Source organism: Bacillus sp. Root920, from assembly GCF_001429445.1.
GTDB lineage: Bacteria > Bacillota > Bacilli > Bacillales > Bacillaceae > Bacillus > Bacillus safensis.
Map to the genome: position 1 here is coordinate 1 of NZ_LMJV01000002.1, position 46,198 is coordinate 46,198.

At 43.2% G+C, this 46,198-nt stretch carries 42 protein-coding genes and 2 pseudogenes; 27 read left to right on the forward strand and 17 right to left on the reverse strand.

The window, feature by feature from the left end:
• A pseudogene (locus ASE42_RS10565) lies at positions 1–1,667 on the reverse strand (hypothetical protein); the annotation flags it as partial.
• A gap of 173 nt (positions 1,668–1,840) precedes the next feature.
• On the opposite strand from ASE42_RS10565, the gene ASE42_RS10570 reads away from it, so the two are divergent.
• A complete protein-coding gene (locus ASE42_RS10570) occupies positions 1,841–2,860 on the forward strand; it encodes an LLM class flavin-dependent oxidoreductase (RefSeq protein WP_024427753.1) in 1,020 nt (339 codons plus the stop codon).
• A gap of 37 nt (positions 2,861–2,897) precedes the next feature.
• Here ASE42_RS10570 and ASE42_RS10575 read toward each other — a convergent pair whose 3' ends face one another.
• The gene (locus ASE42_RS10575) at positions 2,898–3,518 is read right to left on the reverse strand and encodes an acetate uptake transporter (protein ID WP_024425703.1); all 621 of its coding nucleotides are present in this window, start codon (positions 3,516–3,518) and stop codon (positions 2,898–2,900) included.
• A gap of 142 nt (positions 3,519–3,660) precedes the next feature.
• Here ASE42_RS10575 and ASE42_RS10580 point away from each other — a divergent pair, with 142 nt between their 5' ends.
• On the forward strand, positions 3,661–4,482 hold the full coding sequence (locus tag ASE42_RS10580; protein ID WP_056766901.1) for a uroporphyrinogen-III synthase: 822 nt from the start codon (positions 3,661–3,663) through the stop codon (positions 4,480–4,482).
• 38 nt (positions 4,483–4,520) lie between these two features.
• Here ASE42_RS10580 and ASE42_RS10585 read toward each other — a convergent pair whose 3' ends face one another.
• The 3 genes from ASE42_RS10585 to ASE42_RS10595 are packed head-to-tail and all read right to left on the reverse strand — an operon-like array spanning position 4,521 to position 6,470.
• The gene (locus tag ASE42_RS10585; RefSeq protein ID WP_024425701.1) at positions 4,521–5,123 is read right to left on the reverse strand and encodes a DedA family protein; all 603 of its coding nucleotides are present in this window, start codon (positions 5,121–5,123) and stop codon (positions 4,521–4,523) included.
• Between the two features lie 53 nt (positions 5,124–5,176).
• A complete protein-coding gene (galU, locus tag ASE42_RS10590) occupies positions 5,177–6,058 on the reverse strand; it encodes a UTP--glucose-1-phosphate uridylyltransferase GalU (protein ID WP_025093162.1) in 882 nt (293 codons plus the stop codon).
• A 4-nt stretch (positions 6,059–6,062) separates the two neighbouring features.
• Positions 6,063–6,470, reverse strand: a complete 408-nt coding sequence (locus ASE42_RS10595) for a GtrA family protein (protein WP_056766903.1) — start codon at positions 6,468–6,470, stop codon at positions 6,063–6,065.
• Positions 6,471–6,638: 168 nt separating this feature from the next.
• Here ASE42_RS10595 and ASE42_RS10600 point away from each other — a divergent pair, with 168 nt between their 5' ends.
• The 3 genes from ASE42_RS10600 (at position 6,639) to ASE42_RS19225 (ending at position 7,719) form a co-directional block, all read left to right on the forward strand.
• Positions 6,639–6,869, forward strand: a complete 231-nt coding sequence (locus ASE42_RS10600) for an excisionase family DNA-binding protein (protein WP_024425698.1) — start codon at positions 6,639–6,641, stop codon at positions 6,867–6,869.
• A 110-nt stretch (positions 6,870–6,979) separates the two neighbouring features.
• Positions 6,980–7,174: a hypothetical protein gene (locus ASE42_RS19220; RefSeq protein ID WP_235566737.1), complete on the forward strand. Its 195-nt coding sequence runs from the start codon at positions 6,980–6,982 to the stop codon at positions 7,172–7,174.
• Positions 7,175–7,410: 236 nt separating this feature from the next.
• Positions 7,411–7,719, forward strand: a complete 309-nt coding sequence (locus ASE42_RS19225; RefSeq protein ID WP_235566739.1) for a hypothetical protein — start codon at positions 7,411–7,413, stop codon at positions 7,717–7,719.
• Between the two features lie 249 nt (positions 7,720–7,968).
• Here the strand turns inward: ASE42_RS19225 and ASE42_RS10610 are convergent, their stop codons facing one another.
• The 6 genes and pseudogenes from ASE42_RS10610 to ASE42_RS10635 form a co-directional block, all read right to left on the reverse strand.
• A complete protein-coding gene (locus tag ASE42_RS10610; RefSeq protein ID WP_034624321.1) occupies positions 7,969–9,069 on the reverse strand; it encodes a Ger(x)C family spore germination protein in 1,101 nt (366 codons plus the stop codon).
• A pseudogene (locus tag ASE42_RS19510) lies at positions 9,066–10,165 on the reverse strand (GerAB/ArcD/ProY family transporter). The gene ASE42_RS10610 and the pseudogene ASE42_RS19510 overlap by 4 nt, the downstream one beginning before the upstream one ends.
• Positions 10,166–10,177: 12 nt before the next feature.
• Entirely contained in the window at positions 10,178–11,662 is a 1,485-nt protein-coding gene (locus ASE42_RS10620; RefSeq protein WP_056766905.1) for a spore germination protein, read from the reverse strand.
• 72 nt (positions 11,663–11,734) lie between these two features.
• Positions 11,735–13,075 (reverse strand): (Fe-S)-binding protein, encoded by a 1,341-nt coding sequence (locus ASE42_RS10625; protein WP_056766907.1) that lies wholly within the window; start codon positions 13,073–13,075, stop codon positions 11,735–11,737.
• Positions 13,072–14,481: a glycolate oxidase subunit GlcD gene (gene glcD, locus ASE42_RS10630; protein WP_056766909.1), complete on the reverse strand. Its 1,410-nt coding sequence runs from the start codon at positions 14,479–14,481 to the stop codon at positions 13,072–13,074. Before glcD ends, ASE42_RS10625 begins: the two co-directional genes overlap by 4 nt.
• A gap of 78 nt (positions 14,482–14,559) precedes the next feature.
• Entirely contained in the window at positions 14,560–15,693 is a 1,134-nt protein-coding gene (locus ASE42_RS10635; protein WP_056766912.1) for a CdaR family transcriptional regulator, read from the reverse strand.
• Between the two features lie 125 nt (positions 15,694–15,818).
• On the opposite strand from ASE42_RS10635, the gene ASE42_RS10640 reads away from it, so the two are divergent.
• Positions 15,819–16,397 (forward strand): hypothetical protein, encoded by a 579-nt coding sequence (locus ASE42_RS10640; protein WP_024427762.1) that lies wholly within the window; start codon positions 15,819–15,821, stop codon positions 16,395–16,397.
• A gap of 17 nt (positions 16,398–16,414) precedes the next feature.
• Here ASE42_RS10640 and ASE42_RS10645 read toward each other — a convergent pair whose 3' ends face one another.
• Complete coding sequence (locus ASE42_RS10645; protein ID WP_024425690.1) at positions 16,415–17,179, reverse strand: DeoR/GlpR family DNA-binding transcription regulator; 765 nt, start codon at positions 17,177–17,179, stop codon at positions 16,415–16,417.
• 150 nt (positions 17,180–17,329) lie between these two features.
• On the opposite strand from ASE42_RS10645, the gene ASE42_RS10650 reads away from it, so the two are divergent.
• The 10 genes from ASE42_RS10650 to ASE42_RS10695 all read left to right on the forward strand — a co-directional run bounded on the left by ASE42_RS10650 (position 17,330) and on the right by ASE42_RS10695 (position 29,443).
• Complete coding sequence (locus ASE42_RS10650) at positions 17,330–18,136, forward strand: tyrosine-protein phosphatase (protein ID WP_056766914.1); 807 nt, start codon at positions 17,330–17,332, stop codon at positions 18,134–18,136.
• Between the two features lie 24 nt (positions 18,137–18,160).
• Positions 18,161–19,702 (forward strand): glycoside hydrolase family 10 protein, encoded by a 1,542-nt coding sequence (locus ASE42_RS10655; RefSeq protein ID WP_056766916.1) that lies wholly within the window; start codon positions 18,161–18,163, stop codon positions 19,700–19,702.
• 143 nt (positions 19,703–19,845) lie between these two features.
• A complete protein-coding gene (locus ASE42_RS10660; RefSeq protein WP_024425684.1) occupies positions 19,846–20,988 on the forward strand; it encodes an acyl-CoA dehydrogenase family protein in 1,143 nt (380 codons plus the stop codon).
• A gap of 42 nt (positions 20,989–21,030) precedes the next feature.
• Positions 21,031–22,668 carry an AMP-binding protein gene (locus tag ASE42_RS10665; protein WP_056766919.1) on the forward strand — a complete coding sequence of 546 codons (1,638 nt, stop codon included), beginning with the start codon at positions 21,031–21,033 and terminating at the stop codon, positions 22,666–22,668.
• An 8-nt stretch (positions 22,669–22,676) separates the two neighbouring features.
• The gene (locus ASE42_RS10670; protein WP_056766921.1) at positions 22,677–24,026 is read left to right on the forward strand and encodes an acetyl-CoA carboxylase biotin carboxylase subunit; all 1,350 of its coding nucleotides are present in this window, start codon (positions 22,677–22,679) and stop codon (positions 24,024–24,026) included.
• Entirely contained in the window at positions 24,023–24,238 is a 216-nt protein-coding gene (locus ASE42_RS10675) for an acetyl-CoA carboxylase biotin carboxyl carrier protein subunit (protein WP_024425681.1), read from the forward strand. Before ASE42_RS10670 ends, ASE42_RS10675 begins: the two co-directional genes overlap by 4 nt.
• Before the next feature lie 11 nt (positions 24,239–24,249).
• Positions 24,250–25,158, forward strand: coding sequence for a hydroxymethylglutaryl-CoA lyase (locus ASE42_RS10680; RefSeq protein WP_056766924.1), 909 nt, complete (start codon positions 24,250–24,252; stop codon positions 25,156–25,158).
• 12 nt (positions 25,159–25,170) lie between these two features.
• The gene (locus tag ASE42_RS10685) at positions 25,171–25,953 is read left to right on the forward strand and encodes an enoyl-CoA hydratase (RefSeq protein ID WP_056766926.1); all 783 of its coding nucleotides are present in this window, start codon (positions 25,171–25,173) and stop codon (positions 25,951–25,953) included.
• Between the two features lie 18 nt (positions 25,954–25,971).
• On the forward strand, positions 25,972–27,495 hold the full coding sequence (locus tag ASE42_RS10690) for an acyl-CoA carboxylase subunit beta (protein WP_082580737.1): 1,524 nt from the start codon (positions 25,972–25,974) through the stop codon (positions 27,493–27,495).
• A gap of 13 nt (positions 27,496–27,508) precedes the next feature.
• Positions 27,509–29,443 (forward strand): AMP-binding protein, encoded by a 1,935-nt coding sequence (locus ASE42_RS10695; RefSeq protein ID WP_056766930.1) that lies wholly within the window; start codon positions 27,509–27,511, stop codon positions 29,441–29,443.
• A gap of 29 nt (positions 29,444–29,472) precedes the next feature.
• On the opposite strand, the gene cysI is transcribed toward ASE42_RS10695, so the two are convergent.
• The gene (cysI, locus tag ASE42_RS10700; protein ID WP_056766932.1) at positions 29,473–31,191 is read right to left on the reverse strand and encodes an assimilatory sulfite reductase (NADPH) hemoprotein subunit; all 1,719 of its coding nucleotides are present in this window, start codon (positions 31,189–31,191) and stop codon (positions 29,473–29,475) included.
• A 33-nt stretch (positions 31,192–31,224) separates the two neighbouring features.
• On the reverse strand, positions 31,225–33,045 hold the full coding sequence (locus ASE42_RS10705; RefSeq protein ID WP_056766934.1) for an assimilatory sulfite reductase (NADPH) flavoprotein subunit: 1,821 nt from the start codon (positions 33,043–33,045) through the stop codon (positions 31,225–31,227).
• A 260-nt stretch (positions 33,046–33,305) separates the two neighbouring features.
• Here ASE42_RS10705 and ASE42_RS10710 point away from each other — a divergent pair, with 260 nt between their 5' ends.
• Positions 33,306–33,704 (forward strand): DUF3221 domain-containing protein, encoded by a 399-nt coding sequence (locus ASE42_RS10710; RefSeq protein WP_235566750.1) that lies wholly within the window; start codon positions 33,306–33,308, stop codon positions 33,702–33,704.
• 71 nt (positions 33,705–33,775) lie between these two features.
• Here the strand turns inward: ASE42_RS10710 and ASE42_RS10715 are convergent, their stop codons facing one another.
• Positions 33,776–35,203 (reverse strand): aldehyde dehydrogenase family protein, encoded by a 1,428-nt coding sequence (locus ASE42_RS10715; protein ID WP_056766938.1) that lies wholly within the window; start codon positions 35,201–35,203, stop codon positions 33,776–33,778.
• A 211-nt stretch (positions 35,204–35,414) separates the two neighbouring features.
• Between ASE42_RS10715 and ASE42_RS10720 the strand changes: the two genes are divergently transcribed.
• The 3 genes from ASE42_RS10720 to ASE42_RS10730 are packed head-to-tail and all read left to right on the forward strand — an operon-like array spanning position 35,415 to position 37,041.
• Positions 35,415–35,840: a DMT family transporter gene (locus ASE42_RS10720; RefSeq protein WP_056766940.1), complete on the forward strand. Its 426-nt coding sequence runs from the start codon at positions 35,415–35,417 to the stop codon at positions 35,838–35,840.
• Positions 35,841–35,853: 13 nt separating this feature from the next.
• Positions 35,854–36,534, forward strand: a complete 681-nt coding sequence (locus tag ASE42_RS10725) for a Crp/Fnr family transcriptional regulator (protein WP_056766942.1) — start codon at positions 35,854–35,856, stop codon at positions 36,532–36,534.
• A 21-nt stretch (positions 36,535–36,555) separates the two neighbouring features.
• Positions 36,556–37,041: a DMT family transporter gene (locus tag ASE42_RS10730; protein ID WP_025093180.1), complete on the forward strand. Its 486-nt coding sequence runs from the start codon at positions 36,556–36,558 to the stop codon at positions 37,039–37,041.
• Positions 37,042–37,048: 7 nt separating this feature from the next.
• On the opposite strand, the gene ASE42_RS10735 is transcribed toward ASE42_RS10730, so the two are convergent.
• Positions 37,049–38,455, reverse strand: coding sequence for a phospholipase D-like domain-containing protein (locus ASE42_RS10735; protein ID WP_056766944.1), 1,407 nt, complete (start codon positions 38,453–38,455; stop codon positions 37,049–37,051).
• A 159-nt stretch (positions 38,456–38,614) separates the two neighbouring features.
• Between ASE42_RS10735 and ASE42_RS10740 the strand changes: the two genes are divergently transcribed.
• The 5 genes from ASE42_RS10740 (at position 38,615) to ASE42_RS10760 (ending at position 43,211) form a co-directional block, all read left to right on the forward strand.
• Positions 38,615–39,391 carry a MurR/RpiR family transcriptional regulator gene (locus ASE42_RS10740; protein ID WP_024425669.1) on the forward strand — a complete coding sequence of 259 codons (777 nt, stop codon included), beginning with the start codon at positions 38,615–38,617 and terminating at the stop codon, positions 39,389–39,391.
• 130 nt (positions 39,392–39,521) lie between these two features.
• Entirely contained in the window at positions 39,522–40,436 is a 915-nt protein-coding gene (pfkB, locus tag ASE42_RS10745; RefSeq protein ID WP_024427779.1) for a 1-phosphofructokinase, read from the forward strand.
• A 13-nt stretch (positions 40,437–40,449) separates the two neighbouring features.
• Positions 40,450–41,865, forward strand: a complete 1,416-nt coding sequence (locus tag ASE42_RS10750) for a PTS fructose transporter subunit IIC (RefSeq protein ID WP_046311327.1) — start codon at positions 40,450–40,452, stop codon at positions 41,863–41,865.
• A gap of 15 nt (positions 41,866–41,880) precedes the next feature.
• Positions 41,881–42,339: a PTS sugar transporter subunit IIA gene (locus ASE42_RS10755; RefSeq protein WP_056766945.1), complete on the forward strand. Its 459-nt coding sequence runs from the start codon at positions 41,881–41,883 to the stop codon at positions 42,337–42,339.
• Between the two features lie 2 nt (positions 42,340–42,341).
• Complete coding sequence (locus ASE42_RS10760) at positions 42,342–43,211, forward strand: class II fructose-bisphosphate aldolase (RefSeq protein WP_024427782.1); 870 nt, start codon at positions 42,342–42,344, stop codon at positions 43,209–43,211.
• A 38-nt stretch (positions 43,212–43,249) separates the two neighbouring features.
• Here the strand turns inward: ASE42_RS10760 and ASE42_RS10765 are convergent, their stop codons facing one another.
• Positions 43,250–44,770 carry an MDR family MFS transporter gene (locus ASE42_RS10765; protein WP_056766947.1) on the reverse strand — a complete coding sequence of 507 codons (1,521 nt, stop codon included), beginning with the start codon at positions 44,768–44,770 and terminating at the stop codon, positions 43,250–43,252.
• A gap of 170 nt (positions 44,771–44,940) precedes the next feature.
• Between ASE42_RS10765 and ASE42_RS10770 the strand changes: the two genes are divergently transcribed.
• Both ASE42_RS10770 and ASE42_RS10775 read left to right on the forward strand, forming a co-directional pair.
• Positions 44,941–45,360: a MarR family winged helix-turn-helix transcriptional regulator gene (locus ASE42_RS10770; RefSeq protein ID WP_051582029.1), complete on the forward strand. Its 420-nt coding sequence runs from the start codon at positions 44,941–44,943 to the stop codon at positions 45,358–45,360.
• Positions 45,361–45,806: 446 nt separating this feature from the next.
• The coding region (locus tag ASE42_RS10775; RefSeq protein ID WP_235566746.1) for a T7SS effector LXG polymorphic toxin at positions 45,807–46,198 on the forward strand (392 nt) is incomplete at its 3' end.

Genomic DNA, 46,198 nt, shown 5'->3' on the forward strand with positions numbered 1-46,198 from the left:
GTAGGCCCTGTTGAACCAGTGATCCCCGTAGCGCCGGTAGGACCCGTTGGTCCAGTGCTGCCTGTAGCGCCGGTAGGCCCTGTTGGTCCAGTGATACCCGTATCACCAGTAGATCCAGTAATCCCCGTCGCACCGGTAGGTCCTGTAGCCCCAGTGATCCCTGTAGCCCCCGTATCACCAGTTGATCCGGTGATCCCCGTCGCACCGGTAGGCCCAGTTGATCCAGTAATCCCCGTTGCACCAGTAGGCCCAGTTAATCCGGTAATCCCTGTAGCGCCCGTATCTCCAGTAGCCCCAGTGATCCCCGTACCCGTATCACCAGTTGATCCGGTGATCCCCGTCGCACCGGTAGGCCCAGTTGATCCAGTAATCCCCGTTGCACCAGTAGGCCCAGTTAATCCGGTAATCCCTGTAGCGCCCGTATCTCCAGTAGCCCCAGTGATCCCCGTMGCSCCGGTAGGCCCTGTTGATCCAGTGATCCCAGTTGCACCAGTAGGACCTGTTGATCCAGTGCTGCCAGTTGCACCCGTATCTCCAGTTGATCCAGTAATCCCCGTTGCACCAGTAGGACCTGTTGAACCAGTGATACCAGTTGCACCCGTAGGTCCGGTATCTCCAGTGCTCCCTGTAGCGCCGGTAGGACCTGTTGGTCCAGTGATACCCGTATCACCAGTAGATCCAGTAATCCCCGTCGCACCGGTAGGGCCGGTTAATCCGGTGATACCAGTAGCGCCGGTAGGTCCAGTTGAACCAGTGATACCAGTTGCACCAGTAGGCCCAGTTAATCCGGTAATCCCTGTAGCGCCCGTATCTCCAGTAGCCCCAGTGATCCCCGTCGTATCTCCAGTTGATCCGGTGATCCCCGTCGCACCAGTAGGCCCAGTTGCTCCAGTAATCCCCGTGGCACCGGTAGGTCCGGTAGCCCCAGTAATCCCAGTAGTCCCGGTATCTCCAGTTGACCCAGTAATCCCCGTGGCGCCGGTAGGTCCGGTAGCTCCAGTGTTACCTGTGGTACCCGCCGCACCGGTAGGGCCAGTTTCACCTGGTGCTGCTAAAAGTGTGTAATCTGGCGACGTATCTGGCGTACCTGAAGGTGGTGCAGAATCCACAATATACGTACCACCACCATAAGTGACCACCTGACCTACTGTATATGTTGGTGCCATAACAGGATCATAGGCTTCAACACCACTTAATCCAATCCCAGTAGGCCCAGTTGGTCCAGTTTCTCCAGAAGCAGCCAAAAGAGTGTAGTCTGGGGAGAGTCCAGGTATTCCTGATGGAGCGTCAACATTGGCAATGTAAGTACTGCCATCAAACGTGACCACTTGCCCTGCATCGTAATCTTGTGATTGTGAGGGATTAAAAGGAAGGGCGCCGGTTAACCCGCCAGCAGGTCCAGTAGGTCCGGTTGGTCCAGGGGGACCTGCTGGGCCTGCCGGGCCTCTTGGTCCAGCTCTTTGATTTTGTTTTGATTGTTTTATTCCTTTTGCAATGTGGCAAGGTTGATTCCCTTGAGATGTATTTTGTTTTGAATATTCTTGTTTAATGAATGGACAGTCTCTTTTTCGAGGACGGTCATGACGTGATCTTTTGTAATGAGGCTGTTCATGGTATTTACCGCAAAAGGGACATTTGTGTTCGAATTGATTGTACAAATTGCCCATCTCCTAGAATTGATATTTCATTCTATGTGCAAATTTTCAAATTGGAAGTAAAACCTAGAAAATCATCATTTCGAAAATCATCGAATCAAATCATTTAAATCTTTCATTGATTTGTGTTATGGTGTTGAAAGTATAAAATAGTATGATTTTTGACAGAAATGGGGACATCATATATGAGTCAATCAGTTTTACAAGGCAAAGCCTATTCCGTTTTAAATTTATCCTCAGTGACAGAAGGAGGTACCATTAAAGAATCTTTTGATCGTAGTATGGATTTAGCAAAGAAGGCGGAGAAGTGGGGTTATCATAGATACTGGCTGGCAGAACACCATAACATGGAAGGGGTAGCGAGCTCTGCAACGTCTGTTTTAATTGGATATATTGCGGGAGGAACCGAAAAAATTCGAGTAGGATCTGGCGGGATTATGCTGCCAAACCACTCTTCACTTGTCATTGCCGAACAATTTGGCACACTTGAGACATTGTATCCGGGGAGAATTGATTTAGGTCTTGGCAGAGCACCAGGGACAGATCAGTTAACAGCAAGGGCGCTTAGACGTAATCTTCATAACGGAGAAGATTTCCCTGAGCAGCTTGAAGAACTTCGTCAATATTTCAAACCGACCGGTCAGGTTAAAAAACATGTAAGAGCTGTTCCAGGAGAAGGCCTGGACATTCCAATTTGGCTCCTTGGTTCAAGCGGTTTTAGCGCTAGACTTGCAGGAGAACTTGGATTGCCATTTGCCTTTGCAGCACACTTCTCACCTAAAAATACAATTCCCGCGTTAGAGTTGTACAGACAGTCATTTAGACCTTCTGATGTATTAAAAGAGCCTTATGCCATGGTCGGTGTGACGGTTTTTGCTGCAGATCAAACAGAACGGGCTGAATATTTGGCAACCTCTCATTATCAGCGGTTTTTAAGTCTCATTCGCAACACACCAGGAAAACTGAAGGCGCCTGTCGACAGCATGGACGGTCTTTGGAGTCCATATGAAAAAGCAATGGTGGATGAACAATTAAGCTCGACTATCATTGGGGATAAAGAAAAGGTGAAAACAGAATTAGAAGCCTTTATAGAAGCTACTCAAGCAGATGAAGTGATGATTAATTCGGATATGTTTGACCATCAAGAAAGAATGCGCTCGTATGAAATCATCGGAGAGATTTTTCAAGAGGCACAAGAAAAATAAACATAAAAAAGAACTGCACAGAGCAGTTCTTTTTTATTTAAGCTTTTGTAAAAATGCGAAATGGTTGTCCGATTGGCAGAACAATACGGCCAAAATGTGTATTAAGGACAACAGCTGCAGAACCATAAAATGAGAGCAGGGAAATGATCAATTCTGCAATACCAGCCATGGTATGAGTCACATCGTACATCACACCAAAAGTGCTAAGGGAAAGACCAATGAATAAGAAATCAATAAAGACGAAAATCAAAAATAACACTTTATGTGTTTCCATTGCACCAATCGTCATAAACAAGCTGAAAATCAAATAACCAATAAACGCAAAGCCTAGCTGTTTTGGATCTGCTGCTCCCGCAAGCGTTTTCCCAAAGACGCCGGCTTGAATGAGCCAAGTTGTTCCAACGCCCATCCAGAAAAGACCGAATGCGCCAAAAGCAGTGGCTCCAAAAATATTATGATGCTTTGAATCTTGTATGGACGCGATCAGCTGCGCGATTCCTCCAAGGAAGATAGCCCAAGGTAAAATAAGAGAAGTGCCATCTGTGATTCCTAGTTTTTGTGAGGACGCAACGAGCGTCACCATTGCTAAACCAAACAAACCAAGTGGTGTTGGGTCTGCAATTGATAATCGAATTGCTTGAACATTCTGTTTTTCCATAATGACCTCCTACAATTTGCACTTACAAAAGATACTCGAATTCGATAGAAACGTCAAGCTCTTTTTTAGTAGACACTTGCATCGTCTTCCAAATAAATCTATATTTAATACATATCAAATGTGATAGAAAAAGAGGGATAACATGAGTAAAGGCTTATCTGGAAAAACGATTGCCATTTGTGGAACAAGAAAAACAGAAGAAATGCGTACACTTGTCGAAAAACAAGGAGGACAAGCCGTTATTCGCTCTCTTCAAGGAACCGTATTTTTAGCCAAAGAGGATTTAAAGCCAGGCATAGAAACCTTTGTGAGGCAAGGGGCCGACTGGGTGATCTTGACAACAGGCATCGGTACAGATACATTGATTGAGAGTGCAGAAGAGCTGCAGCTTGGTAAAGAATTTATGAACATTCTATCAAACGCACATATTGCTTCAAGAGGGTACAAAACTTTTGCTGCGCTGAAAAAACGCGGAATTCAGCCAGAGGTCTCTGATGAAGACGGAACGGTTCGTGACTTGATTTCAAAGCTTGAAGACAAGGAGTTTCAAGGAAAACGCGTGATGGTACAGCTTCATGGTGAAAATGCACCAGCTCTCATTCAGTTTTTACATGACAAGGGGGCAGATGTTTTGCCGCTTTTACCATATCAGCACACACCTCCTGAACCAGAGGCAGCTGAAACGCTGCTGCAAGAAATGAAAGATGGACAAGTTCATGCCGTCTGTTTTACAACCGCTGTCCAGGTCCACGCCTTTTTCAAACTAGCCGCAGAATGGGGCAGAAAAGAAGAATTGCAAGCATTATTCGAGAAGGACGTACTGGCAGTAGCTGTCGGGAAAGTCACGGCTGAAGCTTTAAAAGAAGAGGGAATAGACCGAATTCTTGCCCCGTCACTTGAGAGAATGGGAGCAATGATTATAGAATTATCCCAATATATGAAAAAACAATCAGCACACATATAAAAAGACGCCTTTCACTGATCTGGTGAAAGGCGTTTTTGTTAGATTGTCCGTTTTCGATTCGTCCGAATTTTTTTGAGTACAAAGTAGAGAACAATCAGGACGATGGCAATGACCATAATGGGGGTTGTATAAGCATGAGCAACACTTTGAATATGATCCCATTTCGTCCCAAGCTGCATGCCAAGATAGATAAATAAGATAGACCAAGGGATGGCAGCTAATCCTGTCAAGAAAACAAATTTCAAAAAAGGCATCTTGGCAATACCTGCTGGAATCGAGATGGCATGACGGACAACAGGGATAAAGCGGGCGGTAAAGACTACACCGGTTCCATACCGATCAAACCAGCGCTCTGCAGTCGCGATATGATGTTCATGGATGAATAAATACTTTCCATACTTTGTTAAAAAAGGTCGTCCGCCGTACAGACCGATCCAGTAAATAAAACACTGGGCGAGCGTACCACCGATGACGCCGGCAATCACAGCTCCTACAAAACCAATTGTGCCTGTTGACACCATATATCCGCCATAGGCAAGTACAATTTCACTCGGAATGATTTCAATCATCAGCCCTAGTGCTACACCTGCGTAACCTAGGCTTGTCAGCCAGGTTAAAATTTCATTAAACAAGGTTCCCATTCATTTCACTCTGCCTTTAAATACGATTTTTCTTCAAGCATCCTTATAAGAGCCTATGCTTGTTTTTCTTCTCTCATGAGTATGCTTTGCATATATGCTAGCATGGCTGGCCGCATATCATGACGCATTAATCCAAGTTCTGCCGCTGCCTTAAACGAGCCGAGCTTATCACCAACATCAAATCTCATCCCATCTAATTGTGTTGCATAAATGGGTGATTCATGTGCGATGATTTTCAGCGCATCTGTCAGCTGGATTTCGTTCCCGGTACCTCTCTCGATTCCTTGTAAAATTGGAAAAATCGATGGTGTTAACAGGTACCTGCCCATCACGGCTAAATCGGAAGGAGCTTCATGAATTGCTGGCTTTTCCACTAAGTCTGTGACTTCAAACACTTGACCGTCTATTCTAGCTGGTCTTATCATACCATACTTACTGACATCTAGACGATCCACTTGCTGGACGCCAATGACCTCTCTTTGTTTGTCTTCAAAGACTTCCATGAGCTGAGAGAGTGCAGGTCTTTCTGACACCATGACATCATCACCTAAAAGGACCGCAAAAGGATCATTGCCAGTAAAATGACGTGCACATAATACCGCATGTCCAAGACCTAAGGGCTCCTTTTGACGAATATAATGAATATTGGCCATATCCGCAATATGTTTGATTTCAGCCAGCTGTTCATTTTTTCCTTTTTCAAGCAACGTGAGTTCTAGCTCAATCGAACGGTCAAAGTGATCTTCAATCGATTTTTTATTTCTTCCTGTGATAATTAGTATATCTTCAATGCCTGATTGAACAGCCTCCTCAACTATGTATTGAATGGCGGGTTTGTCGATAATAGGCAGCATTTCCTTTGGCTGTGCTTTCGTTGCGGGTAAAAAACGTGTGCCTAATCCGGCTGCTGGTATGACGGCTTTTTTAATGTTCATTGAATCATCGCTCCATTTCTGATGGTTTATTTTCTGATGGAAAAACCCATAGGCGGCTTCCAGTAAAAGTGATCATCATGCCAAGAAGGGTACCAATCGCTTTACTAATGAATAATGAGAAACCTGCTTGCTGTATGACATATAAGACAACATAGGTGAGGAGGCACGCTGCGCCGTTGACTGTGGCCCACTTGATCCATTCCCACTTGTCAGCTTTCTTTTTCACTTGGAACGTCCATTTTCGATTCCAAACATAACTGTTCAGCATTCCTGCGGTATAGGACAAGCACTGTGCAAGAAAAGAGGGAACAAAGCAAGCAGTTAAAAAAAAGAAGAACAGAAAGTCAATCATCGTATTGCTAGCGCCTACAGTTAAAAATGCGGCATAGGTCCGAATATTTTTCTTTGACATGCGAAGGATCATCACCTCCTAGTGTTTGAGTGGGTGTATGAATACTGTACAAAAGCGAGTTGACGAATCAGTGAAGAAAAGATGAAAAAAACATGAACAAGCGATATCTGTTTTTTCACCAGCTCGTGATATAATTTGCTAGATGAAACGAACGGGTGGTGCACAAACATGTATTTAACAATCGCAGAAACAGCTGAATACTTAGAAGTATCTGAAACATATGTTGAAAAATTAATCCAGCAAAAAAAGATTCGTTACGTATTTGACGGGGAATCTTATCTCATTTATCAAGGGCAGTTTCAAACGCATTTAAAGCAGCTCGAACAATATAAAGAGCTCGTCCAAGAGATCTTAAATGAACCGATTCCGGAAGACCCCGATGTAAAGGATGAAGATTAGAAGATCGTTATTTCTTCATTTGAAACAATATGGACGAATGGCCGCGGTTATAGAAACTTAAGCTTGCTCCAATGAAAGAAGCAGAATAGCAGTAAAAGGAAGTGAAAACAATGGGGACAACTACTTTATGTGAAGCCTGTCAAAAAAACGAAATGAACGTTGTAGAATCGTCTGATGAACCGAAACAGCCTTATCAATTATGCCATCAATGCCACGAAAGATTACTCAGCTATTCATTACGGCCTATTGAATGGTATAACCTAGCTGTTCTCCATTCTCCTAAACAATTTTTACTCCCGCGATGATTTTTATGGAGAGGACGGACAGGCTTTTCAATTAGAGGAGAATGTCGTCATCACCAAAAGCGAGAAAGCTCCAACATTAAAAGCCGTTAGGCATGATTTGGTGTCTATATTAGACTTTTCAATCACTAGATGGTTTCTTGAGGATGATGTGATCGATGCTTTGAAACAGCACGACCAGCAAAAAATCTTGGATTCTATTCAAAGTAGGTTTCATGAAACAGAGCATGCCGAAGTGAATGTTAGAGATCACGGCTGATGTTCTAGATACATTTGCCGCTGAATGGGTCAGGGAACTTTTGGATTACGAGGACGAAGAATTCCTTTACCCACTTTCGTGGGCAGCAGCTAGCAGTTTGCCGGGAGATGAGGGATTACACCATATATTAGAAAAATTGAAATCGATCAGTGAAAAAGATTTGCCGTTAGAGGCTTTTATTTGCCTGCATCGTTTCCGTTCTCACAAAATTTTGGATTGGATGGAGTCAAATTGCACCCATTTTCACGATCAGTGGGAAAGGCTGGCAGCCGTCAGCTGCCCAACCTAGAAGAGAATGAAATCTTGGCTAAACAAAAGAAGACCTTTCTGCTTCATTGCACTAGATACAATGGCAAACTGTGCAAAAGGGAATAGACCGGCTCTTGTGGAAAAATTTTCACCTAAAATTCTTAGAACTGATAAAAATGAAGTAGAAAAGATTTTACATGATGTTCATCAAAAAGATCCGGTTCCACGAGTGAAAATGAAAGTGTCCAACATCTTGGAGAACAAGCAAGACATATTTGAATAAGCCTTTTTATTGGCTGACTCCGGTTTGAACAATCTTCATGTGGCATTTAACTTGTACATCTGCATCAGGATAAATGCTTTTCCACTTTTCTGGTGTTACTGCTTTGTCTTTTGATCTATACCTCAGGCCCAGCCCAAGAGGATCTATGTTTTGCTTTTTAAAGGATTGAACAAGGTCTTGTCCTTGCTGAGCGACACGTTTTTCTACTTCTTTTTCAACATGGTCCAATATAGATGGTTTATCAATTTTTTTGGACTTCATGAATTCTTTTAATTCACCTTTCAGTTTGATATCAATCATGATCTGAGGCTTCTTTGTTAGGTTTTCCGTTGGTTTGATTCGGTAAGACACATGGGATTTGATATTTTCAATGACGACATGGGTCTTTGCATGATCAGCCAATTGAAATTCGTAGATGCCATTTTTATGATTTTCAATCATCGCTTTAAATGTGAACGTGTCTTTTCCGGGGATATGACCGATCATTTTTTCATGATCAAACAGAGCGACTCCTGTGATCTTAATGCCATTGCCTTTTTTCTTAATGTAAGGGAGGTATGCATCGACCCCTTTTGCCAGCATCTGATTCATAAAAATATGCTGATTGGTGACAGGTTCATTGCCATTTCGCATATTTTGGGCCAACATGTCAGAGAGATATACACCTATATTTAAGTTCGTTTGATTCATTTTTGTGTATAATAACTCTTCAACTTCTCCGCCTACAATCGCAAACACTTGGCGTGAACCAATGATAGGATCACGATAAATATAATTCATTAAATCGATCATGCCGACTTCTTTTGCTAACTTTTCACTGACTAAAATAACGAGCACCTGGCCCATGACTACTGGAAAAGGTGATTCTTCTGACACGAGAAATTGAATATTACTAATGGTGTTTGACTTTGCGCTTAATATTTGATAACTTCCTTGCTCTTGACTTTTAAAGACAGGGAAGACAAAGAAGCCCTTCATTTCTCCATCTTCCAATAAATCAAATCCTGCCGCCTGAGAGATATTTAATTCATCTAAAAGGCGGGGCTCTGCACAGCTGGTTAACAAAAGACTACACAACATGAGGCCCGTAAGTATATAACGTTTCATGCTCGTTTTTTCCTCCTCCTTTTTTTCAGCATCAGTCCAATGACCATACAGATAATCAATCCATAGATCAGAATGAATCCGCTAAATTCCACCCATTGATTAAAGGTTTCAAAAGAAGTTGCACTGGCAAAAAACGAAAACATGATCAGAATGAGGATGCTGAGCCCGATGAACGTGACGCGCTGGCTCGTATGAAGCATTTTTTTTGCCATTCGGCTCGCTGCCCATAATGGAATCGTGATATTAGGAATGATCAGAAGCAGCCAAAGAGACACTTCAATAAATTCAAAGCGCTGGATAAACGGAAGCTTCACAATGCTCGTTAACGTTAGCGTCGGCCATTTTGTTAATTTGAGCTGAGCACTTGAGTAATACGCTATAGAGACGAGAAAAGTGAGCAAGTTTAAGCATGTCGTAAATAATACCCCCATGTGAGCAAATTTTTGAGATGTCTGAGCTTGTTTAATAAAGGGATAATAGACAAGCAGCGTGCCAAAACCAAACATGGATAAGGATGCATCTTTGACTCCCACAAGATTTGCGAAAATGTATGATCAAACATTGGGAACATGAAACGAAGGTGACTATATTTCATGGCATAAAAACAGATAAACGTCATCCAATACGTCAGTACAACACTAAAAAATGCCCATCCAGCAATGGTTCTAAAGCCGCCAGTATGTATGTAATACACAAGCAGCAGCAGTACAGACGCAAACAAAAGACCAGGAATTTCTTTAAACAGCCATACATGGATCACATCCATGTAATGGATAAGAACGGTCAGCGACAAAGAAGCAAAATATAAGATATAAAGAATGTTGAATAATTGCCCAATCCATTTGCCAAATACATATTGCGTGATTTCACCAAATTCATCCGAAGGGGCCTTTTTAAACATCAAGTACATGAGAAAGATCATCACATTGACGCTCATGCCAGAAATCAAAATAGCGATCCATCCATCATTATTGATAGAACGAACAAGGTTTGTTTGAAAGTTTAAAATGCTGACACCGACTTGATTGGCATTGATGAGAAAAAACACAAAATAAGGGGATACTTGAAATTTCTCTTTGACAGAAGAAGAGCTCATGCCTTCACTTCCTTATTCATAAAAATCATTTTTCCCCTTGCGGCCTTGCTTCGGCTTAGAGCGATGGATGGTTTCATTTTGCGGACGTAAATTTTCCGGCCTTTTGTTCAAAAAACGGAGCTGAGGACGAATCAAACTGCCCTTTAAATCAGCAAGGCGCATTGGAAAAATAGGCTCTAAATACGGCCGGCCAATTGAAGTTAATTTCATTAAATGGGTGAGCAGAAAAGATCCCATCACAGCAATACCTAATGCGCCCCAAACCTGTGCTGCAACTAAAAAAGGAAATCTCAGCAGCCGAATGGTACTGCCCATTTTGTATATAGGCGTGACAAATGAGGCGAGAGCAGATAGGGCAACAATAATGAGTAAAATATTGCTCGTTAAGCCTGCTGCTACAGCAGCCTGTCCAATGACAATCCCTCCAACAATCCCGAGCGTCTGACCGACTTTAGCTGGGAGCCTTGAACCTGCTTCTCTTAGTAATTCAATCGAAATCTCTAAAAATAGTGCCTCAATGATCGGAGGAAATGGCACAAGATAGCGCGAGGAGACAATGGTTTCTAATAAATCCTTTGGGATCAGTTCATAATGAAAGGTTAAAACGGCGACATATAAAGGTGTCGCAAAAATGGAAAATATCACAGCAAATATGCGTAACAGCCTAAAGCAAGAAGCCGCAATCCATGACATATTGTAGTCTTCCATCGTGGAAAAATACTCAAGTAAAATAGTTGGGGCAAGCAAGACATGAGGCGAACCATCAACTAATATGGCAATTTTCCCTTCTGATAAGCCTGAAGACACGCGGTCGGGTCTTTCTGTATTCAAAAACAACGGAAAGATCGTATTGGATACATCATAAAGCATTTGAGCGAGGTAATTCGCATCTAAAATCTGATCATAATCAACGTCCTCAATTCGTTGAAGAACCGTTTCGATGTTTTCCGGGTTGGCGATTTCTTCAATATATAACACGGCAACTTTTGTTTGAGAGAGCGTACCAACCGTCTTTTCCTCAACTTTCAGGTTAGGCGTCGGCAGCCGCCGTCTGACCAAATTTAAATTGGTATCTAAAACCTCCACAAATGCTTCCTGTGCACTGATAATCCCAAATTCAATTTCAGGCGGACCTATTTGTCTGCCTTTCTTTTCTTCAATCGAAAAGAGAAGCGTTTTACCCCAGTCTGTCTCAAGTCTAATCGCAATGCTGCCCCGGTGAAGGGCTTCTTGCACTTTTTGAAGATCGCTCGTGATGACAGCCTGCTCAATGGGAATTCGTTCTTTCAGCTCTTCAAGAGTGGGTGACAGGTGCAGTTGTTTGAGGGAGGGGAGAATTTGTTCATGTAGAAGATGTCCATTAATCAATGAACGAAAAAAGGAAATCCTATACAGAAAATCTCCATTTCGAGACAGCTCATTTGTAAAATCAGCAGAACGTGACAATGCTTCAAATACTGAATTCGGGTCCTTTTGTTGTTTGTTTTTCTTCAGCATTTGGACCAGCTCCTTCGGCGATTTGCCTCTATTATCTAACCGATTGTCTAAAGATATGCATGAAAAAAGCGTTCAGCTTGATGGGCTGGACGCTTTTTTTCCATATAGAACAGCTTCTAATAATAAATCAGCTAAATGGACCGCGCGCATGCTCGGTGAGTGTCCTGAGCGTTTGATGCCTGCTGCCATTTGCAGCTGACAGCCTGGATTAGACGTAACGATGGCAGCGGCCTTTGTTTGAGTGGCTTCTGTCATTTTATGATCTAAAATTTGCATCGACATCTTTGGCTGCAAGATGTTGTAAATGCCAGCTGAGCCGCAGCACCGGCCCGAATCCTTCATTTCTTTAAATGATACACCTTGAATGGCCTTCATCAGCACCCTTGGTGCATGCTGTACACCCATTCCGTTCCGCAAATGACAAGAATCCTGATAGGTGATGACCTGCTCTGGCAAAGCAAGCGGCATGCGGCGGTGAAATTCCAGCTCCACTAAAATGTCTGATATATCCGTGATTTTCTTTGAGAAGGCTTCACTTCGCTTTTCAAAATCCGGATCATCGCAAAGCAAATGATCGTAATCACTTAAAAAAGCGCCACAACCGCCCGCATTCATGACTATGGCATCCGCATCTATCCCTTCAAACGCTTCAATATTCCGCTTTGCTAACTGTTTCGCTTGTTCTTTTTCACCGCTATGGCCATGGAGCGCTCCGCAGCACGTCTGAATAGGAGGGACGATGACGTCACAGCCTGCCAGCTGCAAAAGCTGGATGGTCGCTTCGTTTGTGCTGGAAAAAACGGTGTCCATTAAACAGCCAGTAAAAAAGGCGACCCGTTTTCTCGCTGGGCCGGCGGCTTTGTATTCCGTCAAACGGCTTTTTCGTTGACGCGGCACCTTTGGAAGCGCCTGTTCCATCAGACGTAAATGCGGTGGAAGCACCTTCAGCATGCCAGTTTTGCGGGCAGCCGTTTGCAGACCAGATGTTTGATAAAAACGAAGAAGTCCTGCTGCTTTCCGCATTCGGCTTTGTGAAGGAAAGAGACCTTTAAACACTACCCGTCTTACAAGTTTGACAGGAATGGATTGTTTTTTGTGCTGCTGAATGATGTCTCTTGCATCTTCAAGTAACCGTCCATATTTAACTCCGGAAGGGCAGACCGGTTCACATGCACGGCAGCCAAGACAAAGATTCAGTGAATGCTCCACATCTTCATCTGGCTCAATGACGCCGTCTCTCACCGCCTTCATTAAAGCAATTCGGCCGCGGGGAGAGTGTGTTTCTTGTTGACCAGATTCAATATAAGTCGGGCAGGAAGGAAGGCAGAATCCGCAGCGCATGCAATTGAGCAGCTCTTTTTCGTCCATTTGCTGCTGAAATGCTTGCTGAATCTCTGTTTGTTTAGAACTCATGAGACCACCACCCGCTTTCTTGCGGCTTTTCCAAACACTTTATCAGGGTTCATGATATTTTCCGGGTCAAGCGCTTGTTTGATCGCTTTCATTGCCGCAATGCCTTCTTTTTTAACCTTTAGTTCTAAGTAAGGGGATTTCATAAGACCCACGCCATGTTCACCCGTAATGGTGCCGCCAAGTGAGACTGCTTTTTCAAAAATGGCCTGAAAGGCTTCTTCCACCCGTTTCATTTCTTCTTCATTTCTTGCATCTGCTGCACAAGTAGGATGCAAATTGCCATCACCTGCATGACCAAATGTACAGATTTTCACTTTGTACTGCTTCGCAATGTCTTCGATCGCCCGCACCATGCTGGCAATTTCAGACCGGGGAACTGTGGCATCTTCTAAAATGGTCGTCGGGCTTAAGCGGGCGAGGGCAGATAAAGCGGATCGTCTCGCTGTTAAAAGTGCATTTGCCTCTTCTTCAGAATGTGCGATATTCACATCTTTTGCACCATGCTGCTGACACACTTTTGCGATGCGCTGCATATCACGGGCAACCGCTTCAGGATGGCCGTCTTGTTCGATTAACAGCACCGCTTGAACGTCAGTCGGCAAACCGATTTTTGCAAAGTCTTCAACGACTTCCAGCGTCGGCTGATCCATAAATTCTAATGTGGCGGGGATGATACGCTCTGCAATAATCGCCGACACTGAAGCGGCGGCTTCCTCTAAACTTTCATATAAGCAAAGCATCGTTTGTTTTGTTTCTGGAAGCGGCAAAAGCTTCAGCGTGGCTTCAGTGACAATCCCGAGCGTTCCTTCTGAACCTACGAACAAACGGGTCATATCATACCCGGCCACGTCCTTTGCAAGCTTGCCGCCTGTTTTGATGATGTCACCGTTTGGCAGAACGACTTCAAGTCCAAGGACATAATCTCTCGTCACTCCATACTTTAACCCCCGGAGACCACCTGAATTTTCATTAATATTTCCGCCTAATGTAGAGATTTTCATAGAGCTTGGATCAGGTGGATAGAAGAGGCCTTTCGCCTCTACTTGGCGAATAAGTTCCTGTGTGATCAATCCAGGCTGCACCGTTGCTGTCAGGTTTTCTTCATCTATTTCTATTAATTGGTTCATTCTTGTAAACAGCAGCACAAGTCCGCCTTGAGTGGGACATGTGCCTGCACAAAGGTTCGTTCCTGATCCTCTTGGCACGATTGGTATGTTATATGAAGCGCAGAGCCGGACAATTTGCTGGATTTCCTCAGCCGTATGCGGGCTTACGATGACATCTGGCATATGCTGAAAATTTGGTGTTGCATCATAAGAATAGGCAAGCCGATCGGCTTTACTGTCCTGCATGTAAGACGCGCCAACAATCTTTTTTAATTGATTTAAAAATTCAGAGTGTAACATACGCATTCAACTCCTATTGATGAGACGTATCGTTTCTTTCAGTATAAAAAAAGAATCGCCTCATGCCTATGGACGATTCTACAAAATATCGGGCTGTTTGCTTCGTTTTTTTGGATCATCATCTAATAGCATGAAGGCTAAATAAAAGAGCATGGCATCTTGCATGCGCTTTGGATCAAGTGTCGTTAAATCTTGGATTCGTTTTAGCCTGTAATGCAGTGTATTGATATGGACATGCATCGCTTCTGCGGTATATTTCAATGAACAATCTGATGTCATGAGTACCCGCAATGTTTTCACTAATTCAGGATAGGGGAGAAGAGGGGCGATCGTTCGATCAAGAAACACTTCTTTTGTTTCCTGACTTACTTCCTCCATAAAAAGTTCGAGCGTTAAATCTTCATCAAATACAATCGGCGTATCAGCATGTGCCATTTTTAATGCTCGAAAGGCTTGTTGAAACGATTGCTTCATCAAATGAGCAGCTGCTGGTTTTCCCGCCCCAATCAAAACCCCGGGAGAGCTCCGCGCCGTAAGGGAGGCATGGATGTGAAACAGGCGCTGCTGCAGGGCTTTACGATCATCTGCTGTTGTTTGCAGCATGAGTAAAAAGCGGCCATGCCCCCAGCGGACGATGATCTCCTGGCTGTTGAGATGCAGCGTTTCCTTCAATTCTTTGTATTGATTTTGCTTCATAAACGATTCATCCTGACAATCGATCAGAACAACTGCGCGCTCCTTGTTGATATCAAGCTGAAGCCGCGACGCTTTTTCAGTGAGATCAATCGCTGTCTCTGGCAGATGAAGCCAGTCGAATACAAATGCTTCGAGCTGACGTTCATCCGTTTCAGTTTCTTGAAAAAATTCATGTTCATGAATAAGCAGCTCGGTCATTTTTCTTAATATTTCGCCAAAAGGAGACACATGTACAGGATCTCCTGTCATTCCAATGACCCCGATGACCTCTTGCTTAAAATAAATAGGCAGATTGATGCCAGCTTTGACGCCTTTCATGTGCTGCTGGTCATCCTTTGTGAGAATTCGTTTCTGTCCTTCAAAAGATGTCAGATACGCTCCTTCATGAAATTGTCCAACGCGCGCTGGATCTGTTGCTGCAATGATGGTGCCGTTTGTTTGTGCGATGATGATTTCCTCAGTCAGCACCTTTTTAACCTCATCTACGATTTTTTCTGCCAGTGTCATTGTGAGCAAAACGTACCCCTCCGAGATGTTTCTTTTGACACTATCATACCATCATATGCTGGGACATATCTTTCTTTTCATGAGTTATGCTAAAATAATAAACACACATGAAGGAGAAGAAAGGAGACATAGCCATGTCACTGCAAAATCGCTTACAAGACTTACTGAAAGAAGGACAGGCGCTGACCGACTTTGAATATGATGAAGCGGCGCGCCGCAATTGGACATTAGAAGGGGCGAGAATAAAAGAAGAAGCCCGTTTTGGCGATGTATATATAGAGCGTGTAGACAAGGAATCAGAGAACATGATTCAAACAGAAAACGCCTCATTTCTAAACACACCGCTTACATATGTGAAAAAACATCAAAAAGAATTCATTTATATCGAATCCAAGTGGTTTGATGTTGTGAAAGTGGATGGCTTGGCCATTGAATGGGATGAAGTGTTTCAAACGTATACCGTCCTATTCGGTTTAAAACGTCCTAAAAAAGACACGAATATTCTAAAGGACATGCTATCGCCATTAAATGGTGCTCAGCTTCAATTTAATGGACAAGATGGCTTATTTGATGTGAATTTGCAGCTTCTTGAGCTTGAGGATATCCACGAAGATACGGCTTTCATTGACGTCATCTCGGCCGTGTATCGATTTTTATTCCATATGATCATACAGCTTGAAATCAATGAATCAAAAAACGGCTCAAATTCCTGAGCCGTTTTTTTGTCCATCTATTCATTTGATGAAGGTGTGACAAACCGTACATCATGCTCTTTTCCATATTGAAGATAATCTTCATTTGGCTCCTGATTGGTCACGACGATATCAATCTCGTGCAAATCACAAAACGTGGTCAAGGCGTAATGATCGAATTTGCTATCATCCACTAATAAAAAGGTTTTGGCACTTTTTTGAACAAGCGTCTTTTTAATATCGGTTTCAAGCGGAGACGAATTCGTGACTCCGTGATCAATGGATAAACCAGTTGATGCGATAAAGGCTTTATTGACATTGTAAGCTTTCAAGCGCTCAACACTTTGATAACCAACGAAAGAATTCGTTTTTCTTTCAAGCATCCCGCCAGTGGAAAAGATGGTGAGATTTTCATAAGGCATTGCCTGTGTAATGAAATCCACATTATTGGTCACAATGGTCACCTGTTTCTCCGTCAAATAGGGGAGCATCTCAAGCGTTGTCGTACCAGAATCAATAAAAATCATATCCCCGTTTTCCACAAAAGTGGCAGCCGTCTGACCGATCAATTGCTTTTTACTGAGCTGACGGATCTTTCGCTCCTGATACACCACTAACGTTGAGTGGTTCACAGCCACTCCGCCATACACTTTTTTGAGTACGCCGGACTCGACCAATGCCTGTACATCTCGGCGTATCGTGTTTTTTGAGACACCAAAATGCGCCACAAGCTCATCAAGTGAGGCAGATTCCCGGTCAAACACATACTCTTTGATTTGCTGAATCCGTTTTGTTTTTATCATACTTCATATCTCCAATCAATCCGAATGTCCTTTTTCCATTATACCAATAAATTCTCTTACATGGATTAGGTCAATTGATTCTCTTTTCTCCTTTGATATAAAAGCGTATGATAGAAAAAAGAAAGAAACCAGAAAGGAACTTTCACTTCTATGAATCAATCAAACAACCCATTTTCAAAGCTTGCGAATTTTAGAGAAGTAGGGGGGCTTCAAACAACAGATGGGATGGTGATCAAACAGGGAATGATTTATCGATCCGCAGACTTATCCCGTTTGTCGAAACAAGACATCGAGATATTCTCAGCACTCGGAATTCAAACCGTTTGTGACCTCCGTACAGCCTCAGAACGTAAATCACATCCGCCAAAGATCAAGGAACACGACAAAATCGTCCATATTCCGATGCAGCCTGACAGTAAGATGCCAAGTAAATGGACCATGTTTCGTATGCTGGTAACAGAAGGGAAGTCTCTCTCATTTACACCGATCATGAAAGAGTTATATCAAAGCATGCTGACAGAGCGTAAAGAAGAGATTCGGCAGCTGTTCACACTGCTTTCAGATCAAAGCCATTACCCGCTGATGCTTCACTGCACGAGTGGCAAGGACCGTACAGGTTTTTTATCTGCCCTGATTCAGTTGGTGTCAGGTGTACCGCAGGCTGTCGTTTTAAGTGAATACATGCGTTCCAATGAAGGCGTGCAAATGCTCGTCAGAAGGCAGGAACGATTTGTCCGATTGATGAGTTTATACCGGGTGTCAAAAGAACAAATTCAGCCGCTTGTCGGTGTGCAGCAAGATTATCTTGAAGATGTGCTGCACGAAATGCTGGAGACATACGGGAGTGCAGAGCGGTATTTAATTGAAGCCTGCAAAGTCCCTGAAGCTCAGCTCAATGAAATGAAAAACATTCTGCTTACACCATCTGCTGGCATTCCATCACAAAAAGCGGAATAAACTTAAGATGAGGTGATGCAAAACATGCTGAAAAAGATCAGTATGACAGTTTTAACACTGATGTTGATGTTTGTATTTTTATTGATTCCTTCTAGCAGTCTAGCAGCTCGTGCAGTGCCAAAAGGGAAGCTTGAGAGCACAAGAGAGATGCGCGCGGTATGGATTGCATCTGTTTATAACTTAGATTGGCCCTCAAAGAAGGGGCTGCCCGTAGCAGAGCAGAAGCAAGAGTTTATTCGTTTGTTAGACGAAATCAAAGCGATGAATATGAATGCCGTCATTATGCAAATTAAACCAACAGCAGATGCCTTTTATCCTTCAGCATACGGGCCGTGGTCAGAATATTTGACTGGAACACAAGGGAAAGATCCGGGGTACGATCCGCTTGAGTTTATGATCGAAGAAGCTCATAAACGCGGCCTTGAATTTCACGCTTGGTTTAACCCTTACCGAATCACAATGAATCATACTGATCTCAGCCGTTTGTCTGCCGATCACCCTGCAAGACAACATCCTGATTGGACGATTGCGTATGGTAATCAGCTTTATTACAATCCTGGTATTCCTGAAACTCAGGACTTCATTATCGGCGGTATCGAAGAAGTTGTGAAAAACTACGATATTGATGCAGTGCATATGGATGATTATTTTTATCCATATAAAATAGCCGGTGTACCATTTCCAGATCAAGAAACGTATGAAACATATGGAAAAAAAGCATTTACTCATATAGAAGATTGGCGAAGAGATAATGTGAATCAGCTGGTGAAGCAAATCAATGACACCATTAAGAAAGAAAAACCGTATGTGAAATTTGGTATTAGTCCATTCGGGGTATGGCGTAACATAAAAGATGACCCGACTGGTTCAAACACCACTGCAGGAATGACCAACTACGATGATTTGTATGCTGATACAAGAGAGTGGATTCAGCAGCACGATATTGATTATGTTACTCCGCAAATTTACTGGAGCATCGGCTTTCAAGCTGCCGCTTATGATGTGCTGACGAAATGGTGGTCAAATGAGGTGAAAGGGGAGCCGGTTCACCTGTACATTGGGCAGGCGGCATATAAAATTAATCAAAACAGTGACCCTGCTTGGTCTGACCCGGAAGAATATTTTAGGCAGATTGAGCTGAACAGGCAGTCACAGCTTGTGCAGGGAAGCATGCATTTCAGCTTGAAGGATCTCAATCGCAACCCTTTGAATGTAAAGGATCGATTGATAGAAGAGTCATACAGCAAACCAGCTCTCATTCCAGAAATGCCTTGGCTTCATCAGAAAGCACCTAAAAAACCAATCATTCAATCTGTGAAAAAGACATCGGATGGTACGGCTTTACAAATCAAAAATGATCCGCATTCTACCGTATCCTATTATGCGGTCTATCGATTAACAAATAAAGGAACATATGAATTGCTGCAAACGGTTAGAAAAGAAAAAGGCGCCATAACAACGATTAAAGACCTCCCAGTCAATCAAAAGAAAATGGATACTTACAAGATTACGGCTCTTAATCGTCTTCATCACGAAAGCAAGCCTTCTACAAAAATAGTGAAATAACAGAAAAAGCATGAGTGAGATTTTCTTCGTTCATGCTTTTTTTCTATTATTCTTGTTTTAATTTTCTGAATTCAATCAAGCTTGGCATGAAGCAGCTGCTTGATTAATAAATATGATAGAAAAGAGCTAAAGGGGGAAGCAAGATGGATTTTGAATTAACGAAAGAACAACAAATGATCCGCCAGATGGTCAAAGATTTCGCCAAAGCAGAAATTGCACCACTCGCTCAAACCATTGATGAACAGGCCGTATTCCCAGCCAAAACGTTTCAAAAAATGGGGGAGCTCGGCTTTATGGGCATCCCCTTTCCAGAGAAATACGGCGGCTCAGGAGGAGATACGATATCATATGCACTCGCTGTAGAAGAAATCGGAAAACAGTGTGCCAGTACAGGTCTTAGCTATGCCGCAGCCGTCTCCTTAGGCGCAAGCCCGCTTTATTACTTCGGTACAGAGGAACAAAAGATGGACCACCTTGTCCCGCTGGCTTCTGGAACAGCACTTGGTTCCTTCGGATTAACAGAACCAAATGCAGGGTCAGATGCAAAAGGGACGAAAACAAAAGCAGTCAAAGACGGACAAGAGTATGTCATTAGCGGGGAAAAGTGCTGGATCACAAACGCCAATTTTGCCAGAACCATTATCGTCACTGCTGTCTCGGATCAAGATGAAAACGGCCGCCCGATCATCTCCGCCTTCATTGTGGAGAAAGGGCAAAAAGGGCTGACCATTACAAATCCATATGACAAAATGGGCGTGCGCGGTTCAGATACAGCAGAAATCATTTTAGACGGTGTACGTGTACCAGCCCAGAATATTTTAGGAGACCCAGCGAAAGGCTTTAAGCAATTTTTATATACATTAGACGGGGGGCGCATTTCAATTGCTGCGTTATCAGTTGGCATCGCACAAGCTGCACTAGATGCTTCGCTCTCGCATGCAAAAGAAAGAAAGCAATTTGGGCAGACCCTTTCTTCCTTCCAAGCGATTCAGTTTAAGCTGGCAGATATGGCGATGCAAATAGAGCTTGCCAGACAAATGGTGTGGAAAGCCGCTTGGCTGAAAGATCACGGCAAGCCGTTTACAAAAGAAGCTGCCTATGCCAAACTCTTCGCTTCTGAAATGGCGACAAAAGCAAGTCTTGATGCTGTTCAAATTCACGGGGGAACAGGCTACATGAAAGAATGTGGTGTAGAACGGCTTGTGAGAGATGCCAAGCTAATGGAAATTGGAGAAGGGACCTCTGAAATTCAGCGTCTAGTCATCGCAAGACAACTGTTAGCGTAATCCGATAATGAAAACGCTTACCATCAATGGAGGAGGAAAGCCATGATGTCGATTCATCCACAGACAATCGGCTCGTTATTAAAAGAGAAAAGGGAGCAGCATCCAGCACATGAAGCCATTGTGTATCCGGAACGTTCTTTACGTTATTCATATGAAGCGTTTTATCGAGAAGTCAAGGAAACCGGGAAAGGTCTTATGGCATTAGGGGTTCAAAAAGGGGATCATATCGCCATCATGGCGCCCAATGTACCCGAATGGCTCATGCTGCAATTCGCCTGCGCGTCGATTGGAGCCGTTCTTGTCACCGTGAATACAAACTTTCAATCACAAGAACTCGCTTATTTACTCAAGCACTCTGATAGCAGCATGCTGTTTATCGTAGACGGGTTTAAAGAGACATCCTATGTCAAAATGCTTGATGAACTCATACCGGAGCTTCAAAACGCTCATCAAGGAGAGATCACATCCTCATCTTTTCCTTATTTAAAAAGTGTCGTCTATATAGGTGAGCACACGCCAAAGGGCATGCGCAGCTGGAACAGTATTCAAGCAGCTGCCAAAAGAACAGAGGATGATGAGTGGGAGAAACGAATGGATGAGCTTGCACCGGATGACGTCATTAATATGCAATATACTTCAGGCACAACCGGCTATCCAAAAGGAGTCATGCTCAGCCATACAAACATTGTCTGCAATGCCAGCCAAATCGCAGATTGTATGAAGCTCACCCAAAAGGACCGAATGTGTATCCCTGTTCCTTTCTTTCATTGCTTTGGATCCGTCCTTGGCGTGCTTGCATGTCTCACAAAAGGAGGAACGATCATTCCAATTGAATCCTTCCACCCAGAGCGAGTTCTTCAAACCGTAGAAAAAGAGAAGTGCACCGTCCTTCACGGCGTCCCGACAATGTTCATTGCAGAGCTCGACCATCCGAATTTTCACCAATACGATCTGTCCACATTACGAACGGGCATTATGGCAGGATCTCTTTGCCCGTCCCATGTGATGAAAGCCGTCATTGAACAAATGGGACTGAAGGAGCTCACGATTGCTTACGGACAGACGGAAAGCTCTCCTGTCATTACCCAAACAAGAACGGATGATTCATTTGAAAGGCGGGTTCAAACGGTCGGCCGGGCGCTTCCTCACATTGAAGTGAAAATCACCGTTCCAGGCACGCCGGAGGAAGTACCAAGAGGAGAACAAGGAGAGCTGTGTACAAGAGGCTATCATGTGATGAAAGGCTACTATAAAAATGAAGAAGCCACAAATGAAGTGATTGATCAGGACGGCTGGCTTCATACGGGTGATTTAGCAGAGATGGATGAGGACGGCTATGTGAAAATCACAGGACGGCTGAAAGATATGATCATTAGAGGCGGGGAGAATGTTTATCCAAAAGAGATTGAGGATGTTCTTTATACTCATCCGGATATTCTTGATGCACAGGTCGTTGGTATACCTGACGAGACGTATGGAGAAGAAGCCGCCGCATTCATTCGGCTTAAACAAGGTAGGACGGTGACAATTGAGACACTCACCAGCTATTGTCAGTCGCAAATGGCACGCTACAAAATTCCTAAATATTTTTTCATCACTGACGAGTATCCAATGACCGCATCAGGGAAAATTCAAAAATTTCGTCTGAAAAAGCAGGCGCTTGATCTAATAAAGGAGTGAAGGCAGTGATGTTTCAAAAAGTACTGATTGCAAATCGAGGCGAAATTGCTAGGCGAATTATTCGAACGTGTAAAAGGCTCGGGATCCACACCGTTGCCGTTTATTCAGAAGCAGATCAGCATGCACTTCATGTGCAAGAAGCAGACAGCGCCTATCTGATTGGAGGCGCGAAAGTATCTGAAAGCTATTTAAACATGGAAGCCATCATTCGTGTAGCCAAACAGACACATACAGATGCCATCCACCCAGGATATGGCCTCTTATCAGAAAATGCAGCCTTTGCAGAACGCTGCCGTAGCGAAGGAATCGCCTTTATTGGCCCATCCGCACAAGTCATTCAGCGAATGGGGAATAAAATTGAAGCAAGAAAAACGATGGCTCAAGCAGGTATCCCCATTGTACCAGGCGTTTCAGCTCCGCTGCATGATGCAGAAGAAGGGGTCAGTCAAGCGCAGTCACTCGGTTATCCGATTATGCTCAAGGCATCAAGCGGGGGCGGTGGAATTGGCATGCAGCTCGTGCAAAATGACGAGGAGCTGTACAGGGCTTTTGAAGGGAATCAAAAAAGAGCGCAAAGCTTTTTCAACGATGGGACGCTGTATATGGAAAAGGTCATTGAAAACGCTCGGCACATTGAAATTCAGGTCCTTTTTGATTCCTTCGGCCATGGGGTTCACTTATTTGAGCGCGACTGTTCACTCCAGCGAAGACATCAAAAAATCATTGAAGAAGCACCAGCCGTCTGTCTCGATGAATCGGTGAGACATCAGATGGGGGAGATGGCCGTCAAAGCAGCCAAAGCGATTGGGTATGAAAATGCAGGAACGATTGAATGTTTAGTCGATCAGCATCAACAATTTTATTTCCTAGAAATGAACACAAGATTACAAGTAGAGCACTCTGTCACAGAAGAAATTACAGGCATTGACCTTGTCGAGGAACAGCTGAAAATCGCTGCATGTGAGCCGCTTTCCTTTAATCAGGAGGATATTCATCAAATCGGCCATGCCATCGAGGTTAGAATTTATGCGGAAGATCCCGTCACCTTTTATCCATCACCAGGAACGATCACTCGGCTTTCCACACCTGAAGCTCCGTATATCCGTCATGAGTCAAGCGTGACAAACGGAAGCATCATTACCCCTTTTTACGATCCAATGATTGCGAAAATGATCGTTTACGGTGATACACGAAAACTTGCAATAGAACGATTAAAAGGGGCATTACAAGCATATGAAATAGAAGGGATCAAAACCAACTTACCGCTTTTAAGGGAAATGGCCGGATCTTCTGCTTTCTTACAAGGCAGCATCACCACCGATTTTCTCATGAAAAAAAGGGAGGAAAACCGTTCATGAAAACTGTCACAATTCAAATGGCCGGAAACTTGTGGAAGCTTCTTGTGAAACAAGGCGATGAAGTGCAAAAAGGACAGGAGGTTGCCATCTTAGAATCAATGAAAATGGAGATTCCGATCGTTGCTGAAGAGGGCGGGATCATCAGTAAAGTGTATAAGGCAGAGGGAGAGTTTGTCGATGAAGGAGAGGTTCTTTTAGAACTATCAGAATAGGAGGGAGCCAGATGGCATTACCAAAGAGTGTGCTTATCAGGGAGGTCGGGCCGCGGGACGGACTGCAAAATGAATCAGTCTGGCTGGACACAGGCGAGAAGCGAACGTGGATTGATCTGCTCGCAGCAGCCCAGCTCCCTTATATTGAAATCACATCATTTGTTCATCCTAAATGGGTTCCAGCCTTAAAAGATGCCAAAGAACTCACCCAATCCTTTAACAAAAAAGACGGCATCACCTATGCAGCACTCATTCCCAATGAAAAAGGCTTAGCTCATTTTTTTGAAGCCAATCTTGACACAGGCGCTATGTTCATCTCTTCGAGTGAAACACATAACAAGAAAAATATGAATCAATCCATCCACGAAACACTTCCTGTTATCAAACAAATGACAGCTGATTTAAAAGCAGCAGGAAAAAACACGCGCGCGTATATTTCCACCGTGTTTGGCTGCCCATATGAAAAACAAGTGCCAATGGATCAAGTCCTCCGGTTAACGGATATTTTGCTTTCTTATGGCATTGATGAAATATCTCTCGGTGACACCATCGGTGAAGCCCATCCGCTTCAAGTAGAAAGACGCTTAGACATTTTACTCGAACGTTTTCCTGCTGATAAAATCGCTCTTCATTTTCATGATACGAAGGGGATGGCTCTTGCGAATATTTATACGGCATTAAAAGCAGGGATCACCATATTTGACTCCTCCAGCGGCGGGCTTGGCGGATGTCCCTATGCACCTGGTTCCAGCGGAAATGTGGCGACAGAAGATGTGGTGCATATGCTTCAAAAAATAGGAATTGAGACAAATATTCACCTTCCTGCATTAATTAAAGCGGCAGAATGGATTGAAGCAAAAGTAGATCGAACCCTGCCTAGTCACTGTTTACGTGCTTATCACTCTCAGACTACTTCATAAAGGATGAATAACATGACATCATTGATCCATTTTTCGATACAAGATGAACAGATCGGCATCATGACCTTAAACAGGCCAGAACAAGCGAATTCCCTATCTGCTCCAATGCTGGAGGAGATTAATCAAATCATTCAAGAAATCAAACACGATGAAAGCATTCGCTGTCTTCTCATTACAGGAGCCGGTTCAAAAGTCTTTTGTGCTGGAGCAGATTTAAAAGAACGACGATTGATGACAGAAGCAGAAGCAAAAGGAGCTGTTCTTTCGATTCAGCAAACCTTTATCGAGATTGAATCTATTCCTGTACCTGTCATTGCAGTGATGAACGGACACGCACTAGGCGGAGGACTTGAGCTCGCGCTCGCTTGTGATCTCCGCATTGCACGAGCCGGAGCAAGACTCGGCCTGCCAGAAACAGGACTAGCTATCATACCAGGAGCCGGAGGGACGCAGCGCCTTCCGCGCCTCATTGGACTCGGTAAAGCAAAAGAACTTATTTTCACAGGCGCATCATTACAAGCAGAAGAAGCCATTCAAATTGGGCTGATTGAGCATATCTCTGTAGCAGATTCCCTCATGAACGATGCCATCTCTCTTGCAAAACAAATCATCAAAAATGGCCCGCTTGCCTTAAAAGAAGCGAAACAAGCGATTCAATCAAGCCTTGATCACGATTTGCATACAGGTTTGACAAAGGAATACGAAGCCTATCTACGGCTCATTGAGACAGAAGATCGAACGGAAGGTCTTCAAGCCTTCCAAGAAAAACGAACGCCTCAATACAGAGGCAGGTAGCAAGAAAGGGGAATGGGTATGATCGAAGAATATGAACTAAAAAAACAGCAGATTCTGAAAGGCGGGGCCGACCGATACCATCAAAAAAACAAAGAAAAAGGAAAATTGTTTGTCCGTGACCGCCTCCAGTTGTTATTAGATGAGGATTCTTTCATTGAGGATGCCATGTTTGCCGAGTGTCAAAATGAACATTTACCAGCAGATGGTGTTGTCACAGGGACAGGACGGATGAATGGGCAGACTGTTTGCGTCATGGCAAATGATTCTACCGTCAAAGCAGGATCATGGGGCGTCAAAACGGTAGAAAAAATCATTAGAATCCAGGAAACAGCCGAAAAGCTCAACTGCCCAATGCTGTATTTAGTTGACTCTGCGGGTGCTAGAATCACCGATCAAATCGCCATGTTTCCAGGCAGAAGGGGTGCAGGCCGCATTTTTTATAACCAGGTGAAGCTGTCTGGACGTATTCCGCAAATTTGTTTACTATTTGGTCCTTCGGCAGCCGGAGGTGCTTACATTCCTGCTTTTTGTGACATCGTCGTCATGGTCGAAGGGAATGCCTCAATGTACTTAGGCTCACCGCGAATGGCCGAAATGGTGATTGGAGAGAAAGTATCCCTTGAAGAAATGGGCGGAGCAAAAATGCATTGCAGCATTTCTGGATGCGGCGATATTTTAGCAAAAACAGAGGAAGAAGCCATTCAAATCGCCCGCACTTATTTAACTTACATGCCTGCCAACTATACAGAAAAACCAAAACGGGCAGCCGCAATCGCACCTAAACCATCAGAGATCACCATCCAAGACCTCATTCCTAAAGGGCAGAATACCCCTTTTGATATGTATCAGCTCATTGATTTACTCATTGATGAAGGATCATTTTTTGAAATCAAAAAGCTATTTGCCGCAGAGCTGATCACAGGATTTGGCCGTATGAATGGTCAGCCTGTTGGTCTTATTGCCAACCAGCCTAGGGTAAAAGGCGGCGTATTATTCCATGACTCGGCCGACAAAGCCGCCAAGTTTATTCAGCTATGTGACGCCTTTCATATTCCGCTCCTTTTTCTTGCGGATATACCGGGGTTTATGATCGGAACAAAAGTGGAACAAGCAGGTATTATTAGGCATGGGGCGAAAATGATCTCCGCCATGTCAGAGGCAACCGTTCCGAAAATATCCGTCATTGTTCGTAAAGCATATGGTGCAGGTTTATATGCAATGGCAGGACCAGCCTTTGAACCGGATTGCTGCCTCGCACTTCCATCAGCACAAATTGCTGTCATGGGGCCAGAAGCCGCTGTAAATGCTGTCTATGCGAATAAAATTGCCGAACTGCCTGCTGAGGAAAGAGCAGCATTTATTCAAGAGAAACGCAAGGAATACCAGGAAGATATGAATATATATGAGCTTGCCTCTGAAATGATTGTCGATGGTGTCATCCCATTTGACCATTTGCGAGATGAGCTTTGTCATAGATTACAAGCCTATACCTCTAAAGAGATGACATTTACAAGACGAAAACACCCGGTTTATCCGGTCTAAAGGGGGCGGCCTCATGATGAACCTAAAACCAGCGTGGATACCCGAAGAACAGATGATGAAACAAACACGCCTTTACAAATGGATGCATTCACTTGGTTTTTCTACTTATGATGCGTTCTATCAAGCTAGTATCGAGCGGACCGATTGGTTTTGGAGAGAAGCCGAAAAGGCGGTCGGCATCGTGTGGAAGGAGCCCTATGAAGCCGCATTAGGCCAAGATTCATTCATGTGGCCCAATTGGTATAAAGGCGGCCGGCTCAACGTGGTCGAAACGGCTGTTGACAAATGGGCAGAGAATGAAGAAACTCAGCATCAACCAGCTGTGATGTGGAGAAATGAAGCGGGAGAAGAGAGAAGATGGACGTTCCTCGAACTTCAAGAAAAGGTCAATCGTCTCGCTGCTGGTTTTTTGAAGAAGGGAATACAAAAAGGGGATGTAGCGGTCATTTATATGCCGATGCTTCCGGAAACGGCTGCTGTCATGCTTGCCTTTGCAAAGATTGGTGTCATCTTTAGCCCGGTTTTTTCTGGCTATGGAAGCGAGCCTCTTGCCGTACGTATTCGTGCATCAGGTGCAACCATTGTCGTCACAGGCTCAAGCGTGACGCGCCGGGGAAAGACGATCAACATGCGTAAATGTGCGGCAGAAGCGATCGACAAAACCAAGACTGTCCAAACAGTCATTGTACATGCTTCCTCTTCTACTGGATATAAAGAGGATATTCAGCTAAACGATTTGTTAAAAGAGGAACCACTGAGTAAAACAACTTATCTTTCAAATGAAGATCCACTTATGATCTTATACACGTCTGGAACAACCGGTACACCAAAAGGGGCTGTTCATACACACGCAGGCTTTCCTGTAAAAGCGGCTTTTGATGCCGGTCTTTGTATGGACGTTGCAAAAGGAGATCGTTTGTTTTGGCTCACAGACATGGGATGGATGATGGGGCCCTTTCTCGTCTTTGGCGGCTTGATCAATGGAGCTGCAATTGTTTTATATGACGGCGCCCCCGATTATCCAGATGAACACCACCTTTGGTCATTCATCCACGACCAAAAAGTCACCCATTTTGGACTTTCACCTACTTTTGTTCGTTCTGCGATGCAGCAAAACCTTTCAGACATTGAGCTGCCGCATGTGAAAGCCATCATATCTACAGGTGAACCGTGGAATGAAGCACCATGGCAATGGCTTTTTGACACCATTGGTCAAAAGCACATTCCAATCTTAAATTACTCAGGGGGAACAGAGGTTTCTGGCGGTATTGTAGGAAGTACGCTGCTTCGTCCAATCAAACCGATCCTTTTTAATGCGGCCATCTTAGGAATGGCGGCAGATGTGTATAATGAGGCAGGAGAGAGCGTTCTGAATGAGGTAGGGGAGCTTGTTGTGAAAAAGCCGTGGGTCGGCATGACATGTGGGTTTTGGAAAGATCCGAAGCGATATGAAGACACCTATTTTAAACGATTTGATGGGGTGTGGACGCACGGTGATTGGGTGATGCAATCAGAGGATGGCGCATTCCATATCACGGGCAGATCGGATGATGTCATTAATACAGCAGGTAAACGCATTGGTCCAGCTGAAATTGAATCCATTCTTGTCGGGCATCCAGCCGTACATGAGGCTGCTGTGATTGGAGTAAAGGATGAGGTGAAGGGAGAAGCACTAGTTTGTTTCATTGTGGCCAGTTCACAGACTTTTGAAGAAGCAGCACTCATTCAAGAGCTCAAAATACATGTAGGTTCATATGCGGGAAAAGCGCTCACACCAAAGGAAATTCATCTTATTTCAGCTTTACCGAAAACAAGAAACGGAAAAATCGTCCGGCGTTTATTAAAAGGAGCTTATGAACAGCAGCCTTCACCAGATCTTTCGTCTCTAGATAATCCTGATGTGTATAACAGCATTTGCGAATACTTGAAAAGAAAACAAGGTCCATAAAAAAAAGACAGGAGAGCGTCCTGTCTTTTTTATTGTACATGAAAATTCGTGCCATCTGTTGTTTCTTTTACAATACCTGCCCGAATCACAAAATCACCGAAATGTTCATGTTCCTCGCGTTCTTTTGCATAGCGGGGGAGTAGAGTGCCAAGCTCGTTTAAAATGTCTTCTTCTCCTACATTTTCTCGGTACAGTTTACTTAATCTACTGCCATCAAACGCAGCGCCAAGATACATGTTGTATTTGCCAGGTGATTTCCCGATAAAGCCAATTTCACCAAGCGCATGACGGGCGCATCCATTTGGACATCCAGTCATACGAATCGTGATTTCTTTATCACTTAAGCCATTTTCTTCGACAATCTCTTCAATTTTGTCAATTAAGCGCGGGAGGTAGCGTTCTGCCTCTGCCATCGCTAAGCCGCATGTCGGAAGAGCAACACAGGCCATTGAACTGCGGCGCAGTGCAGAGTGCTGTTGTCCATCTGACAAACCAAACTCCTGAATGAGCTGCTCGATTTGTTTCTTTTTATGAGATGTGACGTTTCCAATGATCAAATTTTGATTCGCTGTTAAGCGGAAGTCACCTGTATGAATCTTTGCGATTTCACGAATGCCTGTCATCAGCGGATAATCATCGTAATCCGTGATACGTCCGCCTTCTACAAACATCGTATAATGCCATCTGCCATTAATGCCTTTTACCCAGCCATAGCGGTCACCGTTATGATCGAAGTGATAATCTCTTGCGTCTAATAGGGAAAAACCAAGGCGGCGCTCAAGCTCTTCTTTTACATTCTCAAGACCGAGACGGTCCACTGTATATTTAAAGCGGGCATTTTTTCTCACCGAACGGTTTCCGTAGTCCCGCTGGATGGTGATCACTTGTTTGGCAATCTCTACAACTTGTTCCGGTGTACAAAAGCCAATTACTTTTGCAAGCTGAGGATAGGTCGCTGTATCACCATGAGTCATACCCATTCCACCGCCAATCGCGACATTAAAACCGACTAATTGATCATTTTCAATAATCGCAATGAAGCCTAAATCCTGCGAAAATACATCAATATCGTTAGCAGGAGGGACCGCCACACCAATCTTGAATTTTCTTGGCAAATAAAGTGGACCATACATCGGCTCAACCTCTGTATCAGGCGTTGCTGCTACCTTTTCCTCATCAAGCCAAATTTCATGGTACGCTCTTGTTTGCGGAAGCAGGTCATCACTTAATTTTTTGGCGAGCTCGTATACATCATGGTGCACTTCTGATTGATAGGGGTTTGATGTACACATGACATTACGGTTCACATCGCCGCAAGCAGCGATCGTATCAAGCATAGTGGAATGAATGTCTTGAATGGTCTTTTTCATGTTCCATTTTAAAATACCGTGAAGCTGAAAGGTTTCACGAGTTGTCAGCTTTAACGTACCGTTTCCATATTTATGAGCAAGCTCATCCATCACAAGCCACTGTTTGGATGTAGCGATTCCGCCAGGCAGGCGGACGCGCAGCATAAATTGATAGGCAGGCTCAAGCTTTTGTTTTTGCCGTTCATTTCTCAGGTCACGATCATCCTGTAAATAACTGCCGTGATGCTTCATCAGACGGTTATCATCATCAGGAATACCCGCTGAAATCGGATCAAGCATCACTTCTTTTAAAGTACCCCGTAAATAATCACTTTTTTCTTTGATTTCCTCTACGTCACTCGGAGGTCCATCCGGCGCTGTTAATGCTGTCTTCACCATGTAAGTAAAAGCTCCTTTCTTTCAAGCATTCAATCAATATACGTCACGCTGATAGCGTTTTTGCTGCTGCAAGTTGGCTAGATAGCTTTCTGCTTTCTCTTTGCTCATCGCACCTTCTTCTTGGATGATTGATAGAAGGGTATTATGAACATCATGCGCCATATGTTTTTCATCTCCGCAGACATATACATAGGCACCTTGCTCCAGCCATTCGAATAATTCTTTACTTTGTTTCTTCATTTGGTGCTGGACATATACTTTTTCCTCTGAATCTCTTGAAAAAGCCACATCCATTTTCGTTAACACACCATCTTTTAACCACTTTTGCCATTCGGTTTGATATAAGAAATCCGTCACAAAGTGCTGATCACCGAAGAACAACCATGACTTTCCGTCTGCACCGACTTCCTCGCGCTCCTGCATAAAGGAACGGAAAGGGGCAATGCCTGTGCCTGGTCCTACCATAATGATCGGTGCTTCAGGGTTTTCAGGAAGCTTAAAGTTTTGATTGTGCTGGATATAAACAGGCAGCTTATCACCTGGCTCTAAGCGCTCCGCACATAAGATTGAGCAGACACCTTGACGTTCTCTTCCGTGAGCATCATATCTCACAGCACCGATCGTCAAATGAACTTCCTCTTCATTTGCTTTCAGGCTGCTTGCAATGGAATAAAGGCGAGCCGGAATTTTTCTTAAAATGGCAGTGAAGTCTGCCGCTGTTCCTTCAAAAGGACCGAAATCACGAGCAGCATCTACTAAATCTCTTCCTGCTATATATGCTTTTAACTTTTCTTCGTTTCCTTCTTCTAAAAGGGCCTGCAAGGCTTCGCTTTTTGTAAAGGACGCCATCTTTTGAAGAAGAGGTTTTGTCAATACGGTAATCTCAAAATGAGAGGTAAGTGCTTCTTTTAAAGGAAGCGTGTCGCCGTTTTTATGAACGATTACGGCTTCCTCTGCATTCCATCCACATGTTGTGATCAGTTCATCAACAAGCGCAGGATCATTTGTTGGATAAATACCAAGGCTGTCACCCGGCTCATAAACAAGTCCTGATCCTTCAAGAGAAAGCTCCAAATGACGGGTTTCTTTGTTAGAACCGCGGCCATTTAGATTGATATTTTCAAGCACTTCAGCATAAAAGGGATTTGTTCTTGAGTATTCAGATGCAGCTGTTTGAGTGTTTGCTCCCGCTGATTCCTGCGGGGCTGCTGCAGCTCCGCCTTCGCTAAGTGATGATGCCACCCCTTGAAGCCATTCAGAAAACGGCTCATCATAATCAAGATCACAGTCCACTCGATCGAAAAGACGCGTTCCGCCAAGCTCTTTTAAGCGCTCATCAAATTCTTTACCTGTTTGACAGAAGAATTCGTAAGAGCTGTCACCAAGTGATAGGACAGAAAAGCTTAAATGATCGAGCTTTGGTGCACGTCTGCCGTGAACATATTCATGGAAAGAAAGGGCATTATCAGGCGGATCTCCCTCGCCATGTGTGCTGACGATAATCAGTAAATTGTTTATTTTTTTCAGACTATTTGGTTTAAAATCTGACATAGAAGAGAGCGTCACTTGAAAACCTTTCTCTTCAAGATGCTGAGCTGTCTTTTTTGCTAACCCTTCAGAATTGCCTGTTTGTGAGCCATAAAGGACGGTCACATCTTTGCTGACAGGCTGCGCTGGTGCTGCGGCAGAAGGAGAAGGGGCTAGGGCAGTATTTTCTGATCCGGCTAAAGCTGCCTGTGCTGATAAATAACCGGTAAGCCAAATTTTTTGCTGATCTGTTAAAGTCGGAAGCAGCTGATTAAGCAGTTCTGCCTGCTCCTGACTAAACGGACTGTTCAATACATGAAGTTGCAACGATATCCACCTCACAAGGAATATAAACATAGATTAATTCGATAGGAATTATATATATAGGTTCAATTTGAACTTTACCGAAAGTTTGCCATTAAGTAAAATATATAATATTGATTGTCATGATTAAGATTTCTAATACCTTTGCAAGGTGACAGAACTTGAAGGTGAATCGCTTAACTGTATAAAGCACCTTTAGAAAAATGGGCCGTTTTGAATGAAGAGACGATCGTAAGGGATTGAAAAGGGGTGTATGAAAGTTGATGCAGATAAAGTTTAAAAATATAAAATGTTTTCGGCTTGTCGCCTTGATTTTTCTCATTTTATTAGTAGCGTGCAATTCTCCAAAGGACAATATAAAAGATTCATACAATCAGAATAAAACAACAGCATCTTTTTCAAAAAAAGGCATCCTGCTAAGAAAAGGGGAGACGAATTTACTTCTTATAAACAATAAAACGCCATTAAAAAGCGATGATTCATTGAAAACTCATCTTCTTATTGAAAAGTATAAAAATGATCTCATCGTTATGGATTTAACAAAAGTAGACTCTAAAGAGCTGTCACAGGGTCAAACGATTGAGGTTTGGTTTGATGAGTTACAAGAATCGTTTCCTCCTAAAGCAAAGGTCGAAAAATATAAAATCATCATGGATAAGTAGGGGAGCAGGGGGCAGATTCTTTCTATCATGAAAAAAGGAGAAAAACCTTAGAGTTTTTCTCCTTTTTCAAATTATGCTGTTGGAAGTCCCATCACAGCTTTCACTTCTAAATATTCCTCGATACCGAAGTCTCCCCATTCTCTTCCGATACCAGATTGCTTAAAGCCGCCAAATGGGGCAAAGTAATCTGTTTCGGCGTTGTTAATGGTAATTTGACCGGCACGAATATGTTCAGCTACATATTTTAATGTTTTTTCATCTTTTCCAACCACATAGCCAGCAAGACCGTACACTGTATCATTGGCAATCTCAAGGGCATGATCCAAGTCTTGATATGTGATCACACTCATGACGGGTCCGAATATTTCCTCTTGCGCAATGGTCATATCATTTTTCACATTTGTGAAAATAGTATGCTTGGCGAAATATCCTTTGCCTAGTCCGTCCGGATTACCAGTTCCCCCAGCAAGCAGGTGAGCACCTTCTTCAATTCCTTTTTCAATATAAGACTGCACGGTATCCCATTGCTTTTTGGAGACAAGCGGACCAGTGGCGTGATCTTCTCGAGGATCACCAACTGTAAACTTCGGCAGAGCATTCAGCAGCGCTTTTTCAAATGCGTCTTTCATTGATTCAGGAATCAGCACACGTGTAGCTGCGGAACACACTTGACCTGTATTCATCGCAATATGATGAACGGCTGTTTCGGCTGCCTCATCCACATCTGCATCATCTAAGACGATAAGAGGGGATTTCCCGCCGAGCTCAAGAGCCACTTTCTTAATATTGTCTGCAGCATTTTCCATTATTTTAGAGCCGACAGCGCCTGATCCTGTAAATGAAACAAAGTCAATATCAGGGTGTGAGCTAATGCCGTCACCAATGACATCACCAGTTCCGTTAACTAGGTTGAAGACGCCTTTCGGTACGCCAGCTTCATCAATGATGTCTGCAAGAATCATTGCGGCAAAAGGTGTAATTTCCGCAGGCTTTAAGACAACTGGTGAGCCTGCTGCAATGGCACCCGCGATTTTAAGTGATGTTTGATTTGTTGGGAAATTCCAAGGTGTAATCAATCCGCTGACACCAATTGCTTCTTTTATAATGGTATGTCCGCCGCGGTCCTCAGTAAATGTATACGATTTAAGTGCTTCCGCTGCTTTAGAAAAATGTTCATGTCCCATTTTGTAATGAACCTCTTCCGATACTTTCAGCGGTGCACCGAGCTCTTGTGTCATGACTTCAATTAGTTCATCCTTACGCTTTTCGTAGCCGCGCACAATGTTTTCCAGCATCTTTACGCGTTCATTTCGAGATGTTTTTGAGAAAGAAGGAAAGGCGTCACGAGCAGCTTTGACTGCCTTATCTAAATCTTCTTTTGTTCCTAAACTAATGGTGCCAATGACTTCCTCTGTAGCAGGATTGATGACTTCCGTCGTTTCGTTTCCTGTTGATGCGATCCATTCTCCGTTAATAAAATGTTTCTCTTGATTTCTCATTCTGACATGTCTCCTTTTTATATGTGATTCCATTCAATATTCTGTTTTCAGGTGATATAAAACTGTACCCACTGTGAAAAATCTAAAACGATGCAACTGTAAAAGAAAAAGTTTCTGATATAATACGCAAAGTGGGACATATGTCCTTTTCAACATGAGGGCATCTATCTTTTAATGGAACTAGACTGAAAAAGAAGGAGCATTTGAACGAATGAAAGGTGTTATTTTCGCTTTATTAGGAGGCGCTTGTATTACACTGCAAGGCGTCGCAAACGCAAGAATCAGCCAGGATATCGGCACATGGCAGGCGGCAACCATCACGCAGCTGACCGGCTTTATGATCGCACTGATCATTTTACTGATCGTACGTGACGGACACTTTCGAGAATATCGAAAGGTGCAGCCGCTTTATTTAGTAGGCGGTGCATTTGCAGCCATTATTATTTTCAATGAAGTGACTGCGATTCAAATGATCGGTGTCACACTGACCATCGCTGCTTTACTCATTGCTCAGCTTGCTTTCACCTTTGCAATCGATGCAAAAGGATGGTTTGGTGTACAGAAGAAGAAAATGAAATGGCAGCATTATGCAGGAATTCTATTGATGATCGCAGGCGTAATCATTTTAAAGCTATAAAGGAGGGCGTCAGATGGAGGAGCTTCATGATGAATCTCTATTTTCCTCTTATCTCAAGGCACATGAATTAGAAAACGTCTTTCATCAGAAACTCATATCACACGTCAGCTTATGGCGCTATAAGCAAGGTGAGCTGATTTGTTCAAAGGGAGATCAGAGGGAGCACTTGTACTTGTTAGTAAAAGGAAAATTAAAGATTTTCACCACCACAAAAGAAGGAAAGACCTTCATTCTTTGTTTTAAACATCCTCTTGAAGCGATTGGAGATATTGAATACGTTCAGCAGACTGATATGGTCAATACAGTGGAGGCTGTCACAGAAGTACATATGCTAAGGATTTCTCATCAAGCGCTCATGCGCCATGCGAAGGATGACTCCCGCGTGTTAACCTTTTTACTAAAGGGCATCACAAACAAATTTTATACGAAATCAAACGATTTGAGCTTCCACCTTTTATACCCTGTAGAGGTCAGACTCGCAAGCTACTTATTGTCTGTGTTAACAGGGGATAACAGCGCGAGCGCACTGCGTCTTACTGATGCGGCGAGCTTAATTGGTACAAGCTACCGTCATATTAACCGGGTGATTCAGCAATTTTGTGAAAAAGGGCTGATAGAGAGGCGAAGAGGGAAGATTACGATTCTTGACCGGGAAGGACTCTTAGAAATAGCGGAGCGAAACATTTATGAATAGAAGAAATGAAGGGATTCAGACATGATCATAGGAATAGGATTAGCCATCACGGCTGGCGCACTCGTCAGCTTACAAACCATTTTTAACAGTAAGGTCAATGAGCAGACAGGCTCTTGGTCAACGACCACTCTCGTTCTAGGTATGGGCTTTATTGCTTCACTTTTGATGGGTCTTTTGCTAGAAGGAACCGGCATGTTTCAATTAAGACATATGGAAGCGTGGTACTGGATTAGCGGAGCCATTGGAGTAGGGGTGGTCATCTGCCTCGTTCAAAGCATCAAACGTCTCGGTCCGACTTATGGAATCTCGATTGTCCTGATTTCACAGCTCGGCTCCGCGCTTTTGTTCGATTCGCTCGGCTGGCTTGGGTTAGAGAAAGTAGAATTTTCTCCCGCAAAACTATTAGGTGTCATTGTGATTGTTGCGGGGATTCTGGTGTTTAAATTGACCAAATTGGAGTCAGCAGAAGAGGATCAATCAGAAGAAAAAGGGCTGCCACAAGAGTAGCCGCCCTTTAGATTAACCGCCGCCATAGAACAGTTATCGCGGATAAACCATTTAAAAGGAGCCTTTTCATCAAAGGCTTTTTTTTCTGCCCATAGGACTCCGCTTTATAGGCTGCTTTGTCCTTCGCGACAAGTATACTATAGGCAATTTTACGTTCTATTGCCTGAGTAAGTGATAGCGCAAAAGGGGCACTATCAATGACCAAAATTGACTCTGTATTTAAAAAACTAGACCTCGCATCTAAATTATATGTGCCAATAATACTTAAATAATCATCAATGACCATTGATTTCGCATGAATGGAATACGGACCTTCATATTCGTACAAATGAACGCCTGTTTTCATCAGTTCCTTTTTCGTGCTTAAGTAACCTGCAAAAGCTAACGGATTTGGCGTCGCTGTGAGAGAATTCGTGACAACTGTCGTTTGAATCCCGCTGGCTAAGGGAGTGAGGCCGTCTTTCATGGGTCGTGTCGGGATGACATAAGGCGTCTGTATGAGCACAGAACGCTTTGCCCGGTGAGCTAGATCGTTTAGTTTTTTGAGCACAAGAGGACGCTTATTGAAGCGCTCCACAGGATTTGTAAAAAATGCAATCTGCTTTACTGAGGTGCCATCTGCTGCCCAATTAAAGGACGACATCACAAAAGGTTCTTTCGCATGCACTGCCTCCTGATAGGATCTAAGCAGTTTCTTTCTTAGTTTTAAGCCTTTCTTTGCTTTTTGTTTAGAGAACACTGCTTTTGTTCTTTTCGTAAAGTCATGATTCCATAAATAAACGAAGTATTGCTCCATTTCATCTAATACTTTTCCTTTTTTGTCGTTATAAAGCAGCACATCGCGGTCAAATGCAAAATCTTTCGGGGGCTGATCTGCAAAGTATTTATCACCGATATTTCTTCCGCCCATCACAGCCACTCGGCCATCTGCCAGCAGCAGCTTATCATGAAGGCGGTTATGCCACGTCCATGGCTTAAATAACCGAAAAGGCTCATAAAAACGAATGGCCATGTTCGGGTGATTTGCCACGGCATATCGTAAATCTTTTAGCGGTCCACGCAAACTGTGGCAGATGCCGTCTAAAAGCAGCTGAACTTTCACCCCTCGATCAGCAGCTTCAATTAAAGCACCTAGTACCCATTCGGCTGTTTTCCCCTTTTGGATGGAATAATAACTAAGGCGGATCATCCTCTTTGCCTCACGAATCATTTGGATTCTGGCCTGACCGGACACAAATCCATCGTCAAGAAGCATCACTTGATTTGTGCCCTGATCGTCTCCTGAGATCGAAGAAGCTTTATAGATACAATGTTCTTTGCATGTTTTTTGGATCGGTAAATAAAACAAAACAAATGCGGTCAAAAAGACATAAACGACATAGAGAAGGATCAGATAAAACAAAAGATGAAGCATACAGATCAGCTCCTTTCACATAGACACAACTTTTCTTTAGTTTATGTCAAAAATAAAATTTCACTCATTTTCGCCTTTCATCTAAATACATGACAAAAGAATCATCTTGTTTTTATTGGGCATTTAATTATAGTATGAAATGAATAAGGGGGAATCGATTTGAATGAATCATTATTTAACATCCCAAGTGATGTATATCAAACGTTAAGTGAAACAGAACGATATTTACTCAATTATATTCACCAGCATTTAGAGGATATCTCCACCTTATCCATTGTCACTTTAAGCGAAAGAGCCAATGTATCAACGGCCACGATTGTCAGACTGATGAAAAAAATTGGCTATAACGGCTATACATCCTTTAAATATCGATTGAAACAAGAAAAGAAAATGACAGATGCAAGCGACCAGCTCAAAAATATTGATGAAGACATCAAACTAGCAATTCGGAAAAATGAAGAAGAGGTTTTAAAAACGATACAGCTGCAAAGTATTGGACAAATTGAAGATGCCGTTCAAAAAATACATAATGCAGACAAAATTTATATTTTCGGCAGAGGCTTCTCAGAGATGATTGCCAAAGAGATGACCATCAAATTACAGCTCATCGGGAAAACATGTGAAGTACACGACGATCCAAATATCATTCGGCTGAAATCGCGAGACATTGAAAAAAGTGAGCTTGCCATCTTTGTTTCATTAAATGGCGAAACAGCTGAGCTTGTTGAAGCGTGTCAAAACCTCAGTATGAAGCAAGTCACAACCATTACGGTGACGACAAGAATAGATTCTACATTAAGCAAAATATCAGATATGACACTAGTCGGATATAAAGGGGAACAATCTTTCTTCCCAGATTATGAAGTCAGATCCCGCCTGTCTCTTCATGTCATTGCCCGCATTTTACTTGACGCCTATGTGATCCGAATGAAATAACCAATAAGAAAGCCTTCGAGACTTTGATCTGGAAGGCTTTTTCTCATGAAAACCTTTACACATTCTGAAAACATTTTCACTGAATCGTATGAGATACTTTCTTTAGAGAAAAGAAAGAAGGTGAAACCAATTGATTTATACCTGCACCTTAAATCCTGCTATTGACCTATATATTGCATTAAAAGAAATGCGGGCAAATGCAGTCAATCGCACAGAAGATGAAGATTATCAGCCGAATGGAAAAGGCGTGAACGTGTCAATTATGCTAAAGAAATATGGCTTCACCAGCACTGCACTAGGATTTATTGCTGGGTTTTCAGGCTCTTATATTGAACAATCTTTAAAGGATCTCTCCATTCAAACCGATTTTATCTCGGTTGAAGGCATCACACGCATTAATGTTTTTATTAATACGACAGAAGAATACAAGCTCGTGAATCAAGGCCCAGCGATTGAAGAAAAAGCGCTTCACGCCTTTCGTGAGAAAATTGCGGCTATCCCGCAGGGAGGCATCCTCATCATGTCAGGCAGTCTGCCAAAAGGCGTTCCTGCCAGCATTTTTTCAGAAGTAGCAGCTATTTGTCATCAACAGAAGGTCAAGTTCATTTTAGACACAAGCTCAGCAGCAGTTCTTGAGACGCTTCAATACAAGCCGTATTTACTAAAACCGAATGAAGAAGAAATTGCTGCTTTTTTCGGTAAAACACATCCTTTGTCAGAAAAAGAACTCATTCAATCAGGAGAGAAACTCATTGAGATGGGTGCAGAGCAAGTGCTTATTTCCCGCGGGGGAGAAGGGGCTTTATTCATTACGAAGGACGCAGTGTTTAAAGGAAACGCACCAACAGGCACTGTCGTAAACACAGCTTGTTCTGGAGATGCAATGCTCGCAGCTTTTCTTAGTAAACATCTTGAAGGACATTCGCCTGAAGAATGCTTACGCTACGGCATTGCAACGGGAGCATCCACTGCGTTTTCAAAAGGCTTAAGTGATTTACATGATATTGATTCATTGATTGAGCAAGTACACATTCAGAAGATATAAGGGGGAATTACACATGAGCCGTAAAAAAATTGTCGCTGCAACCGGCTGTCCAACAGGTATTGCACACACATTTATGGCAGCTGAAGCTTTAAAAATCGCTGCTGAGCAGCTAGGGGTCGACATTAAAGTCGAAACGCATGGTCAAGTAGGAATTGAAAACGCTTTAACTGATCAAGACATTATGGAAGCAGATGGGGTCATCGTGGCAGCCGATAAAGATGTGCATACAGATCGTTTTCACGGCAAACCACTGATTGAAGTGCCTGTAGCGAAGGGTATCCGCACGCCAAATGAACTGATCCAAGGCATTATCAATGGAGATGCCCCCGTTCATCAAGTGAAAGGAAGAGCTTCTGGAACAGAAAAAACATCTGCTCCTACATCAGCTCAACAAAAGTCGGCAAATAAATGGATACACACGATCTATAAGCACTTAATGAACGGTGTATCACACATGCTCCCATTTGTTGTTGGAGGCGGTGTCTTAATTGCCCTTTCTTTCTTATTTGGTATCTACTCTGCTGATCCTAAGCACGAAACGTATCATCCATTTGCTGCCTATTTGAAAAGCATTGGCGGACTTGGCTTCAGCTTAATGGTACCAATTTTAGCAGCATTTATCGCTGATTCGATCGCTAGACGCCCGGGGATGGTCGTCGGATTTATAGGGGGTCTCCTTGCAAATGATGGAGGTGCTGGATTCTTAGGCGGTATTATCGCAGGTTTTGCAGCAGGATATATCATTTTATTGCTTCAATTCTTGCTTCAAAAATTACCAGCATCACTTGATGGATTAAAATCAATCTTCATCTATCCTGTCATCGGTATTTTCTTAATTGGGGCTGTCATGACCCCGTTGTTAGTCCCAATCACAGGGCTAAATAATTCCCTAATGGATTTTCTCTCATCTGTACAATCCACGAATCCACTGCTTTTAGGTTTAATTGTTGGAGCGATGTGTGGATTTGATATGGGAGGACCTTTTAACAAAGCAGCCTATGTCACAGGAACGGCTTTACTTGCAGAAGGTAACCTTTACTTCATGGCAGGTGTGTCAGCAGCATGTATCACACCGCCGCTTATCATTGCGATTGCCACAACGATTTTCCGAAAACATTTCACGCCACAAGAACGAAATGCAGGGGCAATCAACTATATTCTAGGAGCGACACATATTACAGAAGGAGCCATCCCATTTGCGGCCAAAAACCCGGTCGTTGTCCTGCCAATTATCATGTTTGGCTCTGCCATCTCTGCTATATTGACATATTTGTTTGGCGTACAGGTTCCAGCTCCGCATGGTGGATTCCTTGTTCTTCCGGTCGTCACAGGTGCATTCCAATGGGTGCTTTCCATACTAATCGGCTCACTCGTAGGTGCGATTCTCTACGGACTTTACCGTAAAAAAATAGACAACCCCGCAGTTTAAAACGGAGGAGGAGAAATGATGGAACATATCTATATGAATCTTCACGAAACAGCTTCTTCACAGGCTGGCGTGTTCGCAGCCATTGCTGACATTGCCTACAAAGCAGGTATTTGCACTTCACCAGAGGATGTCAAAAAAGGGTTAGCGGAAAGGGAAGCACTGAGTACAACCGGATTTCAAGATGGATTTGCCATTCCGCATACTCAAACAGAAGCCATCACGAAACCAGCACTTGTAATCGTCCGCACGGAAACAGGTATTGAATGGGACGCTTTTGATGGGAAGCCTTGCTTTTTCTTCTTATCCTTACTGATCCCTAAAAGTGAAACAGGGACGACTCATTTAAAAGCTCTTTCAGCCCTTTCACGAGGCTTAATGGATGAAACGAAACGTCAAAAACTGCTGGAAACAAGAACAAATGAAGACATGCTTGCTGTATTAGAAACGGATATTTTAACTAGAGAGGATGTTTGATCATGCCTTTACTTTCAACAACACCAATGCTTGAGGCTGCGAAAAAAGAAAAATACGGAATTGTGGCATTCAATGTACACTCCTTTGACAGTATCTATTGGGTGCTCGAAACTGCTGCAGAATTAAAGTCACCTGTGATTTTGCAAACAACGGTTGGAACGGTTCAATCTCTTGGAGCAAAAGCAATTGCAGATACAGTGAAGGCGGCGGCTGATCAATATCAAATCCCAATCGGTCTTCACCTGGATCACTGCACAGACTTTGATGTGATTCTCACCTGTATCAGGGCTGGATATACATCCGTTATGATCGATGCATCTATGCACTCATATGAAGAAAATGTACGCCGCACAAAAGAAGTCGTGGATCTTGCCTTAAAAGTCGGTGTAAATGTCGAAGCAGAGCTAGGCAAGGTAGGCGGTGTAGAAGATGATATCGTCGTCGATGAAAAGGATGCTGAAAAAGCCGTTCCATCAGAATGCCGCCAATTTGTAGAAGAAACTGGGGTGCCTACTTTAGCGCCTGCGATTGGTACTGCCCATGGCATTTATAAAGGGGTGCCGGATATTGACTTTGACCGCATTGAACAAATTGCAGCGCTGGTCGATGTACCACTTGTCCTGCACGGTGGTTCCGCTGTACCAGATGAGGACGTCAAGCGATGCGTTGCACTTGGTATGGCAAAGGTGAATGTCTCAACTGAACTGAAAAATGCATATTCCGAAGCGATACGTGATCATTTCTCAAACGAACCTGAAAGCTTAGATCCGCGTATGTATTTACAAAAAGCAAAACAAGCAGCAAAAGACATGGTCCAATCGAAAATACGAATCGTTGGCAGTGAGGGCAAAGCCCATCCGTTATATCAATAAGAAAAAAAGCAGAGCCGCTATCGCTCTGCTTTTTCACATTATTCGTTTTCCTTCATTTCATTAGATGTGCGTACCCGTGCATTTCCCATAAATACGACCGTAATCGCCGCAAGTGCAATCGGGAATAATGCAAGCAAAAATACGTACGTAATACTTTGTGACATCGCATCGATGACTTTATTTAAAATATCAGTCGGAATTTGTGAGCGGGCACCTTCTTGGAAAATAGCCTGTGGATCGCTTATTTGAGAAGGGGCTCCTTTCATTCCGCTAAAGGCATCAGCTAAACGATTTGTCAGCACATTGGTTTGAATCGTTCCGAAAATTGTTACACCGAGCGTCATTCCAAGTGATCTCATAAATGAATTGGTCGAGTTTGCACTGCCTCGGTAACGCGGCTCAAGATCATTCATTGAAGCTGACGGCAGAAGGGAGAAGCTGAACCCGACGCCAAAGCCTGATATCATCATAAAGAGTGTGAGCCACAGTCTTGCTGTATCTGGTGACATATTGGCAAGCAGCAGCATCCCAGCGAAAAATGAAATGACAGAAATAGTCATAAGACGTCTGAAAGGCACTTTCGTCTGCATCGTTCCGCCAATCATACTGCCAATGACTGATCCAATCATCATCGGTGTTAAAATGAACCCTGCACTTGTCGCAGATTCACCGTACACAGCCTGCACGAAAATAGGAATAAAGACAGCAAGAATAATAAATGTCCCGCCATATAAAAACGCCAAAATTTGAGATGTTGCAAATAATCGATTTTTAAACATCCAAAATGAGATAATCGGCTCCTCAGCCTTACGCTCAACAATAAAGAAGATCGTACCGAACACAAGAAACACAGCAAAAAGTGTGAGGATTTGCACCGAATCCCAAGCATAAGATTTACCGCCAAGCTCAAGCGCGAACATTAAGCTGACAACCGCAACGACAAGTGTAATAGCACCTGACCAGTCGATTTTCTGCTTACGATGTTCAAGCGATTCCTGATAGTATCTGGCGATCAAGAAGACACTGACAATACCAATTGGCACATTAATATAGAAAACCCAATGCCAGCCGATCGAATCCGTAATAATAGCACCTAAAAGCGGTCCGAGTACACTTGATAAACCAAAGACTGCTCCAAACATACCAGACATTTTCCCGCGCTTTTCAGGCGGGAAGATGTCGAAGATAATCGTAAATGCGATCGGAAGAAGTGCACCGCCCCCAAGCCCTTGAATGGCTCGGTAAATAATGAGCTGATCCATCGTTTGTGCTATACCGCACAGCGCTGATCCAATTAAAAAGAAAATAAGTCCAAACAGAAAAAAACGCTTTCGACCATACATATCAGAAAGCTTTCCGTAAATAGGCATTCCCGCCATCACTGCCACCATATAAGAAGCCGTCACCCAAGCAAATTTATCAAAACTGCCTAAATCTGCTACGATGCTTCCCATTGCTGTTGCAACAATGGTATTGTCCATCGCTGCCATAAAAATCCCTAACAGCAAACCGATGACAACAAAGCGAGTGGATGCCTTGCCTTTATCCACATGATTCATTTCATTTACCTCCTGCTTACGTTCTCTCATTATTTTTGCTATGATCAACTTAACCATAAAGTAAGAGAACATTTATCTTGATGATCAAGATAAATTGATTTTAAAGGGAGGAGAACAAGTTGTCAATAAAGAACGAGGCTGAAGACAGAGCAGCCCAGATCATACATACAATGAGGCGCCTCGCCACACGAACCGTTTTGTTCCACCAAGCGGCCGCTCAATCGCTCGGCCTTTTTCCAACAGATCTCAAATCCGCCGATTTATTAAACGAACTCGGTCCTCTCACAGCAGGAGAATTAAGTGAAAAAACAGGTCTTAGCTCAGGTGCGGTCACAGCTCTTATTGACCGGCTTGAAAAAGCGGGCTACGCCAAAAGAGAAAAGGACCCAAAAGACAAACGAAGAGTCATCATTGTTCCTCTAACAGCGGGGAAATCACAGGTAAAAGAACTCTTTCGATCCTTATCAACATCAACGAAGGAACTCACAAATGAATACAAACCAGAAGAATTAGATTTAATTATTCAATTTATAACTGAAGCAGCAGATATTATGGAGCAAGAGCTGCAATTGCTGAAGTCTAAATTGTAAAAAGTACACTGATGCGGGTGTGCTTTTTTAAGTGCATTCCTAATTCATGTAGGGATTGCCTCGACTAGTGACATCTTCCTTACCATGGAAGTGCTCTATAACACTTTTTTATAATGGAGTAGCTCAAAAAAATGTTCTATTTAAAAGATTGTTCTAAATATCGCATCATAATTATTACTGACAAAAGTGGAGCTAAAGTATTCTATTGAAACATTGTTCATTTACATAATAAGTATTGTTTTTGTGTCTTAATTCCTATTTAATGACAAACTTTGTATTGGTAAAATTGACCTTGTCAATGAATAGGAAGGAGTGACTTCTTCTGGGCAAGATACTTGATGCAAAAGCACTAACAAGTGCCATGGACACAAGGGCAAAACACTACCAGGAACTCCGCGAACAAATGGTAGATTTAAAAAATTGATGCAAAAGCACTAACAAGTGCCATGGACACAAGGGCAAAACACTACCAGGAACTCCGCGAACAAATGGTAGATTTAAAAAAGGCATTACAAGGTGTGGCCAACCTCGGTGACGACTTCACTGGGAAAGGTGCCGATAACATTAAAAGCTTTTATAAAGAGCTCGCTGGAAATGTAGACATGTTTATCAGCTTCATTGATAAGCAAAAAGCCTTTCATGAAGGTGTTTCTGGAACACTGGATGATACGAGCTTTGGCGGCGATACCTTTATAGAAGAACACTTTTTAGACAACGCAGTACATATGGGTATCATGAATGCCAAAAGCATTGTAAAGGATCAAAAAAAGGCACTCAAAACGATTTTTCAAGACATTGATGACCTCATTTCCCTAGAGGTATTTGATAGCCAAACCTT

Coding starts and splice junctions, on each gene's coding strand:
- ASE42_RS10760 (WP_024427782.1), top strand. CDS start 42,342: ATGCCTTTACTTTCAACAACACCAATGCTTGAGGCTGCGAAAAAAGAA.
- ASE42_RS10620 (WP_056766905.1), bottom strand. CDS start 11,662: ATGCTGAAGAAAAACAAACAACAAAAGGACCCGAATTCAGTATTTGAA.
- ASE42_RS10655 (WP_056766916.1), top strand. CDS start 18,161: ATGCTGAAAAAGATCAGTATGACAGTTTTAACACTGATGTTGATGTTT.
- ASE42_RS10685 (WP_056766926.1), top strand. CDS start 25,171: ATGACATCATTGATCCATTTTTCGATACAAGATGAACAGATCGGCATC.
- ASE42_RS19225 (WP_235566739.1), top strand. CDS start 7,411: ATGTTAGAGATCACGGCTGATGTTCTAGATACATTTGCCGCTGAATGG.
- ASE42_RS10645 (WP_024425690.1), bottom strand. CDS start 17,179: ATGATAAAAACAAAACGGATTCAGCAAATCAAAGAGTATGTGTTTGAC.
- ASE42_RS10665 (WP_056766919.1), top strand. CDS start 21,031: ATGATGTCGATTCATCCACAGACAATCGGCTCGTTATTAAAAGAGAAA.
- ASE42_RS10595 (WP_056766903.1), bottom strand. CDS start 6,470: ATGTCAAAGAAAAATATTCGGACCTATGCCGCATTTTTAACTGTAGGC.
- ASE42_RS10730 (WP_025093180.1), top strand. CDS start 36,556: ATGATCATAGGAATAGGATTAGCCATCACGGCTGGCGCACTCGTCAGC.
- ASE42_RS10640 (WP_024427762.1), top strand. CDS start 15,819: ATGTCACTGCAAAATCGCTTACAAGACTTACTGAAAGAAGGACAGGCG.
- ASE42_RS10725 (WP_056766942.1), top strand. CDS start 35,854: ATGGAGGAGCTTCATGATGAATCTCTATTTTCCTCTTATCTCAAGGCA.
- ASE42_RS10670 (WP_056766921.1), top strand. CDS start 22,677: ATGTTTCAAAAAGTACTGATTGCAAATCGAGGCGAAATTGCTAGGCGA.
- ASE42_RS10765 (WP_056766947.1), bottom strand. CDS start 44,770: ATGAATCATGTGGATAAAGGCAAGGCATCCACTCGCTTTGTTGTCATC.
- ASE42_RS10695 (WP_056766930.1), top strand. CDS start 27,509: ATGATGAACCTAAAACCAGCGTGGATACCCGAAGAACAGATGATGAAA.
- ASE42_RS10710 (WP_235566750.1), top strand. CDS start 33,306: ATGCAGATAAAGTTTAAAAATATAAAATGTTTTCGGCTTGTCGCCTTG.
- ASE42_RS10575 (WP_024425703.1), bottom strand. CDS start 3,518: ATGGAAAAACAGAATGTTCAAGCAATTCGATTATCAATTGCAGACCCA.
- ASE42_RS10715 (WP_056766938.1), bottom strand. CDS start 35,203: ATGAGAAATCAAGAGAAACATTTTATTAACGGAGAATGGATCGCATCA.
- ASE42_RS10660 (WP_024425684.1), top strand. CDS start 19,846: ATGGATTTTGAATTAACGAAAGAACAACAAATGATCCGCCAGATGGTC.
- cysI (WP_056766932.1), bottom strand. CDS start 31,191: ATGGTGAAGACAGCATTAACAGCGCCGGATGGACCTCCGAGTGACGTA.
- ASE42_RS19220 (WP_235566737.1), top strand. CDS start 6,980: ATGGGGACAACTACTTTATGTGAAGCCTGTCAAAAAAACGAAATGAAC.
- ASE42_RS10580 (WP_056766901.1), top strand. CDS start 3,661: ATGAGTAAAGGCTTATCTGGAAAAACGATTGCCATTTGTGGAACAAGA.
- ASE42_RS10610 (WP_034624321.1), bottom strand. CDS start 9,069: ATGAAACGTTATATACTTACGGGCCTCATGTTGTGTAGTCTTTTGTTA.
- ASE42_RS10600 (WP_024425698.1), top strand. CDS start 6,639: ATGTATTTAACAATCGCAGAAACAGCTGAATACTTAGAAGTATCTGAA.
- ASE42_RS10690 (WP_082580737.1), top strand. CDS start 25,972: ATGATCGAAGAATATGAACTAAAAAAACAGCAGATTCTGAAAGGCGGG.
- galU (WP_025093162.1), bottom strand. CDS start 6,058: ATGAACATTAAAAAAGCCGTCATACCAGCAGCCGGATTAGGCACACGT.
- ASE42_RS10570 (WP_024427753.1), top strand. CDS start 1,841: ATGAGTCAATCAGTTTTACAAGGCAAAGCCTATTCCGTTTTAAATTTA.
- ASE42_RS10735 (WP_056766944.1), bottom strand. CDS start 38,455: ATGCTTCATCTTTTGTTTTATCTGATCCTTCTCTATGTCGTTTATGTC.
- glcD (WP_056766909.1), bottom strand. CDS start 14,481: ATGTTACACTCTGAATTTTTAAATCAATTAAAAAAGATTGTTGGCGCG.
- ASE42_RS10720 (WP_056766940.1), top strand. CDS start 35,415: ATGAAAGGTGTTATTTTCGCTTTATTAGGAGGCGCTTGTATTACACTG.
- ASE42_RS10770 (WP_051582029.1), top strand. CDS start 44,941: ATGAGGCGCCTCGCCACACGAACCGTTTTGTTCCACCAAGCGGCCGCT.
- ASE42_RS10650 (WP_056766914.1), top strand. CDS start 17,330: ATGAATCAATCAAACAACCCATTTTCAAAGCTTGCGAATTTTAGAGAA.
- ASE42_RS10625 (WP_056766907.1), bottom strand. CDS start 13,075: ATGAGTTCTAAACAAACAGAGATTCAGCAAGCATTTCAGCAGCAAATG.
- ASE42_RS10675 (WP_024425681.1), top strand. CDS start 24,023: ATGAAAACTGTCACAATTCAAATGGCCGGAAACTTGTGGAAGCTTCTT.
- ASE42_RS10585 (WP_024425701.1), bottom strand. CDS start 5,123: ATGGGAACCTTGTTTAATGAAATTTTAACCTGGCTGACAAGCCTAGGT.
- ASE42_RS10750 (WP_046311327.1), top strand. CDS start 40,450: ATGAGCCGTAAAAAAATTGTCGCTGCAACCGGCTGTCCAACAGGTATT.
- ASE42_RS10755 (WP_056766945.1), top strand. CDS start 41,881: ATGATGGAACATATCTATATGAATCTTCACGAAACAGCTTCTTCACAG.
- ASE42_RS10680 (WP_056766924.1), top strand. CDS start 24,250: ATGGCATTACCAAAGAGTGTGCTTATCAGGGAGGTCGGGCCGCGGGAC.